The following is a 53,116-nucleotide window of genomic DNA, read 5'->3' on the forward strand; positions in this document are numbered from 1 at the left end:
GGGGGGGGGGGGGGGGGGGGCGGGGGGGGGGGGGGGGGGGGGGCGGGCGCGCGGGGCGGCGGGGGGGGGGGCGCCCCCCCCCCCCCCGCGGGGGGCGGGGCCCCCCCCCCCCCCCCCCCCCCCCCCGCTTCCGTACTGCTTACCGCCTACAGGTCGAACTCGTGCGGCGGCAGGTCCAGCGCGAAGCACGCCTCGCGCACCACGGCCTGCTCGTCCTTGTCGAAGTCGCCGTCGGCGCCGCCGATGACGATGCCGATCTGGATGACCGCGCGGGCCTCGGCCGGCTTCTTCTTCGCCTTGGCGATCTCCTGGAGAACGCTCACCTTGCCGAACGCGAAGTCCGCCTCCAGCTTGCCGACGTAGTCGTTGAAGCGGCGCTGGAGGTCGTCGGCGGGGAAGTTCTTCAGTACGTCGTTGGAGCCGATCAGGGCTGCCACGCGCTGACGCTCGGCGGGGTCGATGGAGCCGTCGGCCGCCGCGACCAGGGCGCACATGGCCATGCTGGCGTCCCGGAACGAGCCGCTCTTCAGCTCGTTCTTCTTCGACTCCAGCTGGGTCTGCATCGAAGAGGCGGTTTCCTTGAAGCGGTCCCACAGGGCCATGAAGAGTCTCCGTCGTCCGGGGGTATCTAGATCTACAACCCTGTAGAACCTAACAGGGTGTGGGGTGAAGATGCTCTAAAGAGGCGAAGACGACTGGGTGTGCGTCTGGGGCCGCGTCTGCTGACTGTGCGTCTGCGGTCCCGCCTCCGCCGCGATCATCGCCTCCAGTGACGCGGGCCCGGACGGCGGCTTGCGCTTGCCGCCCTCCTGGAGTCGCAGGACCAGAGGTTCGGTCCAGCGCGCGGCCAGCGGGCCGATGATGACGAGGATCAGGACGTACGCCGTGGCCAGCGGCCCGATTCTCGGTTCCGTCGCCACCGCGAGTCCCGCGATCACAATGGAGAACTCCCCGCGAGCGACGAGAGTTCCGCCCGCCCGCAAGCGGCCCTTCTTCCCGATGCCGGCCCGTCGGGCGGCGTACCAGCCCGTACCGATCTTGGTCACGGTGGTGACGACCGCCAGGATCAGCGCCGGGACCAGCACCGGCGGAATGGCCGCCGGATTGGTCGAGAGGCCGAAGAAGACGAAGAAGACGGCGGCGAACAGGTCCCGGAGCGGCGCCAGCAGCTTGTGTGCGCCGTCGGCGACCTCGCCGGAGAGGGCGATGCCGACCAGGAAGGCGCCGACCGCCGCCGAGACCTGGAGCTGCTGGGCGAGGCCCGCGACCAGGACGGTCAGGCCGAGCACCACCAGGAGCAGCATCTCCGGGTTGTCCGAGGACACCGCGCGGCTGATCAGACGGCCGTGGCGCAGCGCCGCGTACAGGACGAGACCGACCGTGCCGAGCGCGATGAGCAGCGTGACGCTGCCGCCCGCGAAGCCGACGCCCGCCAGCATCGCGGTGAGCAGCGGCAGATAGACCGCCATCGCCAGGTCCTCCATGACCAGGACGCCGAGGATGACGGGGGTCTCGCGGTTGCCGAGACGGCCGAGGTCGGTCATCACCTTGGCGATGACGCCGGAAGAGGAGATCCAGGTGACGCCCGCGAGGGCGACCGCGCCGACCGGGCCCCAGCCGAGGATCAGGGCGGCGGCTGCGCCGGGGATCGCGTTGAGGAGGAAGTCGACGATGCCGGAGGGGTACTGGGTCTTGAGGCTGGTGACCAGCTCGCTGGCGCTGTATTCGAGGCCGAGCAGGAGCAGCAGCAGGATGACGCCGATTTCCGCGCCGACGGCGGTGAACTCCTCGCTCGCGCCGAGCGGTATCAGCCCGCCGTGGCCGAAGGCGAGTCCGACCAGCAGGTACAGGGGTATCGGGGACAGGCCTATGCGCCCGGCCATCCGGCCGATGATGCCGAGCGTCAGGATGATGGCGCCCAGCTCGATGAGGAGAGCGGTGGTGTTGTGCACGGTGTTCTGGTCCTCCGCCCGGTCAGTCGTCGGCGAGCGTCGCGCCGCTGGGGGCGCCCGCGATCAGTTCGGCGAGGTCGTCCACGCCCTGCCGGGTGCCGACCGCCACGAGGGTGTCCCCGATGGCGAGGCGGAAGGCCGGTTCGGGGGAGGGGTGGGCGCTGGAGCGGCGCAGTACGGCCACGATCGAGGCGCCGGTGCGTGAGCGGGCCTTGGTGTCGCCGAGGAGCTTTCCGCCGTACGGAGACTTCGAGGTCACCGGTATGTGCTCGGTGACCAGGTCGATGCCGTCGGTGCGGACGGCGTCGGTGGGGGCGGCGTCCAGGAGGTGCGCCAGCGCGGTCGCCTCCTGGGCGGTCAGCGGGATGAGGGTCTGGCAGGCGTCCGGGTCCTCCTGGCTGTAGAAGCCGATGAAGCGCCGGCCGTCGTCGTGCACCACGACGGAGACGTGTCGTCCGCCCTCGGTGGTGTAGTCGTACTGGGTGCCGATGCCGGGCAGGGTGGAACGGCGTGTCCCCATGGGGTCCTCCTGAAAAGCGGGAACCGAAGTGTCGGAGCAGCGAAAAGTGATCTTCTTTAAGATTCCATTACCTTACTCCGCTCCAAGATGCCCGGCTTTGCAGGTGTGTGTCAGGGTGGGGTGATCGCGATCGTGGGGGTTTCAGACGTTTCAGTGCGTGATGCACGGAGAGGCGAACGGAATGGTGCAGATCGGATACACGATGATGACCGAGCAGGCCGGACCCCGTGCGCTCGTCGGCCACGTCGTGGGCGCCGAGCGAGCCGGGTTCGACTTCTCGGTCACCTCGGACCACTACTTCCCGTGGCTGGCGGAACAGGGCCACGCCCCGTACGCCTGGAGCGTGCTGGGAGCAGCGGCGCAGGCCACCGAGCGCATCCCGCTGATGACCTATGTGACCTGCCCGACCACCCGGTACCACCCCGCGGTCGTCGCCCAGAAGGCCGCCACGGTGCAGCTGCTGTCCGAGGGGCGTTTCCGGCTCGGCCTCGGCTCCGGCGAGAACCTCAACGAGCACGTGGTGGGCGGCGGGTGGCCCGCCGCCCACGTCCGGCTCGAAATGCTGGAGGAGGCCGTGGTGATCATCCGCGAGCTCTTCGCGGGCGGCAACGTCAACCACCACGGCACCCACTTCGACGTCGAGAACGCGAAGCTGTGGGACCTGCCGAAGGACGAGGGGTTCCCGGTGCCACCGATCGGCATCGCGGTCTCCGGCGAACGCTCCTGCGAACTGGCGGGACGGCTCGGAGACCTGGTGATCGCGACCGAGGCCAAGGGCGAGCTGATCGAGTCCTTCGACCGGCACGGCGGGTCCGGCAAGCCCCGGGTCGGCCAGCTGCCGGTCTGCTTCGACACCGACAGGGACGCGGCGGTGGCCCGCGCACACGAGCAGTTCCGGTGGTTCGCCGGCGGCTGGAAGGTCAACTCGGAACTGCCGGGGCCGGCCGGTTTCGCCGGGGCGACACAGTTCGTGCGGCCCGATGACGTGGCCGGGACGATCCCGTGCGGCTCGGACGTGGAGGACTTCGTGGAGGCGGTACGGCCGTACGCGGAGGCGGGATTCACCGAGGTGGCCCTGGTCCAGATCGGCGGCGACCACCAGGAGCCGTACCTGAAGTGGGCGGAGAAGGAACTGCTGCCCGCGCTAAGGGAGTTGTGAGGCGCCCCGACCGGCTTGGCCCGCCGCTTCGGCCGGAGTGCGCGGCCTGTCCGACGTAATTCAACGGAACGGAATGGATCACCTGATGAAGGTCACTGTCACTGTCACGGACTGCCCCGCGCAGGACGCCCGCACCGTCTTGCAGGCGCTGGCGGAGGGCTTCCCGTCCTCGGAGCGCGGCCCGGGCGACGTACCGCAGGAGACGCCGGGCGCCGGGCCGACGGTCTGGACCTCGGTCTTCGAGGTGCCGGAGGACTCGGCCCCGGCCGCGACCGCCTCGGAAGCCCTCTCCGGCCCGGTCTCGGTCACGCTCCAGGGCGGCCCGAACGAGGTCGCCACCGCGCGCAAGCTGCTGGCCGAGGCCTTCTCCGTACTGGACGAGGGAACGGCCGCGGGCGACCAGGAGCAGGAGCTCTCGCTCCGGCTGACCAGTCGCTGAGAGCCTGTGAACCGCAGCCGCTGAACTCCGGTTCCCGGCAGCCCACTTGGGGCGGTGCCTCCCCCTAAGCCTCCCTGAGGATCTCCTGCACCACGTCCGGCACCGCCCTCCCGCTGCCGAAGGCCCGTGCCCGTACATGGGCGAGGGCCTCCAGGTGGGAAGTTCCCCGCCGCGCCGCCAGCACACCGACCGCTGTATGCGCGTCCGCCCAGTGGGCACGGATCACCTCCTCCGGCTCCCACACCGGGACCGCCTCGCCCGCGAGCATCCGGTGGTAGGTGGCCAGCAGGACGAGGGCCGCCGCCCCCGCCGCGTCCCGGCCGCGCGCCACCTCCTCCTCGGTCAGCGCGCCCGGCAGCCGCCGGTACAGATCGATGGCGCCCATCACATGCGTCCCGAAGGTCAGCGGGAACCCGTACACCGCCCCCACGTCCGGCAGCTCCTCCACCGCCCTGCTGCTGAACACCGGCCACGGCGTGGGGAAGTGATGGTGCAGATCGCGTACCGCGACCACCTCACCGGTCGCCGCCGCCGACACACACGGCCCCTCCGCCGTCTCGAACTGCACCCGCTCCAGCCGCAGCGCCACCTCGTTGGAGGCACACACCAGCTGCCGGTTCGGTGACTCGGTGAAGAAGGACATCGAGCAGCCGTCCACGGTCATGCCCTCACGGATCGTCCGGCACAGCACCTTCGGAATCCGCCCCGGATCGGGCTCCGCGTCCGCGGCGGCCAGCACCGTGCGCGCCACGGACCCCTGAATCCAGCCGGACTCGGGGTCGGGCAGCCCGGAGGTGCCGTCGGGGTCCGGCGGGTCTTGGTGCGGGGGGTTGCCGTGGTCGTTACGCATGGCAGACGGGTTCCCGGCCGAGGCCCGTACCAACCGGACCGGATGCACCGTACGGGCGTACGCCGCTTCGCTCGCGCCCCTACTGCGTGAGTAGCGGGGACTGCGTGAGTAGTCGGGACCCGTGCACGGCCCGCTCAGTCCAGCGGAAGGTGCACCCGGACCCGCTTGCCGCCGGCCAGCCGCTGGATGTCGTACTTGCTGCACAGCGCAAGGACCAGTTCGAGTCCGTGCTGCCCGATCCGCTCGGGGTCGGGTGATCCGGGCGTCGGCAGGCTGGTGTCGGTGTCCCACACGGTGATCCTGAGGGTGTCCCGGTCGATGGCCAGGTCGATGAGGCAGGGGCCAGGGGCGTACTTCGCGGCGTTGGTGACCAGCTCGCTGACGACCAGCTTGACGGTGCCCGACGTGCGCCCGGAAACGGAGACGCCGTGCAGCGCCTCGGCACGTATCAGGAAGTCCGCTGCGAAGTCCCGCGCCTCCCCGATCGTGCCGGGCTCACCGTCGTACGTCGCACTGGCACTGAAGGGAATGGTCACTGCCACAGCCATCGTCGATTCGCGCACCGTTCGCACCACCCGTCTGTGTTGGACACCTGACGTCCCCCGTGATGCCCGGTGTGCTCTGCTGTCGCGCTTTCCCCCAAAGCGCACTTTCAGTCATAGGAATTTCGCGCTGCCGGAAAGAATTCGGAAACGACAGGAAAACCGCAGGTCAGAGATGTCGAAACAGCTACTTCCTGACGATCTTCCGTACGTTGTCGATGCTGCCGGCCCCCGCTTCGAGAAGCCGGTCCCGTTCCTCGGTGAACGCGGCGCCGAGCTCCGCCCTGCGCTCGTCGGTCACGTTGAGCCGGGCGTCGTTGAGGATGGTGCGCTCCTCCTCGTCGGTGTGGTGCGAGATCGCCTCGGAGAGGTCCTCCAGCTTCTGGTCCCACGCGTCGGAGCCGACCTCGTCCACCTCCATCAGCGCCAGCAGCGCGGCATTGCCCTCCGCGTGCTCCTCCTCGCCGTGCTCGACCTCCTCGTCGTCGATCTTCTTGTACCGCTTGAGGGCCGGATAGACCTCGGCCTCCTCCGCCTGCGCGTGGGCGATCAGCCGGTTGGCGAACTCGGCGAGCGCACCGGCACGGTCGGCCTCGACGCTGCGCATCCTCCGCAGCAGGTCCTCCATCCTCCGGTGGTCCTTGAGGATCAGCTCGACGACGTCGGAGGAGGCGGAGCTGCTGCTGGTGCTGTTCTGTTTCGTGGTCATGCAGCCCTTTTGCCCCGTTGAGCCGCGACCATTGCCCCGTACACCCGAATGCCTCCGCGCCCCGGAGGCCCCGGCCCGGTGCGCCCGGAGGCCCCGGTGCGCCCGAGCGGTCAACGCGCCGGGCGGTGGTCCCCCGGAGGGAGGACTCTCCGGCTGCCGACGTTCGCCGCCCCGTGGGCGGGGCACACGGGGGGCATGAACGCAGCAGACGTTGCCCTCGCCGCCAACCACCCCGAGCTGCCCGTCGGCGGGCAGGTGGTGCTGGCCCTCGTCTTCGTGGTGGCCGCCCTGAGCGTCGCGGCCCGGCGCGGCCCGACCACCCCACCCGAGAAGGACTGACCGGCCACCGCTCACTCACTGGGCGGCCCCGGCCACCGCTCACTCAGTGGGCCGCCCCGGCCACTCCGCCCCCAGGTCCCCCGCTCCCGGTCCCGCCTCCGACGCCCCGGCCAGCGCCGCGATCTGGGTGCGCGAGGAGAACCCCAGCTTCGCCAGAATGTGCTCCACATGCGCGTCCGCGGTCCGCTTGGAGATCACCAGCCGCTCCGAGATCTCGCGATTCGTCAGCCCCGCCGACACCAGCCCCGCGACCTCCCGCTCCCGCCGGGTCAGCTGGTCCACGGACGGCACCCGGTCCCCGCTTCCCGCCGCCCGCCCCGGCCGGGCCGCCCCGGCCAGCGCCAGCTCCACCGCCTGATCGATGGAGAGCTGCGCCCCCTGCTCGTACAGCAGCCGGTACTCCGACTCGCCCAGCGCCTTTCGCAGCCCCACCTCCACCCGCGAGTGGTCGTCCTCGTAGATCGCCAGCCCGAACATCGGTGAGCCGATCTTGCTCCACAGCTCGCCGCAGGTGCCCAGCAGCCAGGCGGCCATCCGGCCGGCTCCGGTCTCGGCGGAGCCCCAGGCCAGCAGTTCCAGGGAGTTGGTGGTGGCGTAGGAGTCGCGCAACTCCCCGCTGGCGCGCAGTGATTCACGGACCAGCCGCACACTCTCTCCGGTGTCGCCGCGCGTCCAGGCGGCCAGTCCCTTGATGCCGAGGAGCTGGCCGGTGATCATGCATTCGCCGACCCCGCCGCCGGGCGCCAGCGCGATCTGCCGCAGTGCTTCCTCGGCGTGCGCGGTGGCGTCGTCGGAGCGCCGTATCAGCGACTGGACGTAACTGCTCTGGTAGTGGTGCACGACCAGCCCCAGCGGGTCGCCGATCCGCTGGTGTCCGGCCAGCGCCTCCGCCAGACTGCGGCGGCCGCCCTCCTCGTCGCCCATCAGCCAGGCGATGCCGCCGAGATAACCACGGGCCAGCACCGCGTCCAGCTCGGAACCGCACTCCGCCGCGACCCGCACCGTCTCCTGGAACCCCTCCTGCGCCGGGCCGATGTCGCCCTGCATGACGGCCAGCAGACTGTTCCACAGCAGCGCCTGCGAACGCTCCCTGGAGATCCCGCTGTCCAGCGCCAGCCCCTTGTCCATCCAGTACCGGCCCTCCCCGAGCAGCCCGGCCGTCGACCAGAAGGGCCACAGCCGGGCCGCTATGACCAGCGCGGAGCGCACCCCGTCCGGCCGCGACAGCGAATAGTCCAGCGCGCTGCGGATGTCCGCCAGGTCGCGGTGCAACTGCCAGTACAGCGGCACCTGTTCGGCCGTCAGCAGCATCTCGAAGAAGTACGAGGCCCTGGCCAGGTAATGGTCCCGGTGACGTCTGCGGCAGCGCTCGCGCTCGGCGTCGCCGCACCGGTCGGCACCGTACTCGCGGATCGTGTCGAGGAGCCGGTAGCGGGCGTCCTCGTCCCCGTCCCGCAGCACCACGGACTTGTCGACGAGGCCTATCAGATGCTCCAGGATCTCCTCCCCGGCAAGCCCGCTGCCTTCTCCGCCGTGCCTGCCCGGCTCTCTGGGCGCGCCGGGCCCTTCCTCCCTGTCCTCCTCGTCCGCGCACACCTCCTCGACCGCCGTCAGGTCGAAGGAGCCCGCGAACACCGAGAGCCGCGACCACAGCAGCCGCTCCTGCGGCGAGCACAGGTCGTGACTCCAGTCGATGGCGGTGCGCAGTGTCTGGTGGCGGGGGAGTGCCGCGCTGCGCCGGCCGCCGGTCAGCACCTGGAAGCGGTGCTCCAGGCGGGCCGCCAGCTGATCGAGGGGCAGCGCCCGCAGCCGTACCGTGGCCAGCTCGATGGCGAGCGGGATGCCGTCCAGGCGGCGGCACAGGGCCAGTACGTGGGCCCGGTTCTCCGTGGTGAGGGCGAAGCCGGGGACCACGGCCGCCGCCCGCTGGGCGAACAGCGCGATCGCGTCCTCGTCGTCCAACGGCGGTACGGCCAGGGTGTGTTCACCCGGCACGTCCAGGGGCTGACGGCTGGTGGCGAGCAGGGTCACCCCCGGCGCCTCGCGCAGCAGCAGATCGGTGAGCAGCGCACACGCGTCGAGCAGGTGCTCGCAGGTGTCGAGGACGAGCAGGACCCGCCGGTCCTCCAGATGTGCGACCACCACGTCGAGCATCACCCGCCCCGACTGCTCGGGCAGCCCCAGCGCGCTCGCCACCGCGCCGGGCAGCAGCTCCGGATCGTGCAGGGCGGACAGTTCGACGAGGACGACCCCGTCGTCGTACTCCCCCTTCAGGGACAGTGCGGTGCGCAGGGCGAGGCGGCTCTTGCCGACCCCGCCCGGGCCGGTCAGCGTGGCCAGCCGCGAGGTGCGCAGCAGCTCACGTACGTGCTCAAGCTCCGAGACCCGTCCGACGAAGCCGGTCACTTCGACGGGCAGCGTGCCGGTGCGTCGGGTGTAGCCGAATGCCATGTCGCCCCCCACACGCGGTTCTCCATGTGTGCAGCTCTGTCCAGCTCAATGTGCGTACCAGTGTGGCGCGTTAGGGCAGCACGTGTCAGCGTCACGACCGCACGGTGGCAGCTGGTGACGGCTCCGGGCAAGACCGCCCGCCTCCGGTGGTTCACCCGAACGGAGTACGCGGCGCGGAAGCTGCCCAATGAGGTGCGGTGGGCCTGCTAAGGCCGTGCTGCGGCGGGGGTACGGCCTCGGAGCGGCGCGCGGCCCGTACGGGAGGCGGCCCCGGGACGATCACTGCGGTCGCGGACCTGCCGGGGGGCGTGCGCACTGTGGACGTATGCGCAACGGGCACCGCACCAAACGGTGCTGCGCGAAAGGAGACGAGAAGCCCATGACCTCTCCCAACATCCATCCCGAATCGGGCGGCTACACCCCCGAGGAGCTCTCCGGCGCGAATGTGGTCGACGCCGAGGGCAACAAGGTCGGAGCCGTGCAGAAGGTCTACCGCGACGACACCACCGGGGAACCGGAGTGGGTCACGGTCCGGACCGGGCTGTTCGGCACCAAGGAAACGTTCGTGCCGCTGGCCGGTGCGACCCGCACCGACAACGGCGTGCGGGTTCCGCACGCCAAGGACGTGATCAAGGACGCGCCGAGGATCGACGTCGACGGTCATCTGGACCGCTCGGAAGAGGGCGCGCTCTACCAGCACTACGGCATGTCGGGCCCGGGGGACACGGGCCGCGGCATGGCGGACCGCAACGCGACCGGGCGTTACGCGGCGGGCGTCGCGGACGTGGCCGGGTCGGGCGGCGCGGCGAGCGCGGGCATGGCCGACACCGGAAAGATGGCCGCCGCGGGAGGTGCGGCGGGAGCAGCGGGCGTCGCCGGCGGACTGGCGGCGTCCGGTGCGGCCGCGAAGTCGTCGGCCACTTCCTCGGCCGACGCGGGCACGGGTGCGCGCACCCTGGCCGGTGCGGGTGCGCCGTCGCGCGGTGCGGCGGACCTCGACGCGGGCCGTTCGGCCCCCGGAACCACGGGCACCAAGGGCCAGTTCGAGGAAATGGTCATATCCGAGGAGCGGTTGAACGTCTCCAAGGAGGAGCACGAGAGCGGTCGTGCGCAGCTCCGCAAGCGGGTGGTGACGGAGGACGTCACCAAGTCGGTCGAGGTGAGCCACGAGGAGGTCCGGGTCAGCCGGGTCCCGATCACCGACGAGGAGCGCAGGGTCAACCGCACCGGCGCGAACATCGCCGACGGTCAGGTCGAGGTGGTCCTCCACGAGGAGCGCGCGGTCATGAGCAAGGAGACCGTCCCGGTGGAGCGGGTGCGCATTGAGGTCTACAAGGTGACCGAGCAGCAGGAGCTCTCGGGCCAGGTCCGCAAGGAACAGTTCGAGTTCGACGAGGGCGTCCGGGCGAAGTACGCCGATGACGGCGGCACCCGGAGCAAGCACTCCGAGGACGGCGACGGGCTGGGCGGCGGACGGCACTCGAAGCGCTGAGTGGCGCGGACGCCGGAAGTGAACGACGGCGGGTGCGGGTCCCCTCTGGGGCCCGCACCCGCCGTCCGCCTAATCTGGCCGTATGTCCATCTCAAGGCCCCGTCGCCTCGGCCGCATGGCCCTCGTCGCCCTGTCCGGCCTCGCCGAGCTCGTCACTATCCTGCTGAGCGGGAACCGGAAGAAGAAGCGCCCCCTGCTCGGCGGATCGAGGTCGAACGGCTCGGGCGACGGTGACGGCGGCAGCGGCAGCGGCAGCTGAGTCCCTTTGTCCGGAGTCGGCTTGAGGCTGTGAGCTCCGAGCTCTGGGCTGTGAGTTCGGGGTTCTGGACTTTGGCTTACGGGGCAGACGCCACCGGCGTTTCCGCCCCTTCCCGTCCCCACTCGCTCCACGACCCGTCGTACACCGACACCTCCCGGTAGCCGGCGATCTCCGCCCCCAGCGCCAGCACGCACGCCGTCACCCCGGACCCGCAGCTCACGATCAACGTCCGCTGCTCTTCGGCCAGTTGACCGAACACGGCTCGCAATTCCTCCTCCGGCCGCATCCGCCCCCCGGCACCCATCAACTCGCCGAACGGCAGATTCACCGACCCCGGCATGTGCCCCCCACGCAGCCCCGCGCGCGGCTCAGGCTCCGTACCCGCGAACCGCCCACGACTCCGCGCATCCATCACCACGGGCCCAGCCGCAGCCCCAGCCCCGACCCCATCTACGGCCCCACCCGCCTCCAGGGCCTCCCGCACCTCGTCACTCCCGACGAAAGCCCCCTCCACCGGGCGCGCGGTGAAGTCGGTATCGGGGTGGTCCGGGCGTCCGTCATCCGGCACGTAGGGCGCCTCCACCGCAGGCAGACCCGCATCCAGCCACGCCGGAAGCCCACCATCCAGTACGGCGACCCGCCGATGCCCCATCGCGCGCAGCATCCACCACGCCCGGGCGCTGGAGTAGATCCCGGCCGCGTCGTACACGACCACACAGGTGTCCCTGTCGATCCCCAAATTCCTTACGGAAGCCTGGAATTGGCCCGGCTCCGGCATGGTGTGCGGCGGCAGCCCGTCCCCGTGCGCCGACATCTCCCCGTCGATGTCGAAGATCCGCGCCCCAGGAATCCACGGCCCACGAAGCCGGTCCTTCCCCACCGACGCGTCCAGAATCACCAGCCCCGCCCGCCCCAACTGCCCCGCCAGCCACTCGGGTGTCACCAGTGGCTGCGTAAACGACTCCTCCGACACCCAGAGCCCCGTACCCGCAGCCCCCGTACCTCTAGTCATGACCCGCTCCCCCCATTCGACGTGAGAGAGACGCTACCGGCGTCCTTGCCGCCTGCCAATCGAAGGCAGCTCTCCCTCAGCCAGCCCCGATACCCGCCTCCACCAGGCGCTCCCTGACCGACTCCCACGACGGATCCACCGCTGCCGGGGCCTGTCCCGCCCCCGTGTGGACATCCTTGAACCCACTGGACGTGGACACGCACACCACCGGCCCCTCGACCTCCCCTGCCAGCTCGCGCAACCCCGCCAGCCCGGCCGCCGCCGACAGCTCCACCCACATCCCCTGCCCCGCCAATTCGGCCTGCGCGGCCCGTAGTTGACCGTCATCAAGCACCAGTGCCCGTCCGCCACTCCGCTCGATGGCCACCACACCCCGGAAGCTGTTCACCGGACAGTTGATGCCGTACGCGTCCGTCGCGCCCACCTCCACCCGCGTCACCGGCACCCCCTGCCGCACGGCGGAGGCGAGCGGCCCTCCGGTGGCCGGTTCGCAGCTGTAGAGGGCCGGAATCCGGTTGATGAGCCCGAGGTCGTACAGCTCGCCGAACCCCTTCCCGATACCGAAGAGCAGCTCCCCGTACCCGGTCGGCACGAACACGGCCCCCGGTGCGCCGATGTCCGCGACGATCTCGTACGCCACGGTCTTGTACCCCTCGGGCCCGAACGCGCTGCCCGTGTGGAACGGCGTGAGGTTGCTGACCGGATGGAACCCGAACTCCTCCACGATCCGCTCGGTCAACGGCCACCGCTCGTCACTCGGCACCGGAAGCACCACGGCCCCGTAGGCGTCGAGGAAGGAAGCCACCGCGGGCGGCATCCCGGCCGACCCGAGCACCACACAACGCAATCCCGCCCGAGCCGCGTACGCCGCCGCCGAAGCCCCGTGATTACCGGACGACGCGACCACCACCCCGGGAGCACCCGCCCCGAGCGCCGCGCTCACGGTGACCCGGTTCAACCGGTCCTTGTGACTCCACGTCGGGTTGCGCGACTCGTCCTTGAGAAACACCCCGCCCTCGATCTCGACCAGCGGCGTAGCCCCCTCCCCGAGCCCCGGCGCCAGCAACGGAGGCAGCAGCGGTGCCCACCGATCGAGCCCCCGAACACCCTTCCGCCCGCCCCCGTCCAGGAAATCGGCAGGCACCCGCGCGTAGTCGTACGCCACCTCCACCGGATACGAGACCTGCGCCGTACTCGTCCGAGGACACCCACGCGTCAACGGCGGCCACAGCGGATACGTCACCTCCGCATCCCCGAGCGAGCGCTGCGCCAGCGCCAGGGAGGGGGAGGAGGAGAGGGGGAGCACAGGCGCGTGCGGGTCGGTCGGGGCGGCTGACTCGGGCGGCAGGGCGGACGCGGAGATCGACATGTGCCGGAGTCTAGGCAGGGCGGGGGCGACCTGGGCGGGGATGGCCCGGCTGGGGTTGGCCTGGGCAGGTACGGCCTGGGCTGCGTTGGCCTGGGCGGGGGCGGGCGGGCTGGGCGGTGATGGCCCGGCCCTGGCCTGGCCGGGTCAGGCCAGGCCAGGACCGGGCTGTGCGTCAGCTCTGTGCGGTCTCGCCGCCGGTCTGCCCAGCACCCTCGGCACCCTCGGCCGCACCGTCCGCTGCGCTCTCTGCCGCACCTCCAGCCACACCCGCCTTCTCGCGCATCTTGCGCACCAGCTCCGCCTTCTGGTCGGCGGCGCTCCTGCGGTCGAGGTTGCGGTGCGGACCGTTGTCCTGCCGCTCGGCACGCGACTGCCGCTTGCGCTGGCCGCCGCCCTGGCCCACGGGGTTGTTGATGTTCTTGCTCACGGTCATGACAAGGACGTTACCCGGTTCCGCGGACCCCGCATTCGCCTGGTGCCATTCGCCGTCAGGCCGAGGACCCACTGTCGACCACCAGGTCCGTGCCGACCGTCGCACCGGCCAAGGGCGAGGCGAGGTAGAGCACCGCGGCCGCCACTTCCTCGGCCTGCGCGAGCCGGCCCAGCGGGTTCTCCGACTTCATCCGCTCGGTGCGGTCGGCCTCGGTCTCGCCCGGCCGCAGCGACATGGGTGCGGCGGACGCGCCGGGGCTGACGGCGTTGATGCGAATGCCCTGGTGGACGTGGTCGAGAGCGGCGGCCCGGGTCAGTGCGGAGACGGCTGCCTTCGAGGTGATGTACGCGGCGGCGTTCGGGATGCGCTGGTGTGCACCGAGGTTGGAGGAGATGTTGACGATGACTCCACCACCGTTCTCCTTCATGTGCGCGATCTCGTGCTTCATGGCCAGCCAGACACCGGTGACATTGGTCCGCAGCACCGCGTCCCAGTCCTCCTCGCTCACGTCCCCGGCAGGTACGGTGCCGCGGAGTATCCCGGCGTTGTTGACCGCGATGTCGAGCCCGCCGAAACGGCTGACACTCGCCTGTACGAGGTCCCGGAGCCGACCGGAGTCGGTCACGTCGGCGGTGACTGCGACAGCCGTGCCGCCGTCCGCCTCGATGAGGCCGACCGTCTCGTCCAGGGAGGCCGCGGTGCGGCCCGCGACGACCACGGACGCGCCTTCGACGGCAAAGGCGATCGCGATCGCACGTCCGAGGCCGGATCCCGCGCCGGTGACGAGCACGGTCTTGCCAGTGAAGCGGTTCATCTCATCAATTCCTTTGATCGAGTGACTACTTGGACCTGTGGTTCACAAGGGCGACGGCGGCAAGGGCGATCCCCGTCGCGCCGAGAGAGAGGCCGTCGCTGCCGAGCGTGAGCAGCACGGCGAACAGGACGGTGGGGCCGAGCTCCATGGCACTGTTCAGCACACCGCCCGCGAGCCCGGTCTGCTCCTGCGGTACGCCTTCGACAGCGAGCACCGCCGCTCCCCCGAAGGAAGCCCCTGCGCCGGCCGCCAACAGCACGAGGCCCGGCAGCAGTCCCTGGGCGTACGGCGTGTGCGCATCGAGTCCGGTGCAGGCCAGGAGAGCGAGCCCGGCCGCGCCGGTGCCGAGCCCGGCGGTCGTCACGGCCCGGGCCCCGTACCGCATGATCAGCGGCCCTGCCGCCCGGCCCGAGACGATCAGCGCGAGAGCGAACGGCACGAAGGCGGCCGAGGTCTGCAGCGGTGACCAGCCGCGTGCCTGCTGGAGGTGGAGCGAGAGGACCACGAAGGTCATCGAGGTCGCACAGGCACTCAGCGCGATCGCCGTGAGGGCGGGAGCGCGCCGCCGGTCGACCAGGAACCGGCTCGGCAGCAGCGGGTCGCGGGCGCGCTGCTCGGCGTACAGGAACGCGGCGCACAGCGCGCTCCCCCCGAGCAGCGGCACGAGAACACCGCCCGACGGCCAGGACCGGTTCTCGGTGACCACGAGCCCGTAACTGGCGAGCGTGATCCCGGAGGTCGCGAGCAGAGCCCCCCGCAGGTCAAGCGCCCTGCCCCGATTCTCAGCCGTGGGCGGCAGCAACCGCGCCGTGAAGCCGAGTGCCGCGACCGCCACAACGACCGGCACGGCAAACGTCCAACGCCACGAGAGCACCGACAGGATGACCCCGGAGAGCAGATTGCCGGCGGTGGCCCCGAGCACGGAGAGCCCGCCCCAGGTGGCCATCGCCCTGCGATACGCGTCGGGGCCGGGAAAGCTGACACGCAGTACCGCCATCGCGGCGGGCGCCACAATGGCCGCCCCGACGCCCTGCGCGAAGCGAGCCGCGACCAGCGCCCCGATGCCGGGAGCGAACGGGGCGGCGGCCGAAGCAGCCGCAAAGAGCACGAGACCCGCGGCGAGGGCGCGTCGCCCGCCGTAACGGTCGGCGAGACGCCCCCCGAAGAGCAACAGCCCGGCAAATGTCAGCCCGTACGCGGCACTGAGCAGAATCAAGTCGGCCCGCTCCAGAGCGAATTCGCGCCCGATACGAGGCAGCGGTACGGCGATTGCGGAGAGCGTGAAGATCAGCGTGACCTGGATGCTGCCGAGCAGCGCGAAGGCGTAACGGTGCCGCACAGGGACGTCGCGGCCGAATCTTTCGGCGGTCATTACCCTCCCCATATTTGACCGATCGTTCCATTATTCGGACACGCCAGAGACCATCCAAAGCTCCGGGCCAACGCTCTCAACCCCCGGCGAGGGTGATTCACCCCAGCAGGCTGAGCGCCTGTTCGGTCGCGTCCCGCACCCGGGCGGGGTCGTCGGACGCCTTGCCGACGATCCGCACCCCCTGCATCAGCACGAGCAGCATGCGGGCCAGCGCCCGGGGATCACGGCCCTCGGGAAGCTCACCCTGTGCCTGAGCCCGTACGAGCGCGGAGTGCAGCAAGGTCTCGAAGTGCTCCCAGCTGATCTCGACCCGCCGAGCCGCCGCCGGGTCGTGCGGGGCCAGCTCTGCCGCGGTGTTGGTGATCAGGCAACCATGCAGCCGATGCCTGGGCGAGGCGGCCTCCGAGGCGAAACGGCGCACCACGGCCCGCACCGCGGGCAACGCGGAGCCCGGCTGCGACAACTCGGTGAGCAGCAGCGGATCCCGCTCGCCGGAGTACCGGTCCACGGCCTTCAAGTACAGCTCATGCTTATTGCCGAAGGTCGCGTAGATGCTGGCCCGGCCGATGCCGAGATGCTCGACAAGGTTAGCCATCGACGTCGCCTCGTACCCCCGCCGCCAGAACAGCTCAAGCGCTGCCTGCAACGCGGCATCCGGATCGAATTCCTTGGTCCTGGCCACACCAAGACCCTAATCCAATCCAGAACGATCGGTCAATAAACCCCGCCCGCCACATGCGAATCCCCGGAGCAGCTGGAGACTGTCGTTCACCCGCCGACCAGGACGGCGCTCTCGATGAAGTCGGTCACGAGCTTGACGAAGGTGTCCTCCTGCTCGAAGAGCATGACGTGGCCGGCATCCACCTCGGCGTAGGAACTCCCCACGATCGCGGCGTGCAGGGCGCGGCTGTGCTCGATCGGGACGGTGATGTCCTGGGTGCCTCCGATCACGAGCGTGGGGGCCTCGATGCGGGGCAGCCAGGGCCGGATGTCCACCCGCAGGTCGTAGTCCACGTGCCGCAGAGTGCCCGCGCTGGGCGGCATGTTCGAGACGAGCCCCTCGAACGCGTCGCGGCCGAGGGAGTTGAGGAACCCGCGGCTGAAGCCGGTCATCGCCACCGCCCGGCCGAAGGCGGCGGGGTCGGAGACGCCGAGGTCCTGCCAGAGAGTGAACAGACTGCGCAGGTACGTGTCGCTGTCGGTGTGCGCCCAGCCCGCGACGAGCACCAGCCGCCGCACCAGGTCCGGCCGCAGGGCGGCGACGGTGGCGGCGACGGAGGCGCCCATCGAGAAGCCCAGCAGGTCGACCGGGCCGGCCCCCGCGTCCTCAACAACAGCAATGACCTGGGCGGCGAGACCCTCGGCGGTCAGCGGGGCGCCGTCGTCGACGGTCGCGTCGGTGCCGGACAGATCAGGAGTGATCACCGTGCGGAACGGGGCGAACCGGGGTGCGGTCTGCCCCCAGTTGAGAGCGGCACCGGCCGATCCGGTGCCGTGGACGAGAACCAGTGCAGGGCCCTCGCCGCGTCTGCTCGCGGCGCCGCCCAGAACAAGCGGGCCTGCTGATGGCAGCCACGGACCCCACCACAGCGCCGCCCGGTGAGGCGTCGGTCGTCAAGAAGCTCTCCACCCTCGACAGTTACCTCGCCGTGTGGATTCTGCTCGCCATGGCCGTCGGTCTCGGACTGGGGCGCCTCGTCCCGGGGATGAACGACGCGCTCGCGAAGATCGAGATCGGCGGGATCTCCCTGCCGATCGCGCTCGGCCTGCTCGTGATGATGTACCCGGTCCTCGCCAAGGTCCGCTACGACAAGCTGGACCGTGTCACCAGCGACAAGAAGCTGATGGTCTCCTCACTGGTCATCAACTGGATCATCGGCCCCGCCGTGATGTTCGCCCTCGCGTGGATCTTCCTGCCGGACCTGCCGGAGTACCGCACCGGCCTGATCGTCGTCGGGCTGGCCCGGTGCATCGCGATGGTCATCATCTGGAACGACCTCGCCTGCGGCGACCGGGAGGCCGCCGCCGTCCTGGTCGCCCTCAACTCCGTCTTCCAGGTGTTCGCGTTCGGGCTGCTGGGCTGGTTCTACCTCGACCTGCTGCCCCGCTGGCTGCGCCTGGGCGACGGTCAGGGCCTCGACGTCTCCGTCTGGCAGATCGCCCTCAACGTCGTGATCTTCCTCGGCATCCCCCTGCTGGCCGGGTTCCTCACCCGCCGCATCGGCGAGCGGAGGATGGGCCGCGAGGCGTACGAGGCGAAGTTCCTGCCGAAGATCGGACCGTGGGCCCTGTACGGGCTGCTGTTCACGATCGTCACCCTCTTCGCCCTCCAGGGAAAGACGATCACCTCCCAGCCCTGGGACGTCGTCCGGATCGCGCTCCCCCTGCTGGCGTACTTCGCCGTGATGTTCTTCGGCACCTTCCTCCTGGGCAAGGGCCTGGGACTTGCCTACGACCGCACGGCCACACTGGCGTTCACCGCGGCGGGCAACAACTTCGAGCTGGCCATCGCGGTCGCCATCGCCACCTTCGGCGTCACCAGCGGCCAGGCCCTGTCCGGTGTGGTCGGACCGCTCATCGAAGTCCCCGTACTGATCGGCCTCGTGTACGTCGCGCTCGCCTGGCGCAGGAAGTTCACCCCCGGCGCGGTGACGACGGCCTCCTGACGGGTCCTGATGAGATCCGCGAGCCGAGGCGGCCCGGCGGACAAGCCGGGTCAGGAAACGGAGGGGCTCCGCCGCTCCAGCAGCACTAGGTCCCGCCAGACCCCGTGATGGCGGCCGATGCGCTCGCGGGTGCCGATGACCCGGAATCCGGCCCGCGCGTGGACGGCGAGGCCGGCGGTGTTCTCGGGAAAGATCCCGGATTGGATCGTCCGGATTCCAGCCGCCTCCGTCGACTCCACCAGGGCGGCCAGGAGCTGGCCGGCCATGCCTCGCCCGCGGGTGCCGGGGTGGACGTAGACGGAGTGCTCCACGACGCCCGCGTACGCGCAGCGGTCGGAGACAGCGGTGGCGGCGGCCCAGCCCAGCACCTTGCCGTCGGTGTCGAGCGCGGCGAAGCGGTGCTCGGGGAGTTTCGCGGTGTCGAAGGTTTCCCAGGTGGGGGCGCTGGTCTCAAAGGTGGCGTTGCCCTCGTCGATCCGGGCCTGGTAGATCGCCAGGACCTCGTCGGCGTGCGCGGCGGTCAGCGGGACGACGTGGACGGTCATGCGGTGGCCGCGCGGGTGAGGAGCTGGCCCATGGCGGCCAGGACGGACGGCTCGACCCGGTAGTACACCCACGTCCCGCGCCGTTCGGAGGCCAGCAGTCCGGCCTCGCGGAGCTTCTTCAGGTGGTGGGAGACCGTCGGCTGGGACACCCCCACATCGGAGATATCGCACACGCACGCCTCACCGCCCTCGTGCGAGGCGACCAGGGAGAACAGCCGCAGTCGCACCGGGTCCCCGAGCGCCTTGAACATGACGGCGGTCCGCTCTGCCTCCTCGGCTGTGAGCGGGCGTTCGGACAGGGGCGGGCAGCAGGGGGTGACAGCTTCCGGCTCCAGCAGCGGCAGCACCTTGGTCGTCATACCTCCATCATCCGTGGGACTTCGACAAATGTCTATGTTGACGGATATCGATACAAGGTGCCATGGTGGAGCCGCCAAGACATTGACAACTGTCGAATCAAGGGGAGTCTGCCGTGACCGCACCTACCGCCACCGAAGCCCTGCCCGTCGTCGTGATCGGCGCTGGGCCGATCGGGCTCGCCGCCGCAGCCCGGCTCATCGAGCAGGGCCTGGAGCCGCTCGTCCTGGAGGCCGGACCCACCGCCGCGTCAGCGGTACGGGAGTGGGCGCACGTCAGGCTGTTTTCCCCCTGGGCCGAAGTCGTCGACCCGGCAGCCGAAAAGCTCCTCGCCCCCACCGGCTGGGTACGCCCCGACGGAGCCGCCTACCCCTCCGGCGGCGACTGGGCCACTCTCTACCTCCAGCCCCTCGCCGACGCTCTGGGCGACAAGGTCCGCACCGGTGCCACCGTCACCGGCGTCTCCCGCACAGGCCGCGACCGTGTCGTCGACGCCGACCGCGAAGCCCAGCCGTTCGTCGTCCACCTCACCCACCCCGACGGCACCGAGGAACGCGTACTGGCCCGTGCGGTCGTCGACGCCTCCGGTACCTGGGGCACCCCGAGCCCGGCCGGCGGCAGCGGCCTGCCCGCTCTCGGCGAGAAGGCGGCGGCCGACCACATTTCCTACCGGGTCCCCGATCTCAAGGGCCCGGCCGTCCGTGCCCGGTACGCGGGCAAGCGCACCGCCGTCATCGGCTCGGGCGCCTCCGCCTTCACCGCACTCGCCTACCTCGCCGACCTCGCGACGACCGACGACGGTGTCGGCACTCACGGTGTATGGGTCTTGCGTCGCGGCATCTCCGGAAGCACCTTCGGTGGCGGTGAAGCCGACCAGCTCCCCGCCCGCGGTGCCCTCGGCCTCGCCGCCAAGGCCGCCGTGGACAACGGCCACGCCGACGCCGTCACCGGATTCCGCACGGGCGCCTTCGAGCGCGACGGCGCAGGCCGCCTCGTCCTGGTCGCCGAGGACGGCCGCCGCCTGGAGGCGGTCGACGAGGTGATCGTCCTCACCGGCTTCCGCCCCGACCTCACCTTCCTGAACGAACTGCGCCTCGGCCTCGACGACCGCCTCCAGGCCCCCACCGGGCTGGCCCCGCTGATCGACCCCAACCAGCACTCCTGCGGCACCGTCTACCCCCACGGCCACCGCGAGCTCTCCCACCCCGAACCCGGCGTGTTCCTCGTAGGCATGAAGTCCTACGGCCGCGCCCCGACCTTCCTCGCCATGACCGGCCACGAGCAGGTCCGCTCCATCGCCGCCGCCCTCGCGGGCGACGCCGAGTCCGCCGACCGGGTCGAACTCACCCTGCCCGAAACGGGAGTGTGCGGCGGCGCCGGACTTTTCGACGCCCCGGCAACGGAACAGGGCGACGCCGGCGGCTGCTGCGGATCGTGAGAGGTCTCGACAAAGAAGAATCCCCCGGGTCCACGACCTGGGGAAACGTGCTCTGGTGCACTCATTCGGCAGGCTCGTCGGCACCCGCATGGACCCCTGTTGTCCGACCGCGACCGCCTTCCATCCCCATTTGGACGACTTGGTGTAGTCATCATTCGTTTTCGCGAACTATGCGAACATGTGATCGCCCGCACGTACACACGGGTGACACCATCGCCGCACCGCGAGGAGCCCGTCCATGGCCGCACAACCGTCCCCCGCCCCGGCCGGTCGCCGGCTGACCTGGCCGTGGTTCCTGGTCGTGGCCGTCGTCTACCTCGTGATCCTCCAAGGGCTTGGCGCACTCATCGGCGTTGACCGGAGCGAAGGCGACAGCCAGTTCCCGACCGCCGCGTCGGTCATCCGCAACGGCGTGCTCCCGATCGGCCTTTCGGTCCTCTTCGGTGCGGCGTTGGTGACCTGGCTCGGCTGGTGGGGCAGCGTCATGGCCTACCGCGTGCCGGTGCGGCGCTGGGTGCGCTTCGTGCCGATCTCCATGCTCGTCGTCGCCGTCCTCGCGGTGAACTACCCCAACCTCGCCGACCAGCCGCTCTCCCTCGTCCTGAGCCTGCTCGCGATGACTCTGCTCGTCGGCATCGGCGAGGAACTGATGTTCCGCGGCATCGGCGTGCAGGTCTTCAAGCGCGCCGGCTTGAGCGAAGGCAAGGTCGCCCTCTGGTCCTCCGTGGTCTTCGGCGCCGTCCACCTCAGCAACGCCTTCGGCGAGGGCACCCAGGCGATCTTCCAGGCCGTGATCGTCTCCACTTCCGGCTACTTCTTCTACCTCTGCCTGCGCGTCGGGGGCACCCTCCTCCTCCCGATGCTCGTCCACGGCCTGTGGGACTTCAGCCTCCTCTCCAACACCGTCGGCCCGGACCCGAAGACATCCCCCGGCATGATCCTGCCGATCTTGCTCCAGGTCGTCCTGATCGTCCTCGTGCTCGTCAAGCGCCGCTCGATCGAACCCACGAACCGCAACCAGAACGCCGCCCCCCAGCCCCCGGCCACGCGGCCGGGAACCGCCTAGGACCTGCCAAGGGCCGGGCAGCACGGAGACGGTGCACGATTCCCGAATGCGCCGGCCAACAAAGAACCCCCGGGCCCACTGGCCTGGGGGTTCGTCGTGGAGCGGGTGACGAGAATCGAACTCGCGCCCTGAGCTTGGGAATCACCCTGCGCTTCGGCCTGTGAATGGCCTCTGACCTGGGGTGATGGGCGCCTGGAGGTACTCGCGTACAGCCGCAATCCTGAGGAGTACACTCCATAGGAGTACGTTCCTAAGGAGTTCCTTCGTGTCTGGTTCCGCACACCCGACCAAGCCGGCCCATGTCTTCGACCGGAGCGTCGAGTGGGACGCCCTCGCCGCCTTCGTGAGCCGGCCGCTGCCGCACGCCATGCTCGGGATCGTCAGCGGCAGGCGGCGGATGGGCAAGACCTACTTGCTGCGCGCTCTGGTGGAGCAGCAGGGGGGCTTCTATTTCGGAGCCACGGCGGCGACGGAGACGGAATCCCTGCGCCAGTTCGCCGCGGCTCTTGCCGATCATGTGGGGTCGCCGGTTCCCTTCTCCTTTGCCACCTGGGACGACGCGATCTCCTACCTGTTCGGGCTGGCGTCGCCGCGAAGTTCTCAGGGGCCACTGCTTGTGGTCATCGATGAATTTCCGTACTTGGCGAAGACCGCTCCGGAGCTTCCGTCGATAATCCAGCGGGAGGTCGACCGGTTCCAGGTTGAGCAGAGCCGGATGCGGCTTCTGCTGTGCGGGTCGGCGATGTCCGTCATGGGCGGACTGTTGGCGAGTACTGCCCCCTTGCGGGGGCGGGCGCAACTGGAGCTTGTCGTACGGCCCTTCGGGTACCGGGCGGCGGCTGAATTCTGGGGGGTCGCCGACGACCCCGCGCTCGCGGCACGTCTCCATGCCGTGCTCGGCGGTACACCTGCCTACCGGCGGCAGTTCCTCGCGGACGACGTCCCCACCAGGCTGGAGGAGTTCGACGACTGGATCTGCCGTACGGTCCTCTCGCCCTTCAGTCCTCTCTTCCGAGAAGCCCGGTACCTGCTCGCCGAGGAAGCGGACATCCGGGACACGGCCTTGTACCACTCGGTCCTTGCTGCGGTGGCGCAAGGGAATTCCACCCGGGGAGGGATCGCCGGGTACATCGGCCGTAAGTCGGTGGACATCTCGCACCCCCTCCACGTCCTGGAGGACAGTCACCTCCTGGCGCGGGAAGCGGACGTCTTCCGCGCCGGGAAGTCCCAGTACCGAATCACCGAGCCGCTGATCAATTTCTACGAGGCGGTCATGCGGCCCGCCTGGGCACGGCTGGAAAGCGGGCAGGCGCGAGAGGTGTGGGCGCAGTCCGCGGAACGCTTCGCGGCGCAGGTGGCCGGACCGCACTTCGAGACTGTTTGCCGCGAGTACATCCTCGGGCCGGGCCGGGCCCTGCTCCGCTCCTCCCTGGGGGAGGTGGGCGGTGGCGTGGTGACGGACCCTGTGGCACGGCGGCAGACGCAGATCGACGTGGCCGTGGTGGAACCCGGATCCGGGGGCAGCAAGCAAGCGGTCCACCTGCTCGGAGAGGCGAAATGGGGAACCGTCATGGGGGTGAGTCACCTGGAGAGGCTGGTTCGGGCACGAGAGGTCCTCACCTCGCGAGGCATGGACACCAGCCGATGTCAGCTGGCCTGCTTCAGCGCGGCCGGCTTCAGCGACTCGTTGCGACGTGAGGTGTCGCGCGGAGTGCAGGGCGAGGATGGTGTGCTGCTCATCGGTCTCGACGAGCTCTACGGAGGGGCGTTCCGCGCACCGCTCCATTGACCGGGCGCCGGGTGCGGCGCGGGCGCGCGGCGCCTGATGCGGTCTAGACAACAAAGAACCCCCGGGCCGCCGGCCTGGGGGTTTGCGGTGGAGCGGGTGACGAGAATCGAACTCGCGCTCTGAGCTTGGGAATCCTGGGTTGGATCTAGGATTCTCGCCGTCTGACCTGTTGGTATCCGCCGGATGGGGGAGGGCATGCATCGGGTCCGTTTACCGGTATTGACCGCGAGTGACCGCCTCAAGTGGTGCGCAAGTGGTGCGCCCGACAAGGGTGTCCGAGCGGCAATCACTCACCGCTGAGCAGGCGTTGGCCATCATGTGCGCGGACCGGAGCGGCGCCGCTTTTCAGGGCGTCCAAGACCCTCACTGCGTACGCCTCCACCATGTGGCTGCGGACTTCGTCCGGGGTGAACCACCGGACGTCGACCGACTCGCTGGAGGTCTGTTCCTGCCCGCCCACCGGTCGACACAGGAAGACGAGCGCGACCACACCGCGCTCCATGTTCTTGTACACGCCAGTGAGGCGAACGATGTCGACCTTGACGCCGCTCTCTTCCAGTACTTCGCGAGCGGCGCCGTCCTCCGGGCGTTCATCCAACTCCAAGACGCCCCCCGGAGCCTCCCAGGCTCCGTTGTCGGCACGTCGAATCACAAGGACCCGGCCGTCTTCGCGGACGACTACGCCCGCCACCGACACCGAGTGGAGCGACATGGGCGCACCTTCCTGGGTAGCGTTACTCATGTATATGAGCATAGGAGGAACAGAAGGACATGGGGATCACAGCCTCTAAGGATTCCGGCAAACCACGGTACCTACAGATCGCGGAAGACCTCGCGCAGCAGATCAAAGCGGGTGTGCTCGCTCCTGGGGAGAAGGTACCCAGCGAGTCCGAGCTGATGAGCCGCTACGGGGTCTCCCAGGGCACAGCGCGGAAAGCCGTCGCCGAACTCCGTCCCACGGGGCTGATCGATACGCTCCACGGCAAGGGCTCGTTCGTGAAGAGCCAGCCTCCCGTCAGGCGCAAGTCCTCTGACCGGTTTCGGCGGTCACACCGCCGGGCGGGCAAGGCGGCGTACCTGGCTGAGTCCGAGCAGGCAGGAAAGACTCCGGGCGTCACGGTCCTTTACGTAGGGCCCGCCGACGCGACGGGCGAGATCGCTGAACGTCTCGGGGTCGACCCTGGGACCAAGGTTCTCTCGCGCCGCCGGCTGTACTTCAGCGACGGCACACCCACCGAGGAAGCCACGTCCTACCTGCCGTGGGACATCGCGAAGGACATCCCGGAGCTGTTCGAGGAGAATCCGGGCGGCGGCGGGATCTATGCGCGCCTGGAGGACAACGGACACACCCTGAAGGAGTTCACGGAGACCGTCCGCGCGAGGCTCGCCACGAAGCAGGAGATCGGCTCCCTTGCCCTGAGCCCTGGTTCTCCGGTCATCCACCTGACGCGAAGCGCGGAATCCGAAGCGGGGCGGGTGGTCGAGGTGTGCGACACCATCATGGCCGCTGACCAGTTCGTTCTCGACTACCGCATCCCTGCTGGGGACTGACGGACCGCCAGTTCGTACGAGCCGTCGCGAAGGAATCTTTCGCGGCGGCTTGACTCATGTACAGGAGTTGGGCACTCTGATGAACGTAACTCCTGCACATGAGTATAGGAGTTGGAGACCTGTAGAGCTCTGCGCTCTGTCGGTCGGTGGGCCCTCGAAACGGGGCTCAGGAGCCCCGCGTCGGTCGGGGGGAGGGTCCCGGGTCCTTGTCATCCCGGAGGGCTTAGACCGAAAGGTCACGTCCCCATGCGCCTTCGCCAGGCATGGCCGCTCTACCTGATAGGGGAGCGGCTCACCTGAAGGGGACTTCGCACTTCGTACGTTGCTCAATCCCGCCGCAGCTCTCGCTGCGGTCGGCTGCCTCCCCCGTCCGTCCGGCGTGTCGCCGTACGGCCGGGGTTGCAGGGAGCCGGTCACCTGCTCCACGGCGCGCGGCCCCGGATGGCTAGATCCGGGGCCGCTTCGGGCCGTTCCTCTGTGAAAGGAACCAGGACCCATGGATCACATTGTCACTGTTCAGGAAGCTGTTACGGCGTTCGCCGACTGGCGTGAGCCGACCGGTACGGAGCTGGACGCCATTGAGGCGGAGATGCCCGTCATCTGTGCGGAGGTCGCGTGGCTGGACGCGCAGATCATCGCTCTGAACCACCCCACCCCGAACGAGCTGGACGCCCGCCGCGTTCGTCGTGCCCACAACCGGGTGCTGGCGGCCCGCCGCGACCTGGAGAACCGGGCTGCCACGGCGAGTCTGCCGGGTGGTGCGGCGTGAAGCGCAAGGGGAAGGTGCTGCTCGTTCTGGCGCTGGTCGCTGTCGTTGCGATGGCGTTCCGGGTGTCCTGGAACGCGTTGCGGGACGTGGCCCGCGCGGTCGGTGCGGACTCCACGGCGTCGATGCTCTACCCGTTCGTCGTTGACGGGTTGATGGCGCTGGCCCTGGTGGCCACGCTCGTCCTGGCCGGCAGGGACCGGAAGTTCGCGTTGCGGGTGCTGGCGACGTACACGATCGCCTCCCTTGTCCTGAACTACGTGCACGGCTTGGTGCCCGCCCTGCACGCCCGATCGGTCGACTGGGGTCGACTCGCTGAGTGGGACCCGGCGAATTGGGCTCTCGTGCTGCTCGCCACGTCGTTGCCGGTCGGGTCGATCTATTTCGGGTCCGATCTGGTCGCGAAGGTGCTGCACCACCGCACCCCGATCGTGACGGATGCTGAGAAATCGACTCAGATCGCAGTGAAACGGTCTACCCCTGACCTGGAGGAGTCGACTCCCACCCCGTTCCCCGTGCCCGTCCCTCGCGTGCTGTCGCTGCCCGAACCGGTCGACTTCACCAAGACGACCGAGCCGGGTAAGGCGCTCGCGCCGGTGGTGCCGATCCGCCGTACGGTTGCCGCGCAGTCGAAGCCGCCCCGACGGGCGACCGGCCGCGTTCCCGATGCCGCCCGCACGTCCCGCCCGACCCGCACCGCTGACGAACTCCTTACCGAGGCACGCGAGTTGACTACCAAGTGGTCGGATCGTGAGCTGACGGCGGAAGCGCTCCGCAAGGGTCTGCGGACTGCCCCGGTCAAGGCCCGGATGCTGCGGGACCTACTCCGCACGGAGCGTGCCCTTGCCCGCGATAGGGCGGCGTGATGGCGTCCCCGGCCGCGTCCGGTGAGCTGCCCCGGTTTCTGTGGAAGTGCGGGCCGGATGGCATGGCGACGCTGCGGCAACTGCGTGCGCTCGGGCTGCGGCCCGGCGGGCAGGGCGTTCAGGCGGAGCTGTACCGGCCGCGCCGCCGCCGTGGTCCGTTGCTCGCGTACCTCTACCGCGTCGACCTGGCCAAACCGGTCCGGCCGATGACGCCGGCCAAGCGTGCGGCCTTGGAGCGGGCGAACGCCGCCCGCCGCCTGTGTCCCGAGTGCGGGCGGGACGCCGGATACGTCATCCCGACCTCGCTCGGCATGTGCCCCACCTGTGCCTTTCCCGACGGCGCGCACGCCGCCTGATCTCCCCGGAAGGGAGACACGTCATGGACTCCACTCCCGAGCTGGCCCGTGTGGTGCAGCTTCCCGATGGCACCTACGTCTACTCCGACCAGTTGCCCGCCCTCCACCAGCAGCAGGCGCCACCGCAGGTCATTCACCAGCACGTCCACCAGGCCGCGCCGGACCGCACGATCCAGCGCATCGCGCTCGGCTCCGGGATCGGGGCGGGAACGGTCGCCGCCGGTGTGTACTTCGGTCCGTTGCTCGTCGGTGCGCTCACCGCGATTGCCGCCAACCTGGCCCTGCTCGCGTTCCTCGCCGTCGCCCTGACCTGGGGTGTCGTCACCCTCGTGAAGTCCGTCGGCGGCACCGAGGGCAGGGCCGCCGCGAAGAGCGTGAGCCGCGCCCGTCGGGGCCGCCGCCGCTGACGGTTGCCCGTCCGCCCCATGCCCCGGCCGGGTGTGGTGCGGGCGGGGAGCCGGACACCCCGGCCCGGACGGGAGAACCGCCGTGAACAGCAAGCAGTACCGCGAGCAGGCCGAATCCCTGCTCACCGCCCACCCCCGGTGGGACCTGAACCCGGACTACATCGCGCAGGCCGCCGTGTGGGCGCAGCTCGCCACCGCCGCCGCCCTCACCGAGACCCGCACCGCACAGAACACCACCGCGCCCGCCCCCGCCGACCTCAAGTCGGGGGCTGCGGCATGAGGAAGTCCAGCGAAGAGCCCCGTCTCACCAGCGGGGAGAAAGCCCGGATCGCCGTACTGGTCGGCCGGATGTGCAAGCGGGAGATCGCCGGACCCGACGTCTACCAGGGCGACTTGGAACGCAAGGTCGACCGCATCATCGACGGCGCCGCCCGGCGGGCTGAGCGCGAGGAGCGGGCCGCCCGCAGGGGGCAGCGATGAGCTTTCGCGCAGGCGACAAGGTCCTGATCGTCTCGTGCGCGGACGATCCCCGCGCGGCCGGCAAGACCGGCCGGATTCTCGATGAAGTCCCGCCCGGCACGCTCACCGACGGGCGGTGGACGGTCGACCGCATCAGTTGGCTGATCGCCCCGGTGCTGTGCCACACCCAGGAACTGCGCAAAGCGTGACCACCCCGGGGGCGGCCGTCCCGGCCAAGGAATCGGGCCGTCCCCGGGTCCCTGCACACCCAACAGAGCAGCAGGAGAACACCATCATGTCCGAGAACGTCGTGAGCCTGTTCAAGACCCCGCCCACCAGCACCAACACCCCCGAAGATGCGCTGCCCGACAAGCCGCGCATCCCGATGTGGGCGCGCTCGAAGAAGGCGATGAAGGCGGTGCGGGACGTCGCCCGGCACGAGCGCACCCTCAAGACCGTCCGTCTCGTGGCAAGGCACAGCCTGTACGTCATCGGCGGCACCCGCATCGTGGCGAAGCGGGCGTGGGACGGGCGTACCGCCTCCCGGTACGAACGGATGCTGCGGGCCGCTGAGGTGGCCGGTCAGTACGAGGTTGCCAGTGAGTGGGAGGAGCGCGGGCGGCAGTTTCGGGCGGCCCGCCACCAGCGGCGTATGGACCTGCTCGCCGCACCGCAGCGCATCGCCAAAGCCACCCTGTACGGGGCCGCCACCGTGACCGGCGTGTCCCTGCTGCTCGGGTTCGTGCTGGCCATCGCCAACGAGGACGTGGCCGACATCCTCACCCCCGCCCTGGCGGTGGTGGAGCTGGTGCGATGGGTGGTGTGGATCGTCTCCGTCGTCTGGGGACCGCTGATCACCCTCGCGCCGTGGCTGGCCATGCTGGCCCTGTGGGGTGTCGGCAGGAACCGGCAGGCTGCCCCGCAGTGGGCGCTGCCCGCCCGCGACCGCGACAGTCAGGGCACCCCGATCACTCCGTCCATCGTCGTGACCGCCATGCGAGACCTTGGCGTTGCTGCTCTGGGCAAGGCCATCAAGGAGATGGGCGACGTCGGGGCGCAGATGCTCAGCCCGATCGTGATTGCCGGATGCGGCGTCGAAGTCGACGTCCACCTCCCGTCGGGGGTGTCGACCGAGGAGATCCAGAACCGGCGGCGCAAGCTCGCCGAAAACCTCAACCGCCATGAACACGAAGTGTTCATCACCATCCCCCCGTCCCCGCGCACGGTCCGGCTGTGGATCGCCGACTCGGGTGCGCTGGACGAGCCGATCGGCCCTTCCCCGCTGGTCACCGACCCCGACACCACCGCCAACTACAAGAGCGGCCGCGCCCCCTGGGGTCAGGATCTGCGCGGGGATGCGGCGCTGGTCAGCCTCTATCAGCGGATGCTCCTGATCACCGGGTTGTCGAACCAGGGCAAGACCGCGTCCCTGCGGGCGCTGGCGCTGTGGCTGGCGTTCGACCCCACGGTCGAGTTCCGCATCGGCGACCTCAAGGGCGTTGGTGACTGGGCCATGTTCAAGGGCCTGGCGTCCGTCCTGATCCAGGGCCCGACCGATGACCACGTGCTGGCCGTCACGGAGATGGTGGAGAGCGGCGTCCGGGAGATGAACCGTCGGCTTCTGTCCTCGGAGAAGGACTTCCCGCCGCTGGTCATCCTCATCGATGAAGCGCAGGTCGCCTACGGGTCCGGGGCCATCGACGGCAAGAAGGTGCCGTTGGGCGGGTCGAAGGCGACGTCCCGGTACTTCCGGGCCATCAAGGCGATCCATGACCAGGGGCGGGCGGTCAACGTCACCACCTGGGAAGGCACCCAGGACCCGACGAATGAGAACCTGCCCAAGCGCTCCCGCGAGGGCAACCACATCCGTTCCTCGCTCGTGCTCGGCACCGAGTCTCAGGCCCGTATGGCCGTCGGAGACGCGGCGATCGACGGCGGTGCGGCCCCGCACAAGCTCCGCCAGGGTCTCGACAAGGGCACCGTTGTGGTCGCCGGGGACGGCCTCAAGCTGGCCGCCGGCCAGACGTCGGTCACGGTGCGCACCCACTACATCGACACCGACGCCGCCCAGGAGATCGCCGACCGGGCCAAGGCCCGACGCGACGGCGTCACCACCCTGGCCGTGGCTGACACCGAGACCGAGGAGCGGGATGCGCTCGCCGACATCCTGACCGTGCTCGGGGACAACCCGCGAGTCTTCACCCAGGACGTTCTCAAGCGGCTGTCCGTCCTCAGCGAGGACACCTACGGGGCGTGGACCAATAGCGACCTGGCCCAGGTACTGACGGACGCCGGGGCCAAGCCCTACAAGTCCGACGGGCGCATGGTCGTCGGCCGCAAGCACGTCGCCCGCGCCCTCGCCAACCGGGACGACGACGGTTCCGCTTCCGCCGCTTCCTAGCCAGGGAGGTAACCCGCCCGTCGGCAGGGAGGCAGGGAGAACTCCCTGACCGCCTCCCTGCCCCGCCTCCCTGTATCTGACCTGGGGAAACACCGGTTCAGGGAGGCAGGGAGGCACTGGCCCCAAGCACCCCGTACCCCCGTTGAACAGCGCCTTGCACCCCCCTGCCCGCACCTCCCTGACTCCGCTTGGAAGGAGGTCCGGCCATGGCCGTGACCATTCCGCTTGTCCTCGTCTTCGCCGGTCTGCTCGCCGTGATCCTGCGCGCCTACCGGTGCGGATACGGCACCGCGATCGTCGCCGCCCTCTTCGGGTTCTTCCTCGCCGCCACCGGCGCGGGCGGACCCGTCACCGACTTCATCCGCCAGGCCATCAACGCCATACCCGAACTCTGAGGAGCACCGTGGACACCGCCAACGACACCCCCGCCACCCCGGCACCGGACATCGCGTACACACTCGCCCCGAGTGTCATCAGTGAGGTCGGTTGGACCGTGGACCGGTTCCGTGGACACCTGCGCGGCGACCAGGTGGGCCGGGAGTGCTGGCTGCGCAAGGCCGCCCTCCTGGACCGCATCGCGCTCAGCGAGAACCCCGACCACGGGCCCGATGACCCGTGCGACGCGGCCGACCTCGCCACCGAAGCGGCCCGCCACCTCATGGACCGCGACGGCGCGCCCCCCACCACCGACCCGCGCGCCTACGTCCGCCAGCAGTACGCGCTGTGGGCCACCCGCCCCGACTGCGAGTAGCTACGCCAAGGGCGGCCCCCGTCTCGCCAAAGTCTTGGGCCGCCCTTGCCAACCAGCACCACAAAGAGAACTGGAGACACCCAGCATGACCCAACCCACCCTCATCGGGCGAGACCGCATGCCACGGTTGCTCGATGCGTACTGCTGCCAGGGCGGCGCCGGCATGGGCTACTACTGGTCCGGCTTCGACGTGACCGGCATCGACAAGGACGCACAGCCCCGCTACCCCCTCGGCTTCCACCAAGGTGAAGCCGTCGCATTCATCACCGCGTACGGCGGCGACTTCGACTTCATCCACGCGTCCCCGCCCTGCCAGGGGGACAGTGACTGCCAGCGTCTCCAGGGCCGCGCTCACCCGGACCTGATCGCCCCCACTCGTGATGCCCTGAATGCCACCGGGCGGCCGTGGGTGCTGGAGAACGTGCGGGGCGCTCTGCCCAAGCTGAACAACCCGGTGATGCTGTGCGGGACCATGTTCGGCCTGCACACCTACCGCCACCGGTACTTCGAATCCGGCGGCGGGTTCACCCTCACCCAGCCCGAACACCCCGAACACCTCCTGCCTCAGGCGAAGATGGGGCGCCCGGTTCCGCCCGGCCACTTCGGCCAGTACGTCGGGAACTTCTCCGGAGTAGAGCAGGCCCGCCGGACGCTGGGTGTGCCGTGGATGAACCGCGACGGCATCCGCGAGTGCATCCCGCCGGCCTACACCCAGCACATCGGTGCCGCCGCACTCGCCTACCTGGGTACCGGGGCGGTGGCGGCATGAGCGACCTGCTGAATGCCGCGCTGAATGCCGCCGCCCGCGGCTGGCCTGTCTTCCCGCTGCGTCCCGGCGACAAGCGGCCCGCCCTGCACGGTGAGACCGCCTGTCCCCATACCGGGGAGTGTGCGGACGGGCACGCGAAGTGGGAGCAGCGCGCCACCACCGACCCCGACCGCATTCGCCGTGCGTGGTCGGCTGGTGCGTTCAACGTCGGTCTGGCGACCGGCCCTTCGGGGTTGCTGGTGGTGGACCTGGATCAGGTCAAGGCGAAGGACGTGAAAGGAACGCCTGACGGCGTCACTTCCTTTGCGGCGCTCTGCGAGCGCGCCGGGCAGCCCGTCCCGCACACCTACCGGGTGCGGACTGCGGGCGGCGGGCAGCACCTGTACTTCTGGGTCCACCAGACCATCCGGGTTCCCAGCAGCAAGGGCAGGCTCGCCCCCAAAATCGACACCCGGGCGTGGGGCGGGTACGTCGTCGCCCCGGGCAGCACCATCGACGGCACTCCGTACGAGATCACCGAGGCGGGGCCGGTCGCGGAACTGCCCACGTGGCTCATGCTCCAGCTCCAGGACCCGCCCCGGGCCGACCGTCCGCCCGCGCTGGCCCCGGTCGGCAACGGGGCGCGGGTGTCGCACGTCGCCCTGGAACGCGAGAGCGCGGCCGTCGCTGCGGCCGTGGAGGGCGAGCGGGAAGCGGTGCTGTTCAAGGCCGCCCGCTCTATGGGGCGCTTCGTGGCGTGGGGCGACATCCCCCGGCACGTGGTGGAAGACGCTTTTCAGACGGCGGGGGAATCGGCCGGTCTCAAGCCGTACGAGGTGCGATCCACGCTCCGCAGTGCCCTGAACTGGTCGATCCGCACCGCCCGGCCCCGGGTGTCGGCATGAGTGCCCGCAAACGCCCCACTGAAAAGCCGTCGTTCACCGAGCGACGGCCGTACGGCGCTGAACTGCCGCTAATCATCACCGGCATCCGTCCCGGCCTCCACGTGCGGTTCACCCGCCCGCCGGTCGCCGACTGGCTGTGCCGGTGCGGCCACCACGAACGCGCCACCGGCCGAGCTGCCGTCATCGAGCTGACGGAGCGCGTGAACGTCCGCCACTGCCCGCACGCCGCCGACGAAACCGCACCGCCCACAGAGCTGGGCGCGGAAGTCGCCGCCCGTCAGGGCGTCCTTTCAGCTCTTCTCCCTGACCCGCACCCTCACGCCGCTCCTGCGGCCGGAAGGAGGCACGCCGCATGACCACCGAACACACCACCACCACGCCGGCCGACCACGACGGGGCGGCCCTGCTCAACGAGGTGGAGGCATTCCACCGGCGGTTCAACGTCTTCCCCACCGAAGCGGCGTACGTCGCCGTCACGTTGTGGGACGCACACGCCCACCTGCTCGACTCGTTCGAGTCCACCCCACGACTCGCGTTCCTCTCCCCGGAACCGGGGTCGGGGAAGTCCCGGGCACTGGAGATCGTGGAAACCCTCGTGCCGCACCCGATGGCAGCGGTCGACGCGTCGGCCGCCGCCCTGTTCCGGGCCGTATCCGGTGTGGAAGGCCAGCGCCCCACGATCCTCTTCGACGAGATCGACACCATCTTCGGCCCCAAGGCCGGGGACAACGAGCAGCTCCGGGGTTTCGTCAACGCCGGCCACCGGCGGGGCAAACCCATGTACCGGTGCGTCGGCGACGGAGCGAACCAGACAGTCCAAGCCTTCCCCTCGTGGTCGGCCGTGGCCGTCGCCGGTCTCGGTTCGCTGCCGGACACGATCCTGACCCGCTCCGTCATCATCCGGATGCGGCGCAAGGCCCGGAACGAGAAGGTGGAGCCCTTCCGGGTCCGCCTCCACGAAGCGGAGGGCCACAAGCTCCGTGACCGGCTCGCCCGGTGGGCCGAGCAGGTACAGAAGCACATCGCCGGGGCGTGGCCCGAGATGCCCGACGGGGTCACCGACCGCCCGGCGGACGTGTGGGAGCCCCTGCTGGCCGTCGCGGACGCGGCCGGGGGCGACTGGCCCACCCGGGCCCGTACCGCGTGCGTCGACCTGGTCAACGCCTCCAAGGCCAACGACAAAGGCAGCATCGGCGTCCGCCTGCTCACCGACCTCCGGGACCAGGTGTTCAGCGGTATCGACCGGCTGCCCACAGTCGCCGTGCTTGACCGTCTCCACCGGCTGGACGAGTCCCCGTGGGCGGACATGGCGGGGCGCCCGCTGGACTCCCGGGGGCTGGCGAAGATGCTCCGGGAGTACATGACGGTCGACAACAGCCCCGTGGCGGCCCGCAACATCAAGAGCGGCACGAGCGTGATGAAGGGCTACTACGCCGCCGATCTCCACGACGCGTGGCAGCGGTACTGCCCTCCCCCTCCGGAGAGTCCGCTACTTCCGCTACTTCCGCTACCGGGCAGCTCAGAGGCCCTTTAGAGGTAGCGGCAACCACCCCCGGTAGCGGACAACTCCCGCTACCGCCGACCGGCCCCGCACGCCCGCCGTGCGGGGCCGGTAGCGGCAAACGTCCGCTACCGCTACCCCTTGCCGCTACCTCGATCACGCCCCTGACCAGGGCGGTAGCGGAGGTAGCGGAAGTAGCGGACCTGAGAGGGAGGGGGCGAAGCCTGCTCCCCAGAAGAGAAGGATGAGATCGCCTTGAGCGAGAGGTATCTGTCCGTCGTGCAGGTCGCTGAACTCATGGGCACGACCGAGCGGTTCCCCCGCCGTCTCGTGTCCGAGCGCCGCATCACCTTCGTAAAGTTCGGCCGCCACGTGCGCATCCCGGAGAGCGCGGTCGCCACCTACATTCGCGAGCACACCATCGAGCCTGCTCGCCCCCGGCGCAGGATGCGGAGGGCTGCCTGATGGCTAAGAAGAAGAGCGCCAAGCGACGGTTCGGGGCGGTGCGGCAATACCGCTCCGGTCGTTGGACCGCTTCGTACCTGGATCCGACCGGTGTCCGTCGACGAGCGGAAGAGACATTCGCCACGGCGGCGGATGCCGAGATCTGGCTTTCGCAGGTGGAAGCGGATCTGACGCGTGGCGACTGGCGAGACCCGGACGCGGGCGCCGTCCCGTTCGGTGAGTACGCGTTGAAGTGGGTCGAGGAGCGGGACATCGTGCCGACCACGGAAGAGCTTTATCGGCGCCTCCTGCGGCTGCACATCCTGCCCACCTTCGAGGTGTACGACCTGGACGAGATCACGCCGCCCCGCGTTCGTGAATGGCGGACGGGGAGGCGATCCGTCACGGGCGCCACGACGGTCGCCAAGTCGTACCGCCTGCTCAAGGCGATTTTGGAGACCGCCACCGATGACGAGCTGATTCGGCGCAACCCATGCCGAATCAAGGGCGCGGGAAAGGAGTCCGCCACCGAACGCGAGATCGCCACCGTGGAGCAGGTCGACGCCCTTGCGGCGGCGGTGGGTCTGCGCTGGCGACTCATGGTCTACCTCGGGGCGTACGGCCCGATGCGTCCCGAAGAGCAGGCGGAGTTGCGGCGCCGGGACGTAGACCTGGACAACATGACGATTCGGGTGCGCAAGGCCGCTCCGGAACTCAGCACCGGCAAGCGGGCGGTGGGTGACACAAAGTCGGCGGCGGGCAAGCGGCACGTCGTCCTGCCGGACTTTCTGCAGCGCGACCTGAGCCGTCACCTGGACTGGTATGCCGAGAAGGGCAAGGGAGAGGAAGGGTTGCTGTTCGTGGGCGAGAAAGGGGCGCCCTTCCGGCGGTCATCCTTTGGCCGGAGGTGGCGCCGGGCGCGTTCGTTGGTCGGGATGCCGGAGACCTTCCGGTTCTACGATCTGCGGCACACGGGCCACACCCTCTCGACCCGGTCCGGTGCCACGCTGAAGGACACCATGGTGCGCGCTGGCCAGTCCTCCGAGAAAGCGGCAATGATCTACCAGCACTCCGACCTTGAACGTCAGAAGGAGGTTGCGAGCGGACTCGACAAGATGGTGCGCACTGCGCGCGAGAAGGCCGCTGACGTGGCCGAATCGACGCCAAGTGGTGCGCAAGTGGTGCGCGACGCCTGAATTGGTCTGGACAACACAAAGGCCCGGGTTCGGGATCATGTCCCTGACCGGGGCCTGAGTTGCTGGAGCGGGTGACGAGAATCGAACTCGCGCTCTGAGCTTGGGAAGCTCATGTTCTACCATTAAACTACACCCGCAGAGACGGCCGTTGAGCTGTTGCCGCATCGTCGGACACTGTACCCCATGTCGGGATCCCGGCGCCTGGGGCGGGGAAGCGGAGTGCGGAGTGCCGCTTGGTGTGGCGTCCTGTATATCCCCTAATGTGGCAGCTTCGTCCACGCGTGGTTGGGGAAAGGGACTTGATGGATCACACCGTCGTCCGCTGTGCCGAGGGGCACGTGTTCAGCACCTCTTCGTTTCCGTTGCGGCAGCTCGGGGAGGGGCGGATCGGGCCTGGCCGGCTTGTTCGTTGTCCGCGGTGTGCGCGGTTGAGGCATGCGGTGCCTGTGGGGCAGGAGAAGCGGGAGCAGTAGGGGTAGGGGGAGAGTGCGGAGCAGGGCCAGGTGCAGGAGTAGCTGTAGGTAGTGGCGTGGGCGCGTGGGGCTGCCGATTGGGGTGGGCCCGCGCGCTCTGCGTATCCTCGGTGGGTGCTTCTCTCAGACAAGGACATCCGGGCCGAGATCGACGCCGGACGCGTACGTATTGATCCGTTCGACGATTCCATGGTGCAGCCGTCGAGTGTCGACGTGCGGCTCGACCGCTACTTCCGGGTGTTCGAGAACCACCGGTACCCGCACATCGACCCCGCCGTGGAGCAGGCCGACCTGACGCGGCTCGTGGAGCCGGAGGGGGACGAGGCTTTCATCCTGCACCCGGGTGAATTCGTGCTCGCTTCGACCTACGAGACGATCACACTGCCCGACAATCTCGCTTCGAGGTTGGAGGGGAAGAGTTCGCTGGGGCGGCTCGGGCTGGTGACGCATTCGACCGCAGGGTTTATCGACCCGGGTTTCTCGGGGCACGTGACGTTGGAGCTTTCGAATCTCGCGACGTTGCCCATCAAGTTGTGGCCGGGCATGAAGATCGGGCAGCTGTGTTTGTTCCAGCTGAGCTCCTCGGCCGAATTCCCCTATGGATCCGAGCGGTACGGGTCCCGTTATCAGGGGCAGCGTGGGCCGACGGCCTCGCGGTCCTTCCTCAACTTCCATCGGACGCAGGTGTGACAGCGGTATGAGTGACGTACGAGAGAACCTGACGTACGACGGGTTCGGGCACGCGGTGCGCGAGTTGGCGCAGACGGTCGCGGATGACGGCTACGAGCCGGACGTGATTCTGAGCATCGCGCGCGGTGGGGTTTTTGTCGCGGGCGGGCTCGCTTATGCGCTCGACGTGAAGAACATCCACCTGGTGAACGTGGAGTTCTACACCGGGGTCGGGACGACGCTGGAAATGCCGGTCATGCTGGCACCGGTGCCGAACGTGATCGATTTCAGCAATAAGAAGGTGCTCATCGCGGATGATGTCGCGGACACCGGTAAGACGCTGAAGCTGGTGCACGATTTCTGCCTGGAGCACGTGGCGGAGGTGCGCAGCGCGGTGGTGTACGAGAAGTCGCATTCGCTGGTGAAGTGCGAGTACGTGTGGAAGCGGACCGACGAGTGGATCAATTTCCCGTGGTCGGTGGAGAAGCCGGTCGTGCGGCGGGCGGGGCAGATCCTCGACGCGTGAGTGCGTGAGTGCGTGAGCAGTCCCGCGCTACAAGCGAGTGCGTGAGTGGCTGAGTGCGTGAGCAGTGCGAAAGGGCCCGGAGCGAGTGCTCCGGGCCCTTCGGCGTGCGTACGGCCGGTGCTAGATCGTGCCCAGCTTGATCAGCGAGAGCAGGGCGACCAGCTGGATCGCGGAGGCGCCGAGCGCCTTCGGCCAGGGGAGGTCGTGGGACTTGCTGACCATGGAGGTGAAGAGGGCTCCGGCGGCCAGCCAGGTCACCCAGCCGATGATCTGGACCAGGCCGTTGTCGCCGCCCAGGAAGAGGGCGAAGAGCAGGCGTGGGGCGTCCGTGAGCGACATCAGCAGCATGGAGAGGCCGACGGTGGGCTGCCAGGAGCCGTCGCCGCCGAGCTGGCGGGCCAGGGTGTGGGTGACCGCGCCGAGGATCAGACCGCAGATGATCATCGCGACGGACGTGGTGAGGACGTACGGGATGGCACTGGAGAAGGTCGAGTTGATCGTCTCTTCGCGGGCCTTGTCGAAGCCGAAGACGGCGAGCAGGCCGTAGAGGAAGGTGACGATCAGGGCGGGGCCCCACACCTGGTGGTCGCGCATCTGCCAGAACGTCGGGCCCGGGCGGAGCACGATCCCGCTCAGCAGCTGCTTCCAGTGCAGGCGGGGTCCTGGCGGCGGCGCGGGGGAGTTGCCGGCCTGGTAGGTCTGGCCGTCGCCGTACGGGTCCTCGTTGATGCTGAAGGCGCGGGTGTGACCCGCGTTGTTGGCGTACGGGTCGTGCTGCGGGCTCTGGCCGTACGGGGCCTGCCCGCCGCCCCGTGGGTCGTAGCCGCCGCCCTGGTGGTGCGGGTCGCCGAAGTACTCCGGTTCGTCGGAGCCGCCTCCGGTGTATCCGCCCTGGCCACCACCTCCGTACTGCGGGGCCTGCGGCCATTGCTGCTGGCCGTACGGCGGCGGCTCAGGCGATGCCTGAGGCCCTCCGTACGGCTGCTGCCGCTGCGGTTGCTGCTGCGTGCGGTTGTCCCGGCCGCGTCCGATCCTGAATCCAGCCACGCGAACGAACGTACCCGCTCCGGACGGGGCCCGGGGCCGGGTGATGGGCAGTCAGGGGCCTTTGCGGCTGACCTGTGACATCCCCTAGGGGAACCCTGGGGGGCAGGCAGGGGCAGGTGCCGGGACATGACGAGAGCGGCCGGTCCTGCCTCCTGGGCAGGTCCGGCCGCTCTCGCGGACGTACGAAGTAGCGGCTACTTCACCGGCTCCGGCTCCGGGGCGTCCTCGGACTCCTCCTCAGAGGCGGGGTCGGCCGGCGTCTTGACCGATTCGAGCAGCAGCTGGGCCACGTCGACGACGGTCAGGGACTCCTTGGCCTTGCCGTCGTTCTTCTTGCCGTTCACCGAGTCGGTGAGCATGACGAGGCAGAAGGGGCAGGCGGTGGAGACGATGTCGGGGTTGAGGGAGAGGGCCTCGTCGACGCGCTCGGTGTTGATGCGCTTGCCGATCCGCTCCTCCATCCACATCCTCGCGCCGCCGGCGCCGCAGCAGAAGCCGCGTTCCTTGTGGCGGTGCATCTCCTGCTGGCGCAGGCCGGGGACGGCGGACATGATCTCGCGCGGGGGCGTGTAGACCTTGTTGTGACGGCCCAGGTAGCAGGGGTCGTGGTACGTGATCAGGCCCTCGACCGGGGTCACCGGGGTCAGCTTGCCCTCGTCGATGAGGTGCTGGAGCAGCTGGGTGTGGTGGATGACCTCGAACTCGCCGCCGAGCTGCGGGTACTCGTTGGCGATGGTGTTGAAGCAGTGCGGGCAGGTGGCGACGATCTTCTTCGACGACTTGGGCTTCTTCGTCGAGGCGTCCTCGTCGTCCTCGCCGTACGCCATGTTCAGCATCGCGACGTTCTCGGCGCCGAGCTGCTGGAAGAGCGGCTCGTTGCCGAGGCGGCGGGCCGAGTCACCGGTGCACTTCTCGTCGCCGCCCATGATGGCGAACTTGACGCCCGCCATGTGCAGCAGCTCCGCGAAGGCCTTGGTGGTCTTCTTGGCGCGGTCTTCGAGTGCGCCGGCGCAGCCGACCCAGTAGAGGTACTCGACCTCGGTGAGGTCCTCGATGGTCTTGCCGACGATCGGGACCTCGAAGTCGACCTCCTTGGTCCACTCGACGCGCGCCTTCTTGGCGAGCCCCCAGGGGTTGCCCTTCTTTTCCAGGTTCTTGAGCATCGTGCCCGCCTCGGACGGGAACGCGGACTCGATCATCACCTGGTAGCGGCGCATGTCGACGATGTGGTCGATGTGCTCGATGTCCACCGGGCACTGCTCGACGCAGGCGCCGCAGCTGGTGCAGGACCAGAGGACGTCGGGGTCGATGACGCCGTTCTCTTCGAGGGTGCCGATGAGCGGACGCTCGGCTTCCGCGAGGGCTGCTGCCGGTACGTCGGCGAGCTGCTCCGGGGTGGCCTTCTCGTTGCCCTCGGCGTCCTTGCCACCGCCTGCCAGCAGGTACGGCGCCTTGGCGTGCGCGTGGTCGCGCAGCGACATGATCAGGAGCTTGGGGGAGAGCGGCTTGCCGGTGTTCCAGGCGGGGCACTGCGACTGGCAGCGGCCGCACTCGGTGCAGGTGGAGAAGTCGAGGATGCCCTTCCAGGAGAACTGCTCGACCTGGCTGACACCGAAGGTGGCGTCCTCGGCCGGGTCCTCCCAGTCGATCTCCTTGCCGCCGCTGGTCATCGGCAGCAGCGCGCCGAGTGCGACGTCGCCGTCGGCACGGCGCTTGAAGAAGATGTTGGGGAAGGCCAGGAAGCGGTGCCAGGCGACGCCCATGTCGGTCTTCAGCGCGACCGTGATCATCCAGATGAAGGAGGTCGCGATCTTGAGTGCGGCGAAGAAGTACGTGAGGTTCTGCAGCGTGGAGAGGTCCATGCCGCGGAACCAGGCGACGAAGGGGTACGAGAGGAAGAAGGACGCCTCGTAGGAGTTCACGTGGTGCTGGGCGCCTTCGAGGGCGTGCAGCGTGAAGATGCAGACGCCGACGATGAGGATGACCGACTCGACGAAGTACGCCTGACCGGCGTTGGAGCCCGCGAAGCGGGACTTGCGGCCGGGCTTGTTCGCCTTGCTCAGCTGACGCACGACGATCAGCACCAGGATGCCGAGGATCGTCATGGTGCCGATGAACTCGACGAACATGTTGTACGGCGCCCACTCGCCGACGATCGGAAGCAGCCAGTCCGCCTTGAAGAGCTGGCCGACGGCGTTGACGATCGTCAGCAGCAGCGAGAAGAAGCCCACCGCCACGAACCAGTGCGCGACGCCGACGACGCCCCACTTGTTCATCCGGGTGTGGCCGAGGAACTCCTTGGCCACCGTGACCGCGCGCTGCCAGGGGTAGTCGGTGCGGGTGCCGGCGGGGACGGGCTGGCCGAGCGTGACGAACCGGTAGATCTGGACGATCGCACGGCCGAACAGCGCGACGCCGACAGCCATGAGGACCAGCGACACGATGATCGCGGCGAGTTGCATTTGGGGGCTCCTCGGGCCTGCGAGGGTGGGTAACGGGGAAGACGAAGCTATTGATTACTAAGCGGTAACTTATCCAGTCGAGCTGAGATTACTCGCTCGCGCTGTCGCACAGTAGCTTCGCGGTCGGTGATCTGCGTCGCTGAGGCAACCCTGAGTGACGATCATTACGCCGGGCATGGAGGCTGCGTTACGCCGGGCATGGCGGGCTGCGGTACGCCGGGCGTGACGGCGGGTGTCGCGTGGGCGGCCGTGCGGTGAGCTCAGTGGGCGCCGCGTGCCGTGAGCAGGGCCGGCACCGTGCGGGCCATGATCCCCAGGTCGACGGCCAGGCAGTGGGTGTCGACGTACTCCAGGTCCAGCAACACCATCTCGTCCCACGGGAGTTCGGAGCGGCCGCTCACCTGCCAGAGACCGGTCATGCCGGGGCGGACGGTCAGCCGGCCGCGTGCCAGGCCCGTGTAGCCGGAATCCGCCACGGGCAGCGGGCGCGGGCCGACCAGTGACATCTCGCCGCGTACGACATTGAGCAGCTGGGGGAGTTCGTCGAGGAAGAGGCGGCGGAGCAGCCGGCCGACGGGGGTGGTGCGCGGGTCCTCGCGGAGTGTGAGGAGGTGACTGCGGGAGTCGTCGCGCAGGGCGAGCGTGGCCCGGTCGGTGGCGGTGGCGGTGGCGGTGCGCAGGGTGCGGAACGTCCACATGGAGAACGGGGCTCCCCCGCGACCCGCCCGGGGCTGCCGGAGGAAAACCCCGCCCGGCGAGGTCAGTGCCACGGCCGCGCAGACCGCGGCGAACACGGGGGAGAGCAGGGTCAGCAGCAGCAGGCCGCCCGCCAGGTCCAGTACGCGCTTCGCCGACGGAACACGCGCAGCCCTTGCCACCCGCGCCAGCGGAACCGGCATCTCCCGCATGTTCCGCATCCTTTCGTGGGATCTTTGTCTGACTTCATGCGAATAGTCGATTTTGTGGCTATGACTCTCGCACGATGAACACCAGTCGGCGGGTGCGCCACGCGTGCCGCTCGGCCGGACAGCAGAGGCCGGACAGCAGAGGCCGGACAGGAGCGGTCGGACCGCGGTGGTCGGGCCGCAGAGGGCGGAGAGGTGGTTGTGGCATGCGTGCCGTGGTGACAGGAGGGCCCGGATGCGACGAGGCGCTTCGTCTCGACCGTGTGACGGACAGGGCTCCGGCGCCGGCACTGGAGGTCTGAGGGGTGGGACCGATGCCGGAAACCAATGACGATTCCCATGAGGTGCGGGAGCCCGGGGCGGCGGCCGGCCCCCGTCGGGCGTGGGTGTGGCTGCGGGCCAGGCCCCTCTGGAAGCTGGTGTGCGCGGGCCTCGCGCTGATGGTCGGCCTGGTCGCGGTGACCGGCTGGCTGGCGTACCGGAAGATCGACGGCAATATCCGTACCGACGAGGCGACCGCGGCGGCCCTCGCCGAACACGGGGCCGCCCGCCCCGCACGCCACCCGGGCCAGGCGCTGAACATTCTGCTGCTCGGCTCCGACTGGCGGCAGGCGGCGGGCAGCGAGCGCTCGGACACGGTGATGCTGCTGCACCTGGCCGCCGACCGGAAGCGGGCCGAAGTCCTCAGTGTGCCGAGGGACTTGAGGGTCGACATGCCGAGCTGTCTGCGGTCCGACGGGGAGTACAGCCTCGCCCAGAACGCCCAGTTCAACTGGGCCTTCCAGTTCGGTGGCGCCGCCTGCACCATCCGTACGCTGGAGAAGCTCACCGGTATCCGGATCGACCACCACCTGACCGTCGACTTCAAGGGCTTCACGAAGATCGTCAACGCGGTCGGCGGCGTCGAGGTCGACGTCAAACGGCCCGAGCACGACCCCAACGTGGGCCTCGACCTGAACGCGGGCAAGCACCTCCTCCAGGGCGAGCAGGCGCTGGGATACGTCCGCGCCAGGAAGTACGTCGGCGACGGCAGCGACCTCAACCGGATCGAGCGTCAGCAGGACTTCGTCAACCGGCTCGCCGAGAAGATCCGCAGCAACGGCACCCTCGCCAACCCGGCCCGCCTCTACCCGGTCCTCGACGCGGCGACCTCGGCACTCACCGCCGACGCCGGCCTCGATTCCCTGAGCGAGCTCTACGGACTGGCCGACGACCTGCGTGGGCTGCCCCCCGGCGCCCTCACCTTCACCACGCTGCCCAACCAGGAATCCGACCACTGGTACCGCCTCGACCTGGAACAGCCCGAGGCGCGCAGGGTGTTCGAAGCGGTGAAGAAGGACCAGCCGGTCGCGAGGGCGCTGGCGGCGGCCAGGAAGGAGCCGGACGAGGAGCCGGACGAGCCGGAGTACGAGCCGGTCCACGACGAGTACGAGTAGGACGGGTGCGGGTGGGACAGGCGCGGGTGGCGGATGCGGGTGCGGGTGCGAGTGGGGCGGTTGCCAAGGGAGCGGTACGAGTGCAGGTGAGGCGGCGGGTGAGGTGGTACGAGTGGGGCGCGTGCGCTGTGTATGAGTGACATAAAGGCCGAAGAGTTGAGCCCCCTCCACTCAGCTCTGTTGACGGCGAGCGCCGAGTGATGCATCCTTGAGTCAGATCCACTCAAGTACGTATCTGGAGGAATCGAAATGGCACGTGCGGTCGGCATCGACCTGGGCACGACTAACTCCGTCGTCAGCGTTCTCGAAGGCGGCGAGCCCACCGTCATCACCAACGCCGAAGGCGCCAGGACCACGCCGTCCGTCGTCGCCTTCGCGAAGAACGGCGAGGTCCTCGTAGGTGAGGTCGCCAAGCGTCAGGCGGTCACCAACGTCGACCGGACGATCCGCTCGGTCAAGCGCCACATGGGCACCGACTGGTCGATCGACCTCGACGGCAAGTCCTTCAACCCGCAGCAGATGAGCGCCTTCATCCTGCAGAAGCTGAAGCGCGACGCGGAGTCCTACCTGGGCGAGAAGGTGGCCGACGCGGTCATCACCGTCCCGGCGTACTTCAACGACTCCGAGCGCCAGGCGACCAAGGAGGCCGGTGAGATCGCGGGCCTCAACGTCCTGCGCATTGTCAACGAGCCGACCGCCGCCGCCCTGGCCTACGGTCTCGACAAGGACGACCAGACCATTCTCGTCTTCGACCTCGGTGGCGGCACCTTCGACGTGTCGCTCCTTGAGATCGGCGACGGCGTCGTCGAGGTCAAGGCCACCAACGGTGACAACCACCTCGGTGGTGACGACTGGGACCAGCGCGTCGTCGACTACCTGGTGAAGCAGTTCCAGGGCAACCACGGCGTGGACCTGGGCAAGGACAAGATGGCTCTCCAGCGCCTGCGCGAAGCCGCGGAGAAGGCGAAGATCGAGCTGTCGTCCTCCACCGAGACGTCGATCAACCTGCCCTACATCACGGCGTCGGCCGAGGGCCCGCTGCACCTGGACGAGAAGCTCACGCGCTCGCAGTTCCAGCAGCTGACCTCCGACCTGCTGGAGCGCTGCAAGAGCCCGTTCAACAACGTCATCAAGGACGCGGGCATCCAGCTCTCCGAGATCGACCACGTCGTTCTCGTCGGTGGCTCGACCCGTATGCCGGCCGTGGCCGAGCTCGTCAAGGAGCTCACCGGTGGCCGTGACGCCAACAAGGGTGTCAACCCGGACGAGGTCGTCGCCATCGGCGCCTCGCTCCAGGCGGGCGTCCTCAAGGGTGAGGTCAAGGACGTTCTGCTCCTCGACGTGACCCCGCTGTCCCTCGGTATCGAAACCAAGGGCGGCATCATGACCAAGCTGATCGAGCGCAACACCACGATCCCGACCAAGCGCTCCGAGATCTTCACGACGGCCGAGGACAACCAGCCGTCCGTGCAGATCCAGGTCTACCAGGGCGAGCGCGAGATCGCGGCGTACAACAAGAAGCTCGGAATGTTCGAGCTGACCGGTCTGCCGCCGGCCCCGCGTGGCGTGCCGCAGATCGAGGTCGCCTTCGACATCGACGCCAACGGCATCATGCACGTCGCTGCCAAGGACCTCGGCACCGGCAAGGAGCAGAAGATGACCGTCACCGGTGGCTCCTCGCTGCCGAAGGACGAGGTCAACCGGATGCGCGAAGAGGCCGAGCAGTACGCGGACGAGGACCACAAGCGCCGCGAGGCCGCGGAGACCCGCAACCAGGCCGAGCAGCTCGTGTACCAGACGGAGAAGTTCCTCAAGGACAACGAGGACAAGGTTCCGGCCGACGTCAAGACCGAGGTCGAGACCTCCGTCACCGAGCTGAAGGAAAAGCTCAAGGGCGAGGACACGGCCGAGATCCGCACGGCGACCGAGAAGGTCGCGGCCGTCTCGCAGAAGCTGGGCCAGGCGATGTACGCCGACGCCCAGGGCGCGCAGGCCGCGGGCGAGGGCGCCCCGGGTGCCGAGGGTGCGGCTCAGGGCCAGCCCGAGGACGACGTGGTCGACGCCGAGATCGTCGACGACGAGAAGGACAAGAAGGGCGGCGCTGCCTGATGTCGGAAGAGACTCCGGGCTTCGACGAGAAGCCCGACGTCTCTCCCGGCACGGACGACGCCGAGCCGAAGGCCGCTGAGTCCTCCTCCACCCAGGAGGAGGGCTCGGCGGCCCCGGCCGGGGACGCGAGTGCCGCGAAGGACGTCGCACTGACGGCCCAGCTGGACCAGGCCAAGATGGCGCTCTCCGAGCGCACGGCCGACCTCCAGCGCCTCCAGGCCGAGTACCAGAACTACCGTCGCCGGGTGGAGCGCGACCGGGTCACCGTCAAGGAGATCGCCGCGGCGAACCTGGTGACCGAACTGCTCCCCACCCTCGACGACATCGGCCGCGCGCGGGAACACGGCGAGCTGGTCGGCGGTTTCAAGTCGGTGGCCGAGTCGCTGGAAACGGTGGCCGCGAAGATGGGCCTCCAGCAGTTCGGCAAGGAGGGCGAGCCCTTCGACCCGACGGTCCACGAAGCCCTGATGCATTCGTACGCACCGGACGTCACCGAGACGACCTGTGTCGCGATCCTGCAGCCCGGCTACCGGATCGGCGAGCGTACGATCCGTCCCGCACGGGTAGCGGTGGCCGAGCCCCAGCCGGGCGCGGCGGCCGACAAGGCGGAGGACTCCACGCCCTCCGACGACAAGAACAACCAGGACAGCGGCGACTCCTCCGAATAGGAGAAGCACCGCGCTCGGAGTCACGGGTCCGAGAGGAGGGACGTCGAGGAAATGAGCACGAAGGACTTCGTCGAGAAGGACTACTACAAGGTTCTCGGCGTCCCCAAGGACGCCACCGAGGCCGAGATCAAGAAGGCGTACCGGAAGCTCGCCCGCGAGTTCCACCCGGACGCCAACAAGGGCAACGCCGAGGCCGAGGAGCGCTTCAAGGAGATCTCCGAGGCGAACGACGTCCTCGGTGACGCCAAGAAGCGCAAGGAGTACGACGACGCCCGCGCCCTCTTCGGGAACGGCGGCTTCCGCCCCGGTCCCGGAGCGGCGGGCGGTGGCTCCTTCAACTTCGACCTCGGTGACCTGTTCGGCGGCGGCCAGGCCGGCGGCACCCAGACCGGCGGCTTCGGCGGCGGCATAGGGGATGTCTTCGGCGGCCTCTTCAACCGCGGCGGCACGGGCACACGCACCCAGCCCCGCCGCGGCCAGGACATCGAGTCCGAGGTCACCCTCAGCTTCACCGAGGCCGTGGACGGCGCCACCGTTCCCCTGCGCATGTCTTCCCAGGCCGCCTGCAAGGCCTGCTCCGGCACCGGCGACAAGAACGGCACGCCCCGCGTGTGCCCGACCTGCGTCGGCACCGGTCAGGTCTCGCGCGGCGGCGGTGGCGGTTTCTCGCTCACCGACCCCTGCGTCGACTGCAAGGGCCGCGGCCTGATCGCCGAGACCCCCTGCGACATCTGCAAGGGTTCCGGCCGCGCCAAGTCCTCCCGCACCATGCAGGTCCGCATCCCCGCCGGTGTCACCGACGGCCAGCGGATCCGCCTGCGCGGCAAGGGCACCCCGGGCGAACGCGGCGGCCCCGCCGGTGACCTGTACGTCGTCGTCCACGTCGACGCCCACCCGGTGTTCGGCCGCAAGGGCGACAACCTCACCGTCACCGTGCCCGTCACCTTCGTGGAGGCGGCCCTCGGTGGCGAGGTCAAGGTACCCACCCTCGGCGGCCCCCCGGTCACCCTGAAGCTGCCCGCCGGCACGCCCAACGGGCGCACCATGCGGGCCCGCGGCAAGGGCGCCCTGCGCAAGGACGGCACCCGCGGCGACCTCCTGGTCACCGTCGAGGTCGACGTACCCACCCAACTCAACGACAAGGCCAGGGAAGCCCTGGAAACCTACCGTGAGGCTGTCGCGGGCGAGGACCCGCGCGCCGCACTCTTCCAGGACGCGAAGGGAGCATAGGAGAGCGATGGACGGCCGACGACGCACCAATCCCTATGAGTTGACCGACGAGTCACCGGTGTACGTCATCTCGGTCGCCGCTCAGCTCTCCGGCCTGCACCCGCAGACCCTGCGCCAGTACGACCGCCTGGGCCTGGTCTCCCCCGGCCGCACGGCCGGGCGCGGCCGCCGCTACTCCGCCCGCGACATCGAACTGCTGCGCACCGTCCAGCAGTTGTCGCAGGACGAGGGCATCAACCTGGCCGGCATCAAACGCATCATCGAGTTGGAGAACCAGGTCGCCGCCCTCCAGTCCCGCGTCGCCGAACTGGCCGCGGCCGTGGACGGCGCCGCCCTCGCCCTCCAGCAGCGCGAGGCCCAGGTCCACGCCTCGTACCGCCGCGACCTGGTCCCGTACCAGGACGTGCAGCAGGCGAGTGCGCTGGTGGTGTGGCGGCCGAAGAGGTCGCAGGAATAGGGCGGTTACGGGTTACCGCGAAGGGGCCGGCCAGCGTAAAACACGCTGGCCGGCCCCTTCGTCATGCGGCACCCGAGAGGTGACGGAGGAGGGCGGCCAGTTGCGGGCCCCCGGTGGTGAGGACGGTGTCGGGGTCGTCGCTCTCGCGGAGGTGGAGGGTGCCGTGGGGGGAGGCGGCGACGTTGACGCAGTTGCCTTCGGCGCCGCCGCTGAAGGTGGACTTCTGCCAGTCGAGCGCGTGCATGAGGGCCTCTCTAGAGCGTGTACAGGAGGTGCTGGATGAGGGCCAGCGAGTCCTTGGCCTCGTGTGAGGCAGGGGCTGTGCTCGCGTCGATCGGCGCGAGCGCGTGCCCGGTAAGAGCATCGAACAGGCTGTCGTACTGGGCAAGGTGTGCAGCGTCCGACAGGTGCATCGAAGCAATGGGGTGCTCCAGCAGCACCGTGCTCAGTTCCGGCACCGCAGGTGACGAGTAGAGGAAGTTTCCCGTGTACGCGGCATAGGCGGCGGCCTCGAACGGGAAGACCTGGATGGTCACTTGGGGCAACTGCGCCAACTCAACGAGGTGCAGCAGTTGTGCGCGCATCACGGCCGGCCCGCCGAACCGCATGTGCAGCGCTGCTTCGTGGATGACCGCGTGCACGGAGGGCGGGTTGTCGGCGCGGAGGATCCGTTGCCGGTCCATGCGGAAGGCCACCGCGTCGTCGACGCTCCCCCGGGTCGGCCTGGCGCTGCTGAGGATGGCGCGCACATAGGCCTCGGTCTGGAACAGGCCGGGGACGAACAGCGATTCGTGCGAGCGGAGTTGAGTGGCGGTCGACTCCAGCTCGGCCAGATCGAGCGCGCCGGGGCCGATCCGGTTCCGGTAGTCGCTCCACCACCCCTTGCCGGTCGACTCCGAAATGCCTACCAGCGCCTCGATATAGGGCTCGCTTTCGATCCCGTACACGGTGCACAGCTCGCGCAGGCGCGGAGTCAGGATCGAGGTCCGACCCAGCTCGATGTGGCTCAGCTGGCCACGGCCCATGCCGATTCGTGCGGCGGCCTCACCGGCCGTCAGATTGGCGGCCTCGCGCAGCCGCTTGAGCTCATGCCCCAAGCGTCGCTGACGTTCACTGATGGTGGTGCGCAGTCCCAAGGCTCTCTCCTCGCCGGTACGGCCAAAGTCTGCACGGAGCGCGGGAGTTGGTCCACTCGCACCCTAGTTCTGGTTGCGCATGAGAACCCACAGTCTCTACCGTAGGTGTTGCGGCAGTCACCCTGTGAGGTCGCCCTGGTTCCCCGTACCCGTAAGACGAAAGTGCACCCGGCCGGCGCGGCGGGCATTGCCATCGCGGTGGTGCGTACCCAACTCCCCATGGAGGAACGGATACCGATGAACCGCACCGCCGCCCACCGGGCACCCCAACTGGCCTACTCCTACAGCCTGTTCTCCGATGCGGATGAGCTGTCGCCCAAGATCTGCCGTGACTTCGTGCGCGTCGTCCTGCTCACGCTCGGATGGAGCGAGGCCGTCACTCCGGCGGTGCTGTGCACCTCGGAGCTGGTCACCAATGTCCACCTGCACACGAAGGGAACCGCCATGCTCCACGTTCAGGTCGGGCCCGCGAGTGTCCGCATCAGCGTGTACGACGAGGATCCGACGCCCGTGGCGCTGCGCGAGCTGCCGCCGATGGACGACGAGGCGTGCTGGGGGAGAGGGCTGGCCCTGGTGGCCGGGACGGCGGACGCGTGGGGGGTGGCGGCGGACCGGGGCGGGCGCTACGCGAAGGGGGTGTGGTTCGAGCTGGCGGGGTGAGAGGCCCTCGAAAAGGGGGCCGGAAGGCCCTCCCCGGTCGTTTCGGCACCATGGCACGCATGAACCCGACAGGTGAACAACCACGCCCCCATGTCCACTCGGTGAGAGTCAAAGTTGACCTGACCGGTACGCAGCGGCACCGCGAGATCGCTGAAGCGCTCTTCGAGGAGCGCCGGTGGAAGATCACCAGTCGTCCTGACCCGGCAGTCTTCCACCCGGTGGAGGAACGCAGCGCGCGGTACGTGCTCGAACTCGCCGTCCCCGAGGGTCGGCCACGCCGCTCGGGCCGTGTGGCCGGACAGATGGTCAACGGCCTGGCAGCGGAAGCTGGTCTGGCGCTGCAGCCGTTGGAGGCGGACCCTCTCTGGAAGGACCACGAGCAGGCACCCGTCTGGTTCGTGTGTGACCCGCCCAAGGAGCGGGCGGGGGGCGAAGGGCTGGGGGACCGGGTCAAACGGAAGGCCTCCAATCAGGCTCGTCGTATGGGCTTCCGGGACACCGGTGGCGTGCGGTGGGGCTCCCACGCGGTCGCTCGGACCACGGTCGCGGAAGATCAGTCGCTGCGGCCGCCGTACCCTCTCAGCGAGTCCGATAACGACGGTGTGGTGCGTCGGGGCAGTGTGGTGGCCGGGAGATCGTTCTTCCAGGGTCTCGCCGCCGCGTTGGCGGCCGGTGCCTGCGGCCCCTGGGCGGCGACCGGGTCGCTGCTGCCGCTTCTGCTGCTCTGTGCTGCGTGGTGGATCTGCTTCCGGCGCTTTGTCTTCCTGGAGCCCGCTCGCCCCCGCTACGTATGCGTCGCGACCGCGTCGCTCTGCGGAGGCTTCTTCGGTCTGACCCTGGTGGGTTCCTCGCTGTCTGGGGCTATTTCAGGCACTACCGACCGTGGCTGATGGATCGGAAGGTGACTCCGGTCATCGCCTTCTTCTGTGTCCTGGCCGGGCTGTTGACCTGGGTGTACTTGGTGGTCGAGCCGTCGTCCGAGGCGGGCGGCCGGGCCAGGGCGGATCTGACCGCCCACCGTGTCCCGGCGTCGTACTTGGGGCTGGCGCCGAAGCCCGTGTGCGTCACCCCCGTCGTACCGCTGCATACGCTCCCGTTCGAGGGGCAGCTTCTGGAGCCGAACAAGGTGTACGCCTCATTCGGAGCTGTGGACGGAAAGTTGACGCTGTGGGATCCCAGTACCCAGGAGAGCTTTCCTGTTCCGGCGGGCAAGGTGCGGGTCATGCCTGCGGGAACGGACGAGCAAGGGTCCGCGGTTCCGGGGAACTGCCCGGCCCGGGTCAGGGGATGAAGTCCGTGATGACGTCGATCAGGGTCAGCCACATCGGCTGGCCGCCGGTGCCGTACGCCGCCGCGAGGGCGTAGCCGAGGGAGGCGTCCACGGGGTGCGGGGTGGCGTCCTCGCGCCAGTCCACCAGGACCGTCTCGTCGCCGTCGGCGGTGAATTCCGCCAGCGCGACGCCGTCGCGGGTGAGGGTGCTGGTGCCGATCGAGGTGGGGGTGAGGCGGTAGCGGGTGCCGTCGTGGGTGGCGTCGACCCGGTACGTGGAGCGGCGGAAGCGGCCCTTGCCGGGGCGGATGTCGGCGGGAGTGTCCGCGACGGTCAGGGCGAGTGAGGCGGGGGCACGGGTGCCGATGGCGATGTGGGCGTCGGGCTCGGCGTCGCCGGGGGTGCGGACCAGGGTGGTGCGGGGGATGCCGGGGCCGGACACGGTGATGCGGGTGTGGGTCTGGACGGTGACGGTGACGGCGCCGAAGAGGGTGTCGTCGAGGGGCGGGCGGGACGGCTGGGGGTCCGGGGCGCGGTCCTTGACGAGGTTGGCGGGGGCGGAGGGAGAGGAGGGGACAGCGGGGGAGGAGGTGCGTTCGGTCATGCCGTGGCCTTTGGGGAGGGGTGGGGCTGGTCGCTACCCAGGGAGACTCTGCCGGGGGGTGGGGGGGGTGCGTGGGGTGGTGGTTTGGTTGCAGGTCAGGTGGGGGGGGGCAGGCAGGTCAGGTGTCGAGTACGCCGGATTTGGCGATGAGGTAGCCGAGTTGGGCGCGGGTGGTGCTGCCGAACATGTCGGCGAGTTTGGCGATGTGGGCGCGGGTGGTGCGGATGTGGAGGCCGAGGCGGCGGGCGATGGCTTCGTCGACGTGGCCCTCGACGAGGAGGTGGGCGATGCGGCGGCGGATGGAGGTGAGGGCGGGGAGGTGTGCGGGGGGCGGGGGCTCGGGCAGGGGTTCGTCCATGGGGACGGCGTCGTACCAGAGGTGGTCGAAGACTCCGGCCAGGTAGGCGATGAGGTGGGGGTCGCGGATTTCCAGGGCGGTTCTCCGGTCGGCGGTGACCGGGAGATAGGCGACGTCACGGTCGAAGATGATGAGGCGTTCGACCAGCTCCTCCAGGGTGCGGACCTCCAGCATCTCGGCCGGCAGCCGGTCGACGTAGGCCAGCAGCCCATGACCGTGCCGGGCGGTGTGCTGGTAGAGGGTGCGCATGTGCACGCCGCGGGAGAGCAGCGGCAGCGCGCGTTGCAGAGCTACGACGAGCTGCGACTCGTCGCGGAACCCGCCGGGCTGGAGGGTCCGTACTTCGGTGTGGCACGCGGCCGTGGCGATGTCGAGGGCGGCGTTGATGCGGCCCAGTCCTTCCAGGACGGTGATCGCGGGTCGGGTGTCCGAGATCAAAAGTGATCCGTTCTGCGAGGGGGGTACGCGTCTGCGTTCAGCCGTCGAGGATGTGGGACCTGGCTATGAGGTAGCCGAGTTGGGCCCGGCTGCCGCTGCCGAGGGCGGCGGCGAGCTTGGCGATGTGGGCGCGGCAGGTGCGGACGTTCATGCCCAGGCGCCGGGCGATCGCCTCGTCGACGTACCCCTCGACGAGGAGTCTGGCGATGGAGCGCTGCACGCCGGAGATGCCCTCGGGGGTGGGCTCGTAGGCGACCGGCTCGATGAGGGGGTCGGCGCGGTTCCAGAGGTGTTCGAAGACATTGGCGAGATAGCCGACGAGGCCGGGGTGGCGGAGTTCGAGCGCCATGCCGTCATCGGCGCGGGCGGGGATGAACGCCACGTTGTGGTCGCAGATGATGAGCCGGCCTATGAGCTCTTCGAGGGTGCGTATCTCGACCTTGGCACCTGCCATCTGCTCCACGTAGGCATAGGTGTTGAGGTTGTGGCGGACGGTGTGCTGGTACAGCGTCCGCACGCTGATACCCCGCTTGATCAGCGGCTCGCTGCGCTGGATCGCCTCTATGAGGAGGTGCTCGCTGCGGCCGCCGCCCGGCTGGATCGTGAGGACTTCCTTCTGGCTTTCGGCTATGGCGGCGTCGAGTGCCGCGTTTATCCTGCCGATGCCTTCGAGCACGGTGATCGCATGGGTGGCCGCCGGGATATGCGTGCTGATAGCCATGAATGGCTCGAACGCGTCTGCCA

The 53,116-nt window shown here is 69.3% G+C and carries 62 protein-coding genes and 1 tRNA gene (1 of these 63 only partly in view); 37 read left to right on the forward strand and 26 right to left on the reverse strand.

Annotated elements, in window-relative coordinates:
• Positions 1–146 precede the first annotated feature (146 nt).
• The 3 genes from ACIA73_RS11890 to ACIA73_RS11900 form a co-directional block, all read right to left on the reverse strand.
• On the reverse strand, positions 147–602 hold the full coding sequence (locus ACIA73_RS11890; protein WP_399438277.1) for a tellurite resistance TerB family protein: 456 nt from the start codon (positions 600–602) through the stop codon (positions 147–149).
• A 75-nt stretch (positions 603–677) separates the two neighbouring features.
• Positions 678–1,952: a cation:proton antiporter gene (locus ACIA73_RS11895; protein WP_399438278.1), complete on the reverse strand. Its 1,275-nt coding sequence runs from the start codon at positions 1,950–1,952 to the stop codon at positions 678–680.
• A 22-nt stretch (positions 1,953–1,974) separates the two neighbouring features.
• Positions 1,975–2,472, reverse strand: coding sequence for a cation:proton antiporter regulatory subunit (locus ACIA73_RS11900; RefSeq protein WP_399438279.1), 498 nt, complete (start codon positions 2,470–2,472; stop codon positions 1,975–1,977).
• Between the two features lie 181 nt (positions 2,473–2,653).
• On the opposite strand from ACIA73_RS11900, the gene ACIA73_RS11905 reads away from it, so the two are divergent.
• Both ACIA73_RS11905 and ACIA73_RS11910 read left to right on the forward strand, forming a co-directional pair.
• Positions 2,654–3,631 carry an LLM class F420-dependent oxidoreductase gene (locus ACIA73_RS11905; protein ID WP_399438280.1) on the forward strand — a complete coding sequence of 326 codons (978 nt, stop codon included), beginning with the start codon at positions 2,654–2,656 and terminating at the stop codon, positions 3,629–3,631.
• A gap of 85 nt (positions 3,632–3,716) precedes the next feature.
• Positions 3,717–4,070, forward strand: a complete 354-nt coding sequence (locus ACIA73_RS11910) for a hypothetical protein (protein ID WP_399438281.1) — start codon at positions 3,717–3,719, stop codon at positions 4,068–4,070.
• Between the two features lie 64 nt (positions 4,071–4,134).
• Here the strand turns inward: ACIA73_RS11910 and ACIA73_RS11915 are convergent, their stop codons facing one another.
• From ACIA73_RS11915 to ACIA73_RS11925, 3 genes are all read right to left on the reverse strand, one after another.
• Positions 4,135–4,920 carry a GAF domain-containing protein gene (locus ACIA73_RS11915; RefSeq protein WP_399438282.1) on the reverse strand — a complete coding sequence of 262 codons (786 nt, stop codon included), beginning with the start codon at positions 4,918–4,920 and terminating at the stop codon, positions 4,135–4,137.
• A gap of 134 nt (positions 4,921–5,054) precedes the next feature.
• Positions 5,055–5,456, reverse strand: coding sequence for an ATP-binding protein (locus ACIA73_RS11920; protein WP_399438283.1), 402 nt, complete (start codon positions 5,454–5,456; stop codon positions 5,055–5,057).
• Between the two features lie 193 nt (positions 5,457–5,649).
• Complete coding sequence (locus ACIA73_RS11925) at positions 5,650–6,171, reverse strand: hemerythrin domain-containing protein (protein WP_399438284.1); 522 nt, start codon at positions 6,169–6,171, stop codon at positions 5,650–5,652.
• Between the two features lie 195 nt (positions 6,172–6,366).
• Here ACIA73_RS11925 and ACIA73_RS11930 point away from each other — a divergent pair, with 195 nt between their 5' ends.
• Entirely contained in the window at positions 6,367–6,510 is a 144-nt protein-coding gene (locus ACIA73_RS11930; RefSeq protein ID WP_399438285.1) for a hypothetical protein, read from the forward strand.
• Positions 6,511–6,549: 39 nt separating this feature from the next.
• Here the strand turns inward: ACIA73_RS11930 and ACIA73_RS11935 are convergent, their stop codons facing one another.
• Positions 6,550–8,961 (reverse strand): ATP-binding protein, encoded by a 2,412-nt coding sequence (locus ACIA73_RS11935; RefSeq protein WP_399438286.1) that lies wholly within the window; start codon positions 8,959–8,961, stop codon positions 6,550–6,552.
• Positions 8,962–9,340: 379 nt separating this feature from the next.
• Here ACIA73_RS11935 and ACIA73_RS11940 point away from each other — a divergent pair, with 379 nt between their 5' ends.
• The gene (locus ACIA73_RS11940; RefSeq protein ID WP_399438287.1) at positions 9,341–10,453 is read left to right on the forward strand and encodes a DUF2382 domain-containing protein; all 1,113 of its coding nucleotides are present in this window, start codon (positions 9,341–9,343) and stop codon (positions 10,451–10,453) included.
• Between the two features lie 82 nt (positions 10,454–10,535).
• Positions 10,536–10,712: a hypothetical protein gene (locus ACIA73_RS11945; RefSeq protein ID WP_399438288.1), complete on the forward strand. Its 177-nt coding sequence runs from the start codon at positions 10,536–10,538 to the stop codon at positions 10,710–10,712.
• A 76-nt stretch (positions 10,713–10,788) separates the two neighbouring features.
• On the opposite strand, the gene ACIA73_RS11950 is transcribed toward ACIA73_RS11945, so the two are convergent.
• The 7 genes from ACIA73_RS11950 to ACIA73_RS11980 all read right to left on the reverse strand — a co-directional run bounded on the left by ACIA73_RS11950 (position 10,789) and on the right by ACIA73_RS11980 (position 17,284).
• Positions 10,789–11,724, reverse strand: coding sequence for a sulfurtransferase (locus ACIA73_RS11950; protein WP_399438290.1), 936 nt, complete (start codon positions 11,722–11,724; stop codon positions 10,789–10,791).
• Positions 11,725–11,800: 76 nt separating this feature from the next.
• Positions 11,801–13,093, reverse strand: a complete 1,293-nt coding sequence (locus ACIA73_RS11955; protein ID WP_399438291.1) for a pyridoxal-phosphate dependent enzyme — start codon at positions 13,091–13,093, stop codon at positions 11,801–11,803.
• 172 nt (positions 13,094–13,265) lie between these two features.
• Positions 13,266–13,526, reverse strand: coding sequence for a DUF6243 family protein (locus tag ACIA73_RS11960; RefSeq protein ID WP_399438292.1), 261 nt, complete (start codon positions 13,524–13,526; stop codon positions 13,266–13,268).
• Positions 13,527–13,581: 55 nt separating this feature from the next.
• Positions 13,582–14,340, reverse strand: a complete 759-nt coding sequence (locus tag ACIA73_RS11965; protein WP_399438293.1) for an SDR family NAD(P)-dependent oxidoreductase — start codon at positions 14,338–14,340, stop codon at positions 13,582–13,584.
• Between the two features lie 25 nt (positions 14,341–14,365).
• Positions 14,366–15,712: an MFS transporter gene (locus tag ACIA73_RS11970; RefSeq protein WP_399438294.1), complete on the reverse strand. Its 1,347-nt coding sequence runs from the start codon at positions 15,710–15,712 to the stop codon at positions 14,366–14,368.
• Between the two features lie 97 nt (positions 15,713–15,809).
• Complete coding sequence (locus ACIA73_RS11975; protein ID WP_399438296.1) at positions 15,810–16,394, reverse strand: TetR/AcrR family transcriptional regulator; 585 nt, start codon at positions 16,392–16,394, stop codon at positions 15,810–15,812.
• A gap of 86 nt (positions 16,395–16,480) precedes the next feature.
• On the reverse strand, positions 16,481–17,284 hold the full coding sequence (locus tag ACIA73_RS11980) for an alpha/beta fold hydrolase (RefSeq protein ID WP_399438582.1): 804 nt from the start codon (positions 17,282–17,284) through the stop codon (positions 16,481–16,483).
• Here ACIA73_RS11980 and arsB point away from each other — a divergent pair.
• Positions 17,278–18,378, forward strand: a complete 1,101-nt coding sequence (gene arsB, locus ACIA73_RS11985; RefSeq protein WP_399438297.1) for an ACR3 family arsenite efflux transporter — start codon at positions 17,278–17,280, stop codon at positions 18,376–18,378. The genes ACIA73_RS11980 and arsB overlap by 7 nt on opposite strands.
• A gap of 50 nt (positions 18,379–18,428) precedes the next feature.
• Here arsB and ACIA73_RS11990 read toward each other — a convergent pair whose 3' ends face one another.
• A complete protein-coding gene (locus ACIA73_RS11990; protein WP_399438298.1) occupies positions 18,429–18,923 on the reverse strand; it encodes a GNAT family N-acetyltransferase in 495 nt (164 codons plus the stop codon).
• On the reverse strand, positions 18,920–19,282 hold the full coding sequence (locus ACIA73_RS11995; protein ID WP_399438300.1) for an ArsR/SmtB family transcription factor: 363 nt from the start codon (positions 19,280–19,282) through the stop codon (positions 18,920–18,922). The genes ACIA73_RS11990 and ACIA73_RS11995 overlap by 4 nt, the downstream gene beginning before the upstream one ends.
• A gap of 113 nt (positions 19,283–19,395) precedes the next feature.
• On the opposite strand from ACIA73_RS11995, the gene ACIA73_RS12000 reads away from it, so the two are divergent.
• The 3 genes from ACIA73_RS12000 (at position 19,396) to ACIA73_RS12010 (ending at position 23,573) form a co-directional block, all read left to right on the forward strand.
• On the forward strand, positions 19,396–20,718 hold the full coding sequence (locus ACIA73_RS12000) for an NAD(P)-binding domain-containing protein (protein WP_399438301.1): 1,323 nt from the start codon (positions 19,396–19,398) through the stop codon (positions 20,716–20,718).
• Between the two features lie 238 nt (positions 20,719–20,956).
• Entirely contained in the window at positions 20,957–21,784 is an 828-nt protein-coding gene (locus tag ACIA73_RS12005; protein WP_399438302.1) for a lysostaphin resistance A-like protein, read from the forward strand.
• A gap of 265 nt (positions 21,785–22,049) precedes the next feature.
• Entirely contained in the window at positions 22,050–23,573 is a 1,524-nt protein-coding gene (locus ACIA73_RS12010) for an ATP-binding protein (RefSeq protein WP_399438303.1), read from the forward strand.
• Positions 23,574–23,859: 286 nt separating this feature from the next.
• On the opposite strand, the gene ACIA73_RS12015 is transcribed toward ACIA73_RS12010, so the two are convergent.
• The gene (locus ACIA73_RS12015; protein WP_399438304.1) at positions 23,860–24,327 is read right to left on the reverse strand and encodes an NUDIX hydrolase; all 468 of its coding nucleotides are present in this window, start codon (positions 24,325–24,327) and stop codon (positions 23,860–23,862) included.
• Positions 24,328–24,344: 17 nt separating this feature from the next.
• Between ACIA73_RS12015 and ACIA73_RS12020 the strand changes: the two genes are divergently transcribed.
• The 17 genes from ACIA73_RS12020 (at position 24,345) to ACIA73_RS12100 (ending at position 35,924) form a co-directional block, all read left to right on the forward strand.
• Positions 24,345–25,124 carry a GntR family transcriptional regulator gene (locus ACIA73_RS12020; protein ID WP_399438305.1) on the forward strand — a complete coding sequence of 260 codons (780 nt, stop codon included), beginning with the start codon at positions 24,345–24,347 and terminating at the stop codon, positions 25,122–25,124.
• Positions 25,125–25,620: 496 nt separating this feature from the next.
• Entirely contained in the window at positions 25,621–25,893 is a 273-nt protein-coding gene (locus ACIA73_RS12025) for a DUF6284 family protein (protein ID WP_399438306.1), read from the forward strand.
• Positions 25,890–26,756 carry a DUF2637 domain-containing protein gene (locus ACIA73_RS12030; protein ID WP_399438307.1) on the forward strand — a complete coding sequence of 289 codons (867 nt, stop codon included), beginning with the start codon at positions 25,890–25,892 and terminating at the stop codon, positions 26,754–26,756. The genes ACIA73_RS12025 and ACIA73_RS12030 overlap by 4 nt, the downstream gene beginning before the upstream one ends.
• The gene (locus tag ACIA73_RS12035; RefSeq protein ID WP_399438308.1) at positions 26,756–27,112 is read left to right on the forward strand and encodes an RRQRL motif-containing zinc-binding protein; all 357 of its coding nucleotides are present in this window, start codon (positions 26,756–26,758) and stop codon (positions 27,110–27,112) included. Before ACIA73_RS12030 ends, ACIA73_RS12035 begins: the two co-directional genes overlap by 1 nt.
• 23 nt (positions 27,113–27,135) lie before the next feature.
• Positions 27,136–27,519 (forward strand): DUF6251 family protein, encoded by a 384-nt coding sequence (locus ACIA73_RS12040; protein ID WP_399438309.1) that lies wholly within the window; start codon positions 27,136–27,138, stop codon positions 27,517–27,519.
• A gap of 82 nt (positions 27,520–27,601) precedes the next feature.
• The gene (locus ACIA73_RS12045) at positions 27,602–27,799 is read left to right on the forward strand and encodes a hypothetical protein (RefSeq protein ID WP_399438310.1); all 198 of its coding nucleotides are present in this window, start codon (positions 27,602–27,604) and stop codon (positions 27,797–27,799) included.
• On the forward strand, positions 27,796–27,999 hold the full coding sequence (locus ACIA73_RS12050; RefSeq protein ID WP_399438311.1) for a DUF6257 family protein: 204 nt from the start codon (positions 27,796–27,798) through the stop codon (positions 27,997–27,999). The genes ACIA73_RS12045 and ACIA73_RS12050 overlap by 4 nt, the downstream gene beginning before the upstream one ends.
• Positions 27,996–28,187: a hypothetical protein gene (locus ACIA73_RS12055; RefSeq protein WP_399438312.1), complete on the forward strand. Its 192-nt coding sequence runs from the start codon at positions 27,996–27,998 to the stop codon at positions 28,185–28,187. Before ACIA73_RS12050 ends, ACIA73_RS12055 begins: the two co-directional genes overlap by 4 nt.
• Before the next feature lie 86 nt (positions 28,188–28,273).
• A complete protein-coding gene (locus ACIA73_RS12060) occupies positions 28,274–30,379 on the forward strand; it encodes an ATP-binding protein (RefSeq protein ID WP_399438313.1) in 2,106 nt (701 codons plus the stop codon).
• Positions 30,380–30,585: 206 nt separating this feature from the next.
• A complete protein-coding gene (locus ACIA73_RS12065; protein WP_399438314.1) occupies positions 30,586–30,774 on the forward strand; it encodes a hypothetical protein in 189 nt (62 codons plus the stop codon).
• An 8-nt stretch (positions 30,775–30,782) separates the two neighbouring features.
• Positions 30,783–31,130 carry a hypothetical protein gene (locus ACIA73_RS12070; protein ID WP_399438315.1) on the forward strand — a complete coding sequence of 116 codons (348 nt, stop codon included), beginning with the start codon at positions 30,783–30,785 and terminating at the stop codon, positions 31,128–31,130.
• Between the two features lie 85 nt (positions 31,131–31,215).
• Positions 31,216–31,899 carry an SAM-dependent methyltransferase gene (locus ACIA73_RS12075; protein ID WP_399438316.1) on the forward strand — a complete coding sequence of 228 codons (684 nt, stop codon included), beginning with the start codon at positions 31,216–31,218 and terminating at the stop codon, positions 31,897–31,899.
• Positions 31,896–32,783 carry a bifunctional DNA primase/polymerase gene (locus ACIA73_RS12080; RefSeq protein ID WP_399438317.1) on the forward strand — a complete coding sequence of 296 codons (888 nt, stop codon included), beginning with the start codon at positions 31,896–31,898 and terminating at the stop codon, positions 32,781–32,783. Before ACIA73_RS12075 ends, ACIA73_RS12080 begins: the two co-directional genes overlap by 4 nt.
• Positions 32,780–33,139 carry a hypothetical protein gene (locus ACIA73_RS12085; RefSeq protein ID WP_399438318.1) on the forward strand — a complete coding sequence of 120 codons (360 nt, stop codon included), beginning with the start codon at positions 32,780–32,782 and terminating at the stop codon, positions 33,137–33,139. The genes ACIA73_RS12080 and ACIA73_RS12085 overlap by 4 nt, the downstream gene beginning before the upstream one ends.
• Positions 33,136–34,317 carry a DUF3631 domain-containing protein gene (locus tag ACIA73_RS12090; RefSeq protein WP_399438319.1) on the forward strand — a complete coding sequence of 394 codons (1,182 nt, stop codon included), beginning with the start codon at positions 33,136–33,138 and terminating at the stop codon, positions 34,315–34,317. The genes ACIA73_RS12085 and ACIA73_RS12090 overlap by 4 nt, the downstream gene beginning before the upstream one ends.
• A 222-nt stretch (positions 34,318–34,539) precedes the next feature.
• Positions 34,540–34,749, forward strand: coding sequence for an excisionase family DNA-binding protein (locus ACIA73_RS12095; protein WP_399438320.1), 210 nt, complete (start codon positions 34,540–34,542; stop codon positions 34,747–34,749).
• Positions 34,749–35,924, forward strand: coding sequence for a tyrosine-type recombinase/integrase (locus ACIA73_RS12100; protein WP_399438321.1), 1,176 nt, complete (start codon positions 34,749–34,751; stop codon positions 35,922–35,924). Before ACIA73_RS12095 ends, ACIA73_RS12100 begins: the two co-directional genes overlap by 1 nt.
• Before the next feature lie 63 nt (positions 35,925–35,987).
• On the opposite strand, the gene ACIA73_RS12105 is transcribed toward ACIA73_RS12100, so the two are convergent.
• Positions 35,988–36,061: transfer RNA gene (locus ACIA73_RS12105), tRNA-Gly, on the reverse strand.
• 123 nt (positions 36,062–36,184) lie between these two features.
• Between ACIA73_RS12105 and ACIA73_RS12110 the strand changes: the two genes are divergently transcribed.
• The 3 genes from ACIA73_RS12110 to ACIA73_RS12120 all read left to right on the forward strand — a co-directional run bounded on the left by ACIA73_RS12110 (position 36,185) and on the right by ACIA73_RS12120 (position 37,592).
• The gene (locus ACIA73_RS12110) at positions 36,185–36,397 is read left to right on the forward strand and encodes a hypothetical protein (protein ID WP_399438322.1); all 213 of its coding nucleotides are present in this window, start codon (positions 36,185–36,187) and stop codon (positions 36,395–36,397) included.
• 114 nt (positions 36,398–36,511) lie between these two features.
• Complete coding sequence (gene dcd, locus ACIA73_RS12115) at positions 36,512–37,087, forward strand: dCTP deaminase (RefSeq protein WP_266652266.1); 576 nt, start codon at positions 36,512–36,514, stop codon at positions 37,085–37,087.
• 7 nt (positions 37,088–37,094) lie between these two features.
• A complete protein-coding gene (locus tag ACIA73_RS12120) occupies positions 37,095–37,592 on the forward strand; it encodes a phosphoribosyltransferase (protein ID WP_399438323.1) in 498 nt (165 codons plus the stop codon).
• A 120-nt stretch (positions 37,593–37,712) separates the two neighbouring features.
• Here the strand turns inward: ACIA73_RS12120 and ACIA73_RS12125 are convergent, their stop codons facing one another.
• The 3 genes from ACIA73_RS12125 to ACIA73_RS12135 form a co-directional block, all read right to left on the reverse strand.
• A complete protein-coding gene (locus tag ACIA73_RS12125; protein WP_399438324.1) occupies positions 37,713–38,639 on the reverse strand; it encodes a Yip1 family protein in 927 nt (308 codons plus the stop codon).
• 194 nt (positions 38,640–38,833) lie between these two features.
• Positions 38,834–41,101, reverse strand: coding sequence for a (Fe-S)-binding protein (locus ACIA73_RS12130; protein WP_399438325.1), 2,268 nt, complete (start codon positions 41,099–41,101; stop codon positions 38,834–38,836).
• A 260-nt stretch (positions 41,102–41,361) separates the two neighbouring features.
• On the reverse strand, positions 41,362–42,009 hold the full coding sequence (locus ACIA73_RS12135; protein ID WP_399438326.1) for a sugar transferase: 648 nt from the start codon (positions 42,007–42,009) through the stop codon (positions 41,362–41,364).
• 311 nt (positions 42,010–42,320) lie between these two features.
• Here ACIA73_RS12135 and ACIA73_RS12140 point away from each other — a divergent pair, with 311 nt between their 5' ends.
• The 5 genes from ACIA73_RS12140 (at position 42,321) to ACIA73_RS12160 (ending at position 47,906) form a co-directional block, all read left to right on the forward strand.
• Positions 42,321–43,442 (forward strand): LCP family protein, encoded by a 1,122-nt coding sequence (locus tag ACIA73_RS12140; RefSeq protein WP_399438327.1) that lies wholly within the window; start codon positions 42,321–42,323, stop codon positions 43,440–43,442.
• A gap of 249 nt (positions 43,443–43,691) precedes the next feature.
• Complete coding sequence (dnaK, locus tag ACIA73_RS12145) at positions 43,692–45,551, forward strand: molecular chaperone DnaK (protein ID WP_399438328.1); 1,860 nt, start codon at positions 43,692–43,694, stop codon at positions 45,549–45,551.
• On the forward strand, positions 45,551–46,219 hold the full coding sequence (gene grpE / locus ACIA73_RS12150; protein WP_399438329.1) for a nucleotide exchange factor GrpE: 669 nt from the start codon (positions 45,551–45,553) through the stop codon (positions 46,217–46,219). Before dnaK ends, grpE begins: the two co-directional genes overlap by 1 nt.
• A gap of 51 nt (positions 46,220–46,270) precedes the next feature.
• Entirely contained in the window at positions 46,271–47,449 is a 1,179-nt protein-coding gene (dnaJ, locus tag ACIA73_RS12155; RefSeq protein WP_399438330.1) for a molecular chaperone DnaJ, read from the forward strand.
• Between the two features lie 7 nt (positions 47,450–47,456).
• A complete protein-coding gene (locus tag ACIA73_RS12160) occupies positions 47,457–47,906 on the forward strand; it encodes a heat shock protein transcriptional repressor HspR (RefSeq protein ID WP_399438331.1) in 450 nt (149 codons plus the stop codon).
• 61 nt (positions 47,907–47,967) lie between these two features.
• Here the strand turns inward: ACIA73_RS12160 and ACIA73_RS12165 are convergent, their stop codons facing one another.
• Together ACIA73_RS12165 and ACIA73_RS12170 are read right to left on the reverse strand one after the other, a co-directional pair.
• Positions 47,968–48,150, reverse strand: coding sequence for a DUF397 domain-containing protein (locus ACIA73_RS12165; RefSeq protein WP_399438332.1), 183 nt, complete (start codon positions 48,148–48,150; stop codon positions 47,968–47,970).
• 10 nt (positions 48,151–48,160) lie between these two features.
• Complete coding sequence (locus ACIA73_RS12170) at positions 48,161–49,042, reverse strand: helix-turn-helix domain-containing protein (RefSeq protein WP_399438333.1); 882 nt, start codon at positions 49,040–49,042, stop codon at positions 48,161–48,163.
• A 219-nt stretch (positions 49,043–49,261) separates the two neighbouring features.
• On the opposite strand from ACIA73_RS12170, the gene ACIA73_RS12175 reads away from it, so the two are divergent.
• The 3 genes from ACIA73_RS12175 to ACIA73_RS12185 are packed head-to-tail and all read left to right on the forward strand — an operon-like array spanning position 49,262 to position 50,993.
• Positions 49,262–49,702, forward strand: coding sequence for an ATP-binding protein (locus ACIA73_RS12175; protein ID WP_399438334.1), 441 nt, complete (start codon positions 49,262–49,264; stop codon positions 49,700–49,702).
• A gap of 50 nt (positions 49,703–49,752) precedes the next feature.
• Positions 49,753–50,592 carry a hypothetical protein gene (locus tag ACIA73_RS12180; protein WP_399438335.1) on the forward strand — a complete coding sequence of 280 codons (840 nt, stop codon included), beginning with the start codon at positions 49,753–49,755 and terminating at the stop codon, positions 50,590–50,592.
• An 11-nt stretch (positions 50,593–50,603) separates the two neighbouring features.
• Positions 50,604–50,993 carry a hypothetical protein gene (locus tag ACIA73_RS12185; RefSeq protein WP_399438336.1) on the forward strand — a complete coding sequence of 130 codons (390 nt, stop codon included), beginning with the start codon at positions 50,604–50,606 and terminating at the stop codon, positions 50,991–50,993.
• On the opposite strand, the gene ACIA73_RS12190 is transcribed toward ACIA73_RS12185, so the two are convergent.
• The 3 genes from ACIA73_RS12190 to ACIA73_RS12200 form a co-directional block, all read right to left on the reverse strand.
• On the reverse strand, positions 50,983–51,576 hold the full coding sequence (locus ACIA73_RS12190) for a hypothetical protein (protein WP_399438337.1): 594 nt from the start codon (positions 51,574–51,576) through the stop codon (positions 50,983–50,985). The two genes, ACIA73_RS12185 and ACIA73_RS12190, sit on opposite strands and share 11 nt — an antisense overlap.
• A 118-nt stretch (positions 51,577–51,694) precedes the next feature.
• A complete protein-coding gene (locus ACIA73_RS12195; RefSeq protein WP_399438338.1) occupies positions 51,695–52,372 on the reverse strand; it encodes a helix-turn-helix transcriptional regulator in 678 nt (225 codons plus the stop codon).
• Positions 52,373–52,409: 37 nt separating this feature from the next.
• Positions 52,410–53,116 carry the 3' portion of a helix-turn-helix transcriptional regulator gene (locus tag ACIA73_RS12200; protein ID WP_399438339.1) on the reverse strand. 271 nt of this gene lie beyond the right edge of the window, so the window shows 707 of its 978 coding nt (coding positions 272–978); its start codon lies off the right edge, out of view; its stop codon occupies positions 52,410–52,412.

Source organism: Streptomyces sp. NPDC051561 (genome assembly GCF_044454195.1).
GTDB lineage: Bacteria > Actinomycetota > Actinomycetes > Streptomycetales > Streptomycetaceae > Streptomyces.

Excerpts from the sequence above, each read along its gene's own strand:
- ACIA73_RS11890 (WP_399438277.1), bottom strand. The coding sequence starts at position 602 with ATGGCCCTGTGGGACCGCTTCAAGGAAACCGCCTCTTCGATGCAGACC.
- ACIA73_RS11900 (WP_399438279.1), bottom strand. The coding sequence starts at position 2,472 with ATGGGGACACGCCGTTCCACCCTGCCCGGCATCGGCACCCAGTACGAC.
- ACIA73_RS11905 (WP_399438280.1), top strand. The coding sequence starts at position 2,654 with ATGGTGCAGATCGGATACACGATGATGACCGAGCAGGCCGGACCCCGT.
- ACIA73_RS11910 (WP_399438281.1), top strand. The coding sequence starts at position 3,717 with ATGAAGGTCACTGTCACTGTCACGGACTGCCCCGCGCAGGACGCCCGC.
- ACIA73_RS11915 (WP_399438282.1), bottom strand. The coding sequence starts at position 4,920 with ATGCGTAACGACCACGGCAACCCCCCGCACCAAGACCCGCCGGACCCC.
- ACIA73_RS11925 (WP_399438284.1), bottom strand. The coding sequence starts at position 6,171 with ATGACCACGAAACAGAACAGCACCAGCAGCAGCTCCGCCTCCTCCGAC.
- ACIA73_RS11930 (WP_399438285.1), top strand. The coding sequence starts at position 6,367 with ATGAACGCAGCAGACGTTGCCCTCGCCGCCAACCACCCCGAGCTGCCC.
- ACIA73_RS11935 (WP_399438286.1), bottom strand. The coding sequence starts at position 8,961 with ATGGCATTCGGCTACACCCGACGCACCGGCACGCTGCCCGTCGAAGTG.
- ACIA73_RS11940 (WP_399438287.1), top strand. The coding sequence starts at position 9,341 with ATGACCTCTCCCAACATCCATCCCGAATCGGGCGGCTACACCCCCGAG.
- ACIA73_RS11945 (WP_399438288.1), top strand. The coding sequence starts at position 10,536 with ATGTCCATCTCAAGGCCCCGTCGCCTCGGCCGCATGGCCCTCGTCGCC.
- ACIA73_RS11950 (WP_399438290.1), bottom strand. The coding sequence starts at position 11,724 with ATGACTAGAGGTACGGGGGCTGCGGGTACGGGGCTCTGGGTGTCGGAG.
- ACIA73_RS11955 (WP_399438291.1), bottom strand. The coding sequence starts at position 13,093 with ATGTCGATCTCCGCGTCCGCCCTGCCGCCCGAGTCAGCCGCCCCGACC.
- ACIA73_RS11960 (WP_399438292.1), bottom strand. The coding sequence starts at position 13,526 with ATGACCGTGAGCAAGAACATCAACAACCCCGTGGGCCAGGGCGGCGGC.
- ACIA73_RS11965 (WP_399438293.1), bottom strand. The coding sequence starts at position 14,340 with ATGAACCGCTTCACTGGCAAGACCGTGCTCGTCACCGGCGCGGGATCC.
- ACIA73_RS11970 (WP_399438294.1), bottom strand. The coding sequence starts at position 15,712 with ATGACCGCCGAAAGATTCGGCCGCGACGTCCCTGTGCGGCACCGTTAC.
- arsB (WP_399438297.1), top strand. The coding sequence starts at position 17,278 with ATGGCAGCCACGGACCCCACCACAGCGCCGCCCGGTGAGGCGTCGGTC.
- ACIA73_RS11990 (WP_399438298.1), bottom strand. The coding sequence starts at position 18,923 with ATGACCGTCCACGTCGTCCCGCTGACCGCCGCGCACGCCGACGAGGTC.
- ACIA73_RS11995 (WP_399438300.1), bottom strand. The coding sequence starts at position 19,282 with ATGACGACCAAGGTGCTGCCGCTGCTGGAGCCGGAAGCTGTCACCCCC.
- ACIA73_RS12005 (WP_399438302.1), top strand. The coding sequence starts at position 20,957 with ATGGCCGCACAACCGTCCCCCGCCCCGGCCGGTCGCCGGCTGACCTGG.
- ACIA73_RS12015 (WP_399438304.1), bottom strand. The coding sequence starts at position 24,327 with ATGCTCATATACATGAGTAACGCTACCCAGGAAGGTGCGCCCATGTCG.
- ACIA73_RS12020 (WP_399438305.1), top strand. The coding sequence starts at position 24,345 with ATGGGGATCACAGCCTCTAAGGATTCCGGCAAACCACGGTACCTACAG.
- ACIA73_RS12025 (WP_399438306.1), top strand. The coding sequence starts at position 25,621 with ATGGATCACATTGTCACTGTTCAGGAAGCTGTTACGGCGTTCGCCGAC.
- ACIA73_RS12035 (WP_399438308.1), top strand. The coding sequence starts at position 26,756 with ATGGCGTCCCCGGCCGCGTCCGGTGAGCTGCCCCGGTTTCTGTGGAAG.
- ACIA73_RS12040 (WP_399438309.1), top strand. The coding sequence starts at position 27,136 with ATGGACTCCACTCCCGAGCTGGCCCGTGTGGTGCAGCTTCCCGATGGC.
- ACIA73_RS12050 (WP_399438311.1), top strand. The coding sequence starts at position 27,796 with ATGAGGAAGTCCAGCGAAGAGCCCCGTCTCACCAGCGGGGAGAAAGCC.
- ACIA73_RS12055 (WP_399438312.1), top strand. The coding sequence starts at position 27,996 with ATGAGCTTTCGCGCAGGCGACAAGGTCCTGATCGTCTCGTGCGCGGAC.
- ACIA73_RS12060 (WP_399438313.1), top strand. The coding sequence starts at position 28,274 with ATGTCCGAGAACGTCGTGAGCCTGTTCAAGACCCCGCCCACCAGCACC.
- ACIA73_RS12065 (WP_399438314.1), top strand. The coding sequence starts at position 30,586 with ATGGCCGTGACCATTCCGCTTGTCCTCGTCTTCGCCGGTCTGCTCGCC.
- ACIA73_RS12075 (WP_399438316.1), top strand. The coding sequence starts at position 31,216 with ATGACCCAACCCACCCTCATCGGGCGAGACCGCATGCCACGGTTGCTC.
- ACIA73_RS12080 (WP_399438317.1), top strand. The coding sequence starts at position 31,896 with ATGAGCGACCTGCTGAATGCCGCGCTGAATGCCGCCGCCCGCGGCTGG.
- ACIA73_RS12085 (WP_399438318.1), top strand. The coding sequence starts at position 32,780 with ATGAGTGCCCGCAAACGCCCCACTGAAAAGCCGTCGTTCACCGAGCGA.
- ACIA73_RS12090 (WP_399438319.1), top strand. The coding sequence starts at position 33,136 with ATGACCACCGAACACACCACCACCACGCCGGCCGACCACGACGGGGCG.
- ACIA73_RS12100 (WP_399438321.1), top strand. The coding sequence starts at position 34,749 with ATGGCTAAGAAGAAGAGCGCCAAGCGACGGTTCGGGGCGGTGCGGCAA.
- ACIA73_RS12110 (WP_399438322.1), top strand. The coding sequence starts at position 36,185 with ATGTGGCAGCTTCGTCCACGCGTGGTTGGGGAAAGGGACTTGATGGAT.
- ACIA73_RS12120 (WP_399438323.1), top strand. The coding sequence starts at position 37,095 with ATGAGTGACGTACGAGAGAACCTGACGTACGACGGGTTCGGGCACGCG.
- ACIA73_RS12130 (WP_399438325.1), bottom strand. The coding sequence starts at position 41,101 with ATGCAACTCGCCGCGATCATCGTGTCGCTGGTCCTCATGGCTGTCGGC.
- ACIA73_RS12135 (WP_399438326.1), bottom strand. The coding sequence starts at position 42,009 with ATGCGGGAGATGCCGGTTCCGCTGGCGCGGGTGGCAAGGGCTGCGCGT.
- ACIA73_RS12140 (WP_399438327.1), top strand. The coding sequence starts at position 42,321 with ATGCCGGAAACCAATGACGATTCCCATGAGGTGCGGGAGCCCGGGGCG.
- dnaK (WP_399438328.1), top strand. The coding sequence starts at position 43,692 with ATGGCACGTGCGGTCGGCATCGACCTGGGCACGACTAACTCCGTCGTC.
- grpE (WP_399438329.1), top strand. The coding sequence starts at position 45,551 with ATGTCGGAAGAGACTCCGGGCTTCGACGAGAAGCCCGACGTCTCTCCC.
- dnaJ (WP_399438330.1), top strand. The coding sequence starts at position 46,271 with ATGAGCACGAAGGACTTCGTCGAGAAGGACTACTACAAGGTTCTCGGC.
- ACIA73_RS12160 (WP_399438331.1), top strand. The coding sequence starts at position 47,457 with ATGGACGGCCGACGACGCACCAATCCCTATGAGTTGACCGACGAGTCA.
- ACIA73_RS12165 (WP_399438332.1), bottom strand. The coding sequence starts at position 48,150 with ATGCACGCGCTCGACTGGCAGAAGTCCACCTTCAGCGGCGGCGCCGAA.
- ACIA73_RS12175 (WP_399438334.1), top strand. The coding sequence starts at position 49,262 with ATGGAGGAACGGATACCGATGAACCGCACCGCCGCCCACCGGGCACCC.
- ACIA73_RS12180 (WP_399438335.1), top strand. The coding sequence starts at position 49,753 with ATGGCACGCATGAACCCGACAGGTGAACAACCACGCCCCCATGTCCAC.
- ACIA73_RS12190 (WP_399438337.1), bottom strand. The coding sequence starts at position 51,576 with ATGACCGAACGCACCTCCTCCCCCGCTGTCCCCTCCTCTCCCTCCGCC.